At 66.9% G+C, this 55,250-nt stretch carries 51 protein-coding genes and 1 pseudogene; 22 read left to right on the top strand and 30 right to left on the bottom strand.

From position 1 onward, the window contains the following. Window positions 1–326: 326 nt before the first annotated feature. A complete protein-coding gene (locus VGI62_RS08510) occupies window positions 327–1,121 on the top strand; it encodes a L,D-transpeptidase (RefSeq protein WP_331504021.1) in 795 nt (264 codons plus the stop codon). Window positions 1,122–1,206: 85 nt separating this feature from the next. Then, window positions 1,207–1,851 (top strand): DsbA family oxidoreductase, encoded by a 645-nt coding sequence (locus VGI62_RS08505; RefSeq protein WP_331504019.1) that lies wholly within the window; start codon window positions 1,207–1,209, stop codon window positions 1,849–1,851. A gap of 113 nt (window positions 1,852–1,964) precedes the next feature. Here VGI62_RS08505 and VGI62_RS08500 read toward each other — a convergent pair whose 3' ends face one another. Both VGI62_RS08500 and VGI62_RS08495 read right to left on the bottom strand, forming a co-directional pair. Continuing rightward, the gene (locus VGI62_RS08500) at window positions 1,965–2,642 is read right to left on the bottom strand and encodes a nitroreductase (RefSeq protein WP_331504017.1); all 678 of its coding nucleotides are present in this window, start codon (window positions 2,640–2,642) and stop codon (window positions 1,965–1,967) included. Window positions 2,643–2,913: 271 nt separating this feature from the next. Further along, entirely contained in the window at window positions 2,914–4,038 is a 1,125-nt protein-coding gene (locus VGI62_RS08495) for a serine hydrolase domain-containing protein (protein WP_331504015.1), read from the bottom strand. A gap of 132 nt (window positions 4,039–4,170) precedes the next feature. Here VGI62_RS08495 and VGI62_RS08490 point away from each other — a divergent pair, with 132 nt between their 5' ends. Next, complete coding sequence (locus VGI62_RS08490; protein WP_331504014.1) at window positions 4,171–5,418, top strand: MFS transporter; 1,248 nt, start codon at window positions 4,171–4,173, stop codon at window positions 5,416–5,418. On the opposite strand, the gene VGI62_RS08485 is transcribed toward VGI62_RS08490, so the two are convergent. The 4 genes from VGI62_RS08485 to VGI62_RS08470 form a co-directional block, all read right to left on the bottom strand. After that, window positions 5,415–5,708 (bottom strand): acylphosphatase, encoded by a 294-nt coding sequence (locus VGI62_RS08485; RefSeq protein ID WP_331504012.1) that lies wholly within the window; start codon window positions 5,706–5,708, stop codon window positions 5,415–5,417. The two genes, VGI62_RS08490 and VGI62_RS08485, sit on opposite strands and share 4 nt — an antisense overlap. A gap of 15 nt (window positions 5,709–5,723) precedes the next feature. Continuing rightward, window positions 5,724–6,554: a PfkB family carbohydrate kinase gene (locus VGI62_RS08480; protein ID WP_331504010.1), complete on the bottom strand. Its 831-nt coding sequence runs from the start codon at window positions 6,552–6,554 to the stop codon at window positions 5,724–5,726. 25 nt (window positions 6,555–6,579) lie between these two features. Then, window positions 6,580–7,971, bottom strand: a complete 1,392-nt coding sequence (gene ahcY, locus VGI62_RS08475; protein WP_331504008.1) for an adenosylhomocysteinase — start codon at window positions 7,969–7,971, stop codon at window positions 6,580–6,582. A 101-nt stretch (window positions 7,972–8,072) separates the two neighbouring features. Further along, window positions 8,073–9,545 carry a CHAD domain-containing protein gene (locus VGI62_RS08470; protein ID WP_331504006.1) on the bottom strand — a complete coding sequence of 491 codons (1,473 nt, stop codon included), beginning with the start codon at window positions 9,543–9,545 and terminating at the stop codon, window positions 8,073–8,075. A 267-nt stretch (window positions 9,546–9,812) separates the two neighbouring features. On the opposite strand from VGI62_RS08470, the gene VGI62_RS08465 reads away from it, so the two are divergent. The 3 genes from VGI62_RS08465 (at window position 9,813) to VGI62_RS08455 (ending at window position 11,885) form a co-directional block, all read left to right on the top strand. After that, on the top strand, window positions 9,813–9,980 hold the full coding sequence (locus VGI62_RS08465) for a hypothetical protein (RefSeq protein ID WP_331504004.1): 168 nt from the start codon (window positions 9,813–9,815) through the stop codon (window positions 9,978–9,980). 205 nt (window positions 9,981–10,185) lie between these two features. Beyond that, on the top strand, window positions 10,186–11,112 hold the full coding sequence (locus tag VGI62_RS08460) for an ABC transporter ATP-binding protein (protein WP_331504002.1): 927 nt from the start codon (window positions 10,186–10,188) through the stop codon (window positions 11,110–11,112). An 11-nt stretch (window positions 11,113–11,123) separates the two neighbouring features. Further along, entirely contained in the window at window positions 11,124–11,885 is a 762-nt protein-coding gene (locus tag VGI62_RS08455; protein ID WP_331504001.1) for an ABC transporter permease, read from the top strand. Window positions 11,886–11,914: 29 nt separating this feature from the next. Here the strand turns inward: VGI62_RS08455 and VGI62_RS08450 are convergent, their stop codons facing one another. From VGI62_RS08450 to pseB, 7 genes are all read right to left on the bottom strand, one after another. Beyond that, window positions 11,915–12,193, bottom strand: a complete 279-nt coding sequence (locus tag VGI62_RS08450) for an HPr family phosphocarrier protein (RefSeq protein ID WP_331503999.1) — start codon at window positions 12,191–12,193, stop codon at window positions 11,915–11,917. Further along, window positions 12,190–12,594, bottom strand: a complete 405-nt coding sequence (locus VGI62_RS08445; protein WP_329638153.1) for a PTS sugar transporter subunit IIA — start codon at window positions 12,592–12,594, stop codon at window positions 12,190–12,192. Before VGI62_RS08445 ends, VGI62_RS08450 begins: the two co-directional genes overlap by 4 nt. Window positions 12,595–12,672: 78 nt before the next feature. Further along, complete coding sequence (locus VGI62_RS08440; RefSeq protein WP_331503997.1) at window positions 12,673–13,107, bottom strand: HPr kinase/phosphorylase; 435 nt, start codon at window positions 13,105–13,107, stop codon at window positions 12,673–12,675. Continuing rightward, the gene (locus VGI62_RS08435; RefSeq protein ID WP_331503995.1) at window positions 13,104–14,744 is read right to left on the bottom strand and encodes a stimulus-sensing domain-containing protein; all 1,641 of its coding nucleotides are present in this window, start codon (window positions 14,742–14,744) and stop codon (window positions 13,104–13,106) included. Before VGI62_RS08435 ends, VGI62_RS08440 begins: the two co-directional genes overlap by 4 nt. Continuing rightward, window positions 14,713–15,423: a response regulator transcription factor gene (locus VGI62_RS08430; RefSeq protein WP_331503994.1), complete on the bottom strand. Its 711-nt coding sequence runs from the start codon at window positions 15,421–15,423 to the stop codon at window positions 14,713–14,715. Before VGI62_RS08430 ends, VGI62_RS08435 begins: the two co-directional genes overlap by 32 nt. A gap of 136 nt (window positions 15,424–15,559) precedes the next feature. Continuing rightward, window positions 15,560–16,723: a UDP-4-amino-4,6-dideoxy-N-acetyl-beta-L-altrosamine transaminase gene (gene pseC, locus VGI62_RS08425; protein WP_331503992.1), complete on the bottom strand. Its 1,164-nt coding sequence runs from the start codon at window positions 16,721–16,723 to the stop codon at window positions 15,560–15,562. Between the two features lies 1 nt (window position 16,724). Further along, window positions 16,725–17,774 (bottom strand): UDP-N-acetylglucosamine 4,6-dehydratase (inverting), encoded by a 1,050-nt coding sequence (gene pseB / locus VGI62_RS08420; protein ID WP_331503990.1) that lies wholly within the window; start codon window positions 17,772–17,774, stop codon window positions 16,725–16,727. Window positions 17,775–17,871: 97 nt separating this feature from the next. Here pseB and VGI62_RS08415 point away from each other — a divergent pair, with 97 nt between their 5' ends. Beyond that, on the top strand, window positions 17,872–18,279 hold the full coding sequence (locus VGI62_RS08415; RefSeq protein WP_331503988.1) for a hypothetical protein: 408 nt from the start codon (window positions 17,872–17,874) through the stop codon (window positions 18,277–18,279). 13 nt (window positions 18,280–18,292) lie between these two features. Here the strand turns inward: VGI62_RS08415 and VGI62_RS08410 are convergent, their stop codons facing one another. The 3 genes and pseudogenes from VGI62_RS08410 to VGI62_RS08400 form a co-directional block, all read right to left on the bottom strand. Next, window positions 18,293–19,069, bottom strand: a complete 777-nt coding sequence (locus tag VGI62_RS08410; RefSeq protein ID WP_331503986.1) for an SDR family oxidoreductase — start codon at window positions 19,067–19,069, stop codon at window positions 18,293–18,295. Window positions 19,070–19,227: 158 nt separating this feature from the next. Further along, a pseudogene (locus VGI62_RS08405) lies at window positions 19,228–19,509 on the bottom strand (4a-hydroxytetrahydrobiopterin dehydratase); the annotation flags it as partial. Beyond that, entirely contained in the window at window positions 19,506–20,177 is a 672-nt protein-coding gene (locus VGI62_RS08400; RefSeq protein WP_331503985.1) for an HAD-IA family hydrolase, read from the bottom strand. The gene VGI62_RS08400 and the pseudogene VGI62_RS08405, both read right to left, overlap by 4 nt. Before the next feature lie 68 nt (window positions 20,178–20,245). On the opposite strand from VGI62_RS08400, the gene VGI62_RS08395 reads away from it, so the two are divergent. Both VGI62_RS08395 and VGI62_RS08390 read left to right on the top strand, forming a co-directional pair. Next, complete coding sequence (locus VGI62_RS08395) at window positions 20,246–20,629, top strand: hypothetical protein (protein WP_331503983.1); 384 nt, start codon at window positions 20,246–20,248, stop codon at window positions 20,627–20,629. Window positions 20,630–20,631: 2 nt separating this feature from the next. Then, entirely contained in the window at window positions 20,632–21,456 is an 825-nt protein-coding gene (locus VGI62_RS08390) for a heme-dependent oxidative N-demethylase subunit alpha family protein (RefSeq protein ID WP_331503981.1), read from the top strand. A gap of 98 nt (window positions 21,457–21,554) precedes the next feature. Here VGI62_RS08390 and VGI62_RS08385 read toward each other — a convergent pair whose 3' ends face one another. Both VGI62_RS08385 and VGI62_RS08380 read right to left on the bottom strand, forming a co-directional pair. Then, window positions 21,555–22,559, bottom strand: a complete 1,005-nt coding sequence (locus tag VGI62_RS08385; protein ID WP_331503980.1) for a FecR family protein — start codon at window positions 22,557–22,559, stop codon at window positions 21,555–21,557. 103 nt (window positions 22,560–22,662) lie between these two features. Further along, the gene (locus tag VGI62_RS08380) at window positions 22,663–23,190 is read right to left on the bottom strand and encodes a sigma-70 family RNA polymerase sigma factor (RefSeq protein WP_331503978.1); all 528 of its coding nucleotides are present in this window, start codon (window positions 23,188–23,190) and stop codon (window positions 22,663–22,665) included. Between the two features lie 174 nt (window positions 23,191–23,364). On the opposite strand from VGI62_RS08380, the gene VGI62_RS08375 reads away from it, so the two are divergent. Together VGI62_RS08375 and VGI62_RS08370 are read left to right on the top strand one after the other, a co-directional pair. Then, complete coding sequence (locus tag VGI62_RS08375; RefSeq protein WP_331503976.1) at window positions 23,365–24,507, top strand: glycosyltransferase; 1,143 nt, start codon at window positions 23,365–23,367, stop codon at window positions 24,505–24,507. 8 nt (window positions 24,508–24,515) lie between these two features. Further along, the gene (locus tag VGI62_RS08370; protein WP_331503975.1) at window positions 24,516–26,006 is read left to right on the top strand and encodes an ArnT family glycosyltransferase; all 1,491 of its coding nucleotides are present in this window, start codon (window positions 24,516–24,518) and stop codon (window positions 26,004–26,006) included. Window positions 26,007–26,049: 43 nt separating this feature from the next. On the opposite strand, the gene VGI62_RS08365 is transcribed toward VGI62_RS08370, so the two are convergent. After that, on the bottom strand, window positions 26,050–28,485 hold the full coding sequence (locus VGI62_RS08365; RefSeq protein WP_331503973.1) for a TonB-dependent receptor: 2,436 nt from the start codon (window positions 28,483–28,485) through the stop codon (window positions 26,050–26,052). Between the two features lie 62 nt (window positions 28,486–28,547). Here VGI62_RS08365 and VGI62_RS08360 point away from each other — a divergent pair, with 62 nt between their 5' ends. After that, a complete protein-coding gene (locus VGI62_RS08360; protein WP_331503971.1) occupies window positions 28,548–29,258 on the top strand; it encodes a 2OG-Fe(II) oxygenase in 711 nt (236 codons plus the stop codon). A 15-nt stretch (window positions 29,259–29,273) separates the two neighbouring features. Here VGI62_RS08360 and VGI62_RS08355 read toward each other — a convergent pair whose 3' ends face one another. The 3 genes from VGI62_RS08355 to VGI62_RS08345 form a co-directional block, all read right to left on the bottom strand. Next, complete coding sequence (locus VGI62_RS08355) at window positions 29,274–30,791, bottom strand: HAMP domain-containing sensor histidine kinase (protein WP_331503969.1); 1,518 nt, start codon at window positions 30,789–30,791, stop codon at window positions 29,274–29,276. Beyond that, window positions 30,788–31,519 carry a response regulator gene (locus tag VGI62_RS08350; protein WP_331503967.1) on the bottom strand — a complete coding sequence of 244 codons (732 nt, stop codon included), beginning with the start codon at window positions 31,517–31,519 and terminating at the stop codon, window positions 30,788–30,790. The genes VGI62_RS08355 and VGI62_RS08350 overlap by 4 nt, the downstream gene beginning before the upstream one ends. A gap of 80 nt (window positions 31,520–31,599) precedes the next feature. Continuing rightward, on the bottom strand, window positions 31,600–32,118 hold the full coding sequence (locus tag VGI62_RS08345) for a Spy/CpxP family protein refolding chaperone (RefSeq protein ID WP_331503965.1): 519 nt from the start codon (window positions 32,116–32,118) through the stop codon (window positions 31,600–31,602). 380 nt (window positions 32,119–32,498) lie between these two features. Here VGI62_RS08345 and VGI62_RS08340 point away from each other — a divergent pair, with 380 nt between their 5' ends. From VGI62_RS08340 to VGI62_RS08330, 3 genes are all read left to right on the top strand, one after another. Beyond that, window positions 32,499–35,648 carry an autotransporter outer membrane beta-barrel domain-containing protein gene (locus VGI62_RS08340; protein ID WP_331503964.1) on the top strand — a complete coding sequence of 1,050 codons (3,150 nt, stop codon included), beginning with the start codon at window positions 32,499–32,501 and terminating at the stop codon, window positions 35,646–35,648. A 273-nt stretch (window positions 35,649–35,921) separates the two neighbouring features. Next, on the top strand, window positions 35,922–37,382 hold the full coding sequence (locus VGI62_RS08335) for a DUF3300 domain-containing protein (protein WP_331503963.1): 1,461 nt from the start codon (window positions 35,922–35,924) through the stop codon (window positions 37,380–37,382). Between the two features lie 147 nt (window positions 37,383–37,529). Next, window positions 37,530–38,327 carry an SDR family NAD(P)-dependent oxidoreductase gene (locus tag VGI62_RS08330; RefSeq protein WP_331503961.1) on the top strand — a complete coding sequence of 266 codons (798 nt, stop codon included), beginning with the start codon at window positions 37,530–37,532 and terminating at the stop codon, window positions 38,325–38,327. A 29-nt stretch (window positions 38,328–38,356) separates the two neighbouring features. Here VGI62_RS08330 and VGI62_RS08325 read toward each other — a convergent pair whose 3' ends face one another. Next, window positions 38,357–39,739, bottom strand: coding sequence for a peptide MFS transporter (locus VGI62_RS08325; protein ID WP_331503960.1), 1,383 nt, complete (start codon window positions 39,737–39,739; stop codon window positions 38,357–38,359). Window positions 39,740–40,262: 523 nt separating this feature from the next. Here VGI62_RS08325 and VGI62_RS08320 point away from each other — a divergent pair. Continuing rightward, window positions 40,263–40,904 (top strand): TetR/AcrR family transcriptional regulator, encoded by a 642-nt coding sequence (locus VGI62_RS08320; protein WP_331503959.1) that lies wholly within the window; start codon window positions 40,263–40,265, stop codon window positions 40,902–40,904. Here VGI62_RS08320 and VGI62_RS08315 read toward each other — a convergent pair. Next, the gene (locus tag VGI62_RS08315; RefSeq protein WP_331503958.1) at window positions 40,901–41,476 is read right to left on the bottom strand and encodes a TetR/AcrR family transcriptional regulator; all 576 of its coding nucleotides are present in this window, start codon (window positions 41,474–41,476) and stop codon (window positions 40,901–40,903) included. The genes VGI62_RS08320 and VGI62_RS08315 overlap by 4 nt on opposite strands. Before the next feature lie 362 nt (window positions 41,477–41,838). On the opposite strand from VGI62_RS08315, the gene VGI62_RS08310 reads away from it, so the two are divergent. Then, window positions 41,839–43,446: an AMP-binding protein gene (locus VGI62_RS08310; protein WP_331503957.1), complete on the top strand. Its 1,608-nt coding sequence runs from the start codon at window positions 41,839–41,841 to the stop codon at window positions 43,444–43,446. Window positions 43,447–43,471: 25 nt separating this feature from the next. On the opposite strand, the gene VGI62_RS08305 is transcribed toward VGI62_RS08310, so the two are convergent. Further along, the gene (locus tag VGI62_RS08305; protein ID WP_331503955.1) at window positions 43,472–44,320 is read right to left on the bottom strand and encodes a hypothetical protein; all 849 of its coding nucleotides are present in this window, start codon (window positions 44,318–44,320) and stop codon (window positions 43,472–43,474) included. A 282-nt stretch (window positions 44,321–44,602) separates the two neighbouring features. Here VGI62_RS08305 and VGI62_RS08300 point away from each other — a divergent pair, with 282 nt between their 5' ends. Then, complete coding sequence (locus VGI62_RS08300; RefSeq protein ID WP_331503953.1) at window positions 44,603–45,793, top strand: acyl-CoA dehydrogenase family protein; 1,191 nt, start codon at window positions 44,603–44,605, stop codon at window positions 45,791–45,793. Window positions 45,794–45,915: 122 nt separating this feature from the next. On the opposite strand, the gene VGI62_RS08295 is transcribed toward VGI62_RS08300, so the two are convergent. From VGI62_RS08295 to VGI62_RS08285, 3 genes are read right to left on the bottom strand one after another with little or no spacing between them, the layout of a single operon-like run. Further along, a complete protein-coding gene (locus VGI62_RS08295; protein WP_331503951.1) occupies window positions 45,916–46,995 on the bottom strand; it encodes a phosphotransferase in 1,080 nt (359 codons plus the stop codon). Continuing rightward, window positions 46,992–47,348 carry a nuclear transport factor 2 family protein gene (locus tag VGI62_RS08290; RefSeq protein ID WP_331503950.1) on the bottom strand — a complete coding sequence of 119 codons (357 nt, stop codon included), beginning with the start codon at window positions 47,346–47,348 and terminating at the stop codon, window positions 46,992–46,994. The genes VGI62_RS08295 and VGI62_RS08290 overlap by 4 nt, the downstream gene beginning before the upstream one ends. Window positions 47,349–47,351: 3 nt before the next feature. Further along, complete coding sequence (locus tag VGI62_RS08285; protein ID WP_331503949.1) at window positions 47,352–48,596, bottom strand: NAD(P)/FAD-dependent oxidoreductase; 1,245 nt, start codon at window positions 48,594–48,596, stop codon at window positions 47,352–47,354. A 249-nt stretch (window positions 48,597–48,845) separates the two neighbouring features. Between VGI62_RS08285 and bioB the strand changes: the two genes are divergently transcribed. Genes bioB through bioD form a run of 4 tightly spaced genes read left to right on the top strand, consistent with a single transcriptional unit; the run spans window position 48,846 to window position 52,950 of the window. Continuing rightward, a complete protein-coding gene (bioB, locus tag VGI62_RS08280) occupies window positions 48,846–49,838 on the top strand; it encodes a biotin synthase BioB (protein ID WP_331503947.1) in 993 nt (330 codons plus the stop codon). Window positions 49,839–49,841: 3 nt separating this feature from the next. Beyond that, on the top strand, window positions 49,842–51,134 hold the full coding sequence (locus VGI62_RS08275) for an adenosylmethionine--8-amino-7-oxononanoate transaminase (protein ID WP_331503946.1): 1,293 nt from the start codon (window positions 49,842–49,844) through the stop codon (window positions 51,132–51,134). Continuing rightward, window positions 51,131–52,282, top strand: a complete 1,152-nt coding sequence (gene bioF / locus VGI62_RS08270; RefSeq protein WP_331503944.1) for an 8-amino-7-oxononanoate synthase — start codon at window positions 51,131–51,133, stop codon at window positions 52,280–52,282. The genes VGI62_RS08275 and bioF overlap by 4 nt, the downstream gene beginning before the upstream one ends. Continuing rightward, window positions 52,279–52,950, top strand: coding sequence for a dethiobiotin synthase (gene bioD / locus VGI62_RS08265; protein ID WP_331503943.1), 672 nt, complete (start codon window positions 52,279–52,281; stop codon window positions 52,948–52,950). The genes bioF and bioD overlap by 4 nt, the downstream gene beginning before the upstream one ends. A gap of 76 nt (window positions 52,951–53,026) precedes the next feature. Here the strand turns inward: bioD and VGI62_RS08260 are convergent, their stop codons facing one another. Then, window positions 53,027–53,638, bottom strand: coding sequence for a response regulator transcription factor (locus tag VGI62_RS08260; protein ID WP_331503941.1), 612 nt, complete (start codon window positions 53,636–53,638; stop codon window positions 53,027–53,029). Continuing rightward, window positions 53,635–54,996 (bottom strand): HAMP domain-containing sensor histidine kinase, encoded by a 1,362-nt coding sequence (locus tag VGI62_RS08255; protein ID WP_331503939.1) that lies wholly within the window; start codon window positions 54,994–54,996, stop codon window positions 53,635–53,637. Before VGI62_RS08255 ends, VGI62_RS08260 begins: the two co-directional genes overlap by 4 nt. Window positions 54,997–55,250 lie beyond the last annotated feature (254 nt).

Genomic DNA, 55,250 nt, shown 5'->3' with positions numbered 1-55,250 from the left:
GATGAACTTCGCCGAGGTCGACGAAGCGCCGATGCGCCGGCTGAACGAGATCATCTGGAAGAGCGTGAAAGGGCCGGCGTCTCCGATGCCGGCGCCTGTCCACCGCTATCGCGCCGTGATTGGCCCGAACTAACGGCGGCGCTCGATCATATTGCGGTGGCGGTAGGGGGAGCCGCTGAAAGCCAGGACGGCGCGGCGTGCCGCCTTGGCCTTGACAGTGGACCGGCGCGCCGTCGCCCCCGCCCACGCGTGGGCGACGCGCGCCCTTGCCGATGGCGCTGCGGCAACCATAATCGGGCCCGGGCTGGGATTCTGGAGCGTTGGTCATGTCCGATCCCACGAGGCGGCCGCGCGCAGACCTGGCGCTGTGGCTTAGCCTGATGTTGGTCGCATGGCCTTCGCTGGCCGCTGCGCGAACGGGGACCGCGAAGGCCCCCAAGTCTGCGCACGCCGCCCCCAAAGCGCAGGCGCCGTCGGATACAGTGACGCAACTCGCGCGATGGGTGATCACCACCGACGACCACAGCGGCCTGCCTTTCGCGATTATCGACAAGGTCGCGGCCAGGGTGTTCGTGTTCCGCGCCGATGGCCGGTTCTTGGGCGACGGCCCCGTCCTGCTGGGATTGGCGCGGGGTGACAATTCGACCCCCGGCGTCGGCGACCGCGAGGTGGCGGCCATTCCCCGCGACGAACGGACGACGCCAGCCGGACGGTTCGTCGCCAGCTTCGGCGCCGCCGCCAGCGACCGCGGGGTGCTCTGGGTCGACTATCCGACGGCGATATCGATGCATCCGGTGGACACGTCCAACCCCAAGGAGCGGCGCCCTCAGCGCCTCAGCTCGCCGACCCCCCGGGACAATCGCATCACCCACGGCTGCATCAACGTGTCGGCCGACTTTTATCGGAAGGTGGTGCGCCCGACATTCACGGGCACGAGCGGCATCGTCTACATCCTGCCGGAGGACAGGCGCATTCAGGAGGTCTTTCCGGCCTTTCGGGTTCTGCCGGGCGTCGACCCGGCAGGCGAATTCAGGACGGCTGGCGACCTTCGCAGGCCCGAGGACTCCAGCCTCCCGGATGCGGCCGCCTCAGCGACGTCAGTCGGTGTCCGGGCCAAATAGCGTTCGCTGAGCCAGCAGCCTCCGAGGCAAGCAGCGCGAGCGTGTCGCACTGGAGCAGACATCATTGCGCGGCTAGGGTTGGACGATGTCCTGCGAACTTGCCGTCACCGTCTACTTCGACCTGATCTGTCCCTGGTGCCTCATCGGCAAGCGCAACCTCGAGACTGCGCTCACGATGCTGGAGCAAAGCGATCCGCGGGTCACGGTGAAGGTCGAGTGGCGCTCGACGCAGCTGTTGCCCCACATCCCGGAAGGCGGCCTTGATTTCACGGCGTTCTATGAAGCCCGGCTGGGCGGAGCGGCGGCCGTTCGTGCGCGCCAGGCGCAGGTTCTATCTGCCGCCAGGGAGGCCGGTTGCGAGATCGCCTTCGAACGGATTTTCAAAATGCCGAACACGGCGAAAGCTCACCGCTTGCTTCACTTCGCGCGCTCAGCTGGACCCGACCGACTCGATCAGCTGCTGGACAGGCTCTTCCAGGCGCACTTCGTGGACGGACTGGACATCGGCGATGCCGGTGTGTTGGCGAGCTTGGCGCAAGCCTGCGGTTACGATCGCGAGACGATGGCGAGGCGAATCGAGGATCCGAGCCTGGACTCCGGGTGGCTTGGGGCCGCAGCCGGCGTGCCGCTCTATGTGTTCGGGGACGGCGCAGCTCTTTCGGGCGCCCATCCGCCGGCGACGCTGCACGCTCAGATGCGACGGGCCGCCATGGAGCAGGTGGCTTCCTAGCGCTCCGCCAAGTCGGCCAGCCGGGTAATGGCGCAGAGATCCTGGGAACTCGCTTCGCGTTGGCTCACGCCGGACCACCGAGGGTCGGCGATGGGGTGGGCAGCGGCGTCGCGCTAGTCGTCGAAACCGACGAACACGGTGGCCTCGGCGACCGCCTTGCGCTCGGAAACCACCGCATTCGCCGGGAAGCTCTCATCCGGCCAGCCCAGGGCGATGCTTTTCATGATGACCTGATCGTCGGCGATGCCGGCGTGCTCACGCACGACCGGCGACTGCATGATCCCCTGACTGTTGATCACCGCGCCCAGGCCGCGAGACCAGGCTGCGTTAACCAGCGCGGTGGTCACGGCGCCGCAATCGAACGGGGTATCGTCGCTGCCATCCAACACCCGGTCGTAGGTCACGATCACGCAGACCGGCGCGTCGAATTGACGGAAGCCGCGCAGCACCCAGTCCTGGCGCATATCCTTGTCCTCGCGCGCGATCCCCATCGCGGAGAACAATTGCTTGGCGACGCCGACCTGCCTTTCGCGGTGTTGACCCGCGAAGGCCTGCCCCGTGCGGAACTCGCGCGATTGTGGGACGCCCGCCAAAATCCGCTCGGTGTTGCCGGTGCGGATCCGATCCAACGGTTCGCCCGTGACGATGTAGAAGTTCCAAGGCTGGGTGTTCATCGACGACGGCGCACGCATCGCCAGAGCGATGATCTCCTCAATCAGCGCCCTTGGAACGGGATCGGGCTTATAGCCGCGAATGCTTCGGCGACCGAGAATCACGTCGTCAAACTGCACGGATGGCTCCTGGGCTGGCCACTGCGGTTTCAGTGGCGAGTTGACCGCCTAACGCTGCTGAGCTGCAGGCGCCCGCAGGGCCTCGCCAGCCGAGGGGCCACATCTAGCCGACAGGCCCTATGCGCATCAAATCACCGAGTCGATTTCGGCGCTCGCCCGTCAAGCAGACCGTCAGGGCGGATCCAAGAGAGCGCCAAGTAATGGACCGGACACCTTCGTCGTTGCGGAGTCATAGCTTGGCGGCGGCGGCGGCTCAAAGGCCACTCCCGAGTTAGAGGCTCGCATAGGCGGCCTCTATGAGCCGCTTGGCGCGGCGGTCGCCGAGGAGGTCGGCGGACTGCTTGTTCATCACATAGGCCCCGCCCAGCGTTCGCTCCGGGTCTGCGAACGCGCAGGAGCCACCCCAGCCCGAGTGGCCGAAAGTCTGGTTTCCCGGCCCCCAGGGGTGGGTGGCCTGGTTGCGCATGAAGCCTGCGCCCCAACTCATCTCAAAGGGCAGCACGAGGTCCTGGCCACGGATACGCTCGCGGGCCGCCTCGGCGACCAGCGCAGGCGAAAGGATGTCCTCACCGTCCAGCCAGCCGTCGTTGGCCAGGGCTCCCATCAGTCGCGCCAGGGCCTCAGCCGTGCAATGCCCGTTAGCCGACGGAATCTCCATTCGCCGCCAGTCGGCCTGGCCGCGGCCTGCCGGAGAGGACCATGGTGTCAGGAAAGCCGCGCGGGTGGCCTCGTTGTGGTGGCCGAAGTCCGGCAGCGCGTTCGGCCTTTGAAGGTCCGCGACACGTCCGAATTCCGAATCCGGCAAGCCGATCCAGAGGTCGAGGCCGAACGGCGTCGCCAGGTCCTGGCGCAGCGCCGCGCCCATGGTTCGGCCCTCGACGCGTCGGAAAATCTCGCCCGCGAGATAGCCAAAGGTGATCGGGTGATAGCCGCTGGCCGTGCCCGGCGGCCAGAGTGGGGCCATGGCGGCGAGCTTGGCGCAGATCGCGTCCCAGTCGAACCACAACGAGGGCTCCATCGGGTCCGGGAATCCCGACAGCCCTTCCTGGTGCGACATCAACTGTTCGATCGTTATCGAAGCTTTACCGGCGGCGGCGAAGTCCGGCCATACCGATGCGACAGTCTGTTCGTAGGTGAGCTTTCCCTGATCCACCAGCCGCGCGATCAGCAGGGCCGCGATGGCCTTGGTCGTCGAGAAGACCGGCGTAAGCGTGCGCTCGTCGAAGGGTCTGGTGCGGGCGCGATCGGCGTGACCCGCCCAAAGGTCGAGCACGATTTCCCCGGCCAGCACCAAGGTGAAGCGAGCGCCCAGTTCCTCGCCGGCATCGAAGTTCGCGGCGAAAGCGTCCTGGACGGCGGCGAACCGGCGTTGGGCATGACCGGCGATCTCAACCATCGAAGCTCCTGCGGCGGGGACGGATCACCTATACCGAGCGGTATGGCCGCGGCCCAGCAGTGCAGCTAACCTGTACGTGCGGGCGCCGCCCGCGATCCTTGGGGGATCTGCCATGGTCGGTGTGAATCGTTGGTGACGGTTGCTCCCGCAGCCGGGACGAACAGCACCCTGCGGACGCGGGCTGCGGCCATGACGCTCGCATGCTGCTTCGCTGCGGCGATGTGCGAAGGTCTGGACGTGCAGGCTGCCGGCGTCGCGGCCGGCGGAATCAAGATCGCCTTCGCACCGACGCCCGCGGCGCTCGGCCTTTTCCTCGCGGCTGGAAATCTCGGACTGCTGTTCGGCGCGGTGGCTGGTGGACGGCTTGCCGACCGGCTTGGGCGCAAGCGCGTTCTGGTCGCGTCGATCACGGCCTTTGGTCTCTGCTCAGTGCTGGCCGGGTTCGCCTGGGACATGCCGTCTCTCATTGGCGCCCGGATCCTTACCGGACTGGGCCTCGGTGGCGCGATGCCGAACCTGATCGCGCTCGCAGCGGATGTCAGCCCTGAGCGGGCGCGCAACAGCAGCATCGCGCTCACCTACATCGGCATGCCGATGGGCGGCGCCATCGCGAGTTCGATCATACTGATAGCCGCGCCGACCCAGTGGCGCTGGGTTTTCCTGCTTGGCGGCGTCGCTCCGCTGGTCATCGCCCCGTTGATGGCCTGGCTATTGCCGGATATCCGCCAGGCGCCGCGTGAACGCGACCCGGCTGCCGACCCCGAGAAGACCGGGTTTAGCGCGGTGTTCGCGGAGGGACGGCTGAGGCGCACCCTTATCCTCTGGCTTTCTTTTCTGCTGTTGAACCTGACCCTGCACTTGATGCTGAGCTGGTTGCCGCTGCTGCTGCAGGGACGTGGGCTCTCGAAAAGCGAGGCTGCGCTCGCCCAGGTCGGCTTCAATGCGGGCGGGGCGCTGGCGGCTCTATTCGCAGGCGCCCTGCTGGACACCCGCTGGCGACGGGCGAGCATCGTCGTCAGCGTCCTGGCGCTTCCGATCGCGCTGTTCCTGCTCGCCAGCGCATCGCCCCTGATCCTGGCGATGTTCGTCCTGGCGATCGTGCTTGGGGGCGCCATCCTGGCCTCGCAGGTGATCCTCTACGGGACGGCGGGCGGCCTCTATACGGCATCGACGCGCGGAGCCGGCATCGGCTCGGCAATCGGTGTCGGCCGTCTGGGATCGCTGGCTGGCCCGTCGTTCGCAGCCGTACTGTTGGCCGCAGGCCGCACGCCCGCGGAGGTGTTGTCCAGCGTGCTGCCGATCGTCATAGCGTGCGGCCTCTGCATCGCCGGGCTCGCATGGCGCAAACCGGGCGGCGCCGAGCGAGACGCCGGAGCCTAGTTTTCGTTTCGCGACGTCGCCCGCTGCCCGAAGCCGTTGCTGCCATCGTCCTGGGCCGCCTCGTCTTTGACCGAGCGGACCACCGCGCCGGAGGGTCCGGCTCGACAGGCTTGCGCCAGCCGCGCGATGTCGTCGGGCTCGCCAATCGCCAGGATCTCGACCGAGCCGTCGGCGCGATTGCGCACCCACCCGTCGAGGCCAAGACGAAGCGCCGCCTCGACGGTCCACCAGCGGTAGCCGACCCCCTGAACGCGACCTTCGATCAGGAGCCTTGTGGCGTTTCGAGCCATTGCCGGTCTCGATCCTTAGAGGACTTCAACGCGCACCACCGCTTGAGGACGCACCAGGCGCTGGCCCAGCGCCACGATAGGCAGTTCCGGCGCGCGCCAGTCCTGGGCGGCCTGGGCGGTCTCGCGCGCAGCGCGCGCGGCGCGTTCGGCCGCCGCCGACGGAGTGAGGCCTTGGACGAGGCCGGCGCCGAAACTGGCGGTAACCAGGTCCCCGGTGCCGTTCGGCACCTGATCCAGCCGCGGATGGGCAAACAGGACCGCCTCGTCAGCCAGCGCCAAGACCAGGCCAATCTCCTCTGGCCCGGCAGGCGCGGAGCTCACCAGCGCGGGCTTTCCCAAGCGTCGCGCCGCGCGGACGGCAGCTGCGGCGCTGTCGATCGGGGCGCCGGTCAGGTGCCCCAGCTCCCAGAGATTGGGCGTAATCCAATCGGCCAGCGGAACCAGTCGGCCGGCCACAGCCTCGGCCACCGCGGCGCTGACGTAGAGCCCTTTGGGCGTGTCTCCGAGGATCGGATCGACCACGATCACGGGCTGGCGCTCGCGCGCTGCCCTGACCCGGCCAAGGGCGTCGGCCGCGATCTCCACCTGTTCGGCCAAGGAGAAGTGGCCGGTGATCACCAGATCGACGAGGCCGAACAGGGCGTCTGCCTCGACGTCGGCCAGCATGCGCGCGAAGAGGTCCGGTGGCGTCGCCTGGCCCTGCGCCCCCTTTGCAGGGCTGCGGCCCAGCATCACGGTCGGCACCAGCACGGGATCGATGCCGTGGGCGGCCAGGACATATTGCTGCGCCGCCCCACCGATCCGGCTGGCCGCGACGAACGAAGAGAGGACAAGCGCCAGGGGCATGGCGCCCATCCCTACAGGCTGGAGCCTAGTATCGGTAGTGGTCCGGCTTGAACGGACCCTCGGTCTTCACGCCGATGTACTCAGCCTGGTCCTTGGACAGCCTGGTCAATTTCGCGCCGAGCTTGCCCAAGTGGAGCATTGCGACTTTTTCGTCGAGGTGCTTGGGCAGGGTGTAGACCTGGCTCTGATACTTGGCGCCGTGCTGCCACAGCTCCATCTGGGCCAACGTCTGGTTGGTGAACGAGGCGCTCATCACGAAGCTCGGGTGGCCGGTGGCGTTACCGAGGTTCACCAGCCGGCCTTCCGACAGCACGATGATCTTCTTGCCGTCAGGGAACTCAACGTGGTGGACCTGCGGTTTGATCTCGTCCCACTTGAAGTTCCGCAGGCCCGCAATCTGGATTTCGCTGTCGAAGTGGCCGATGTTGGCGACGATGGCGTTGTTCTTCATCGCCCGCATGTGGTCGACGGTCAGAACGTCCTTGTTGCCGGTCGCCGTGACGAAGATGTCGGCCTTGCTGGCCACGTCCTCGACCGTCACCACCTCATAGCCTTCCATCGCCGCCTGCAGGGCGCAGATCGGGTCGACTTCGGTGACCATCACCCGCGCGCCACCGTTGCGCAGAGAGGCGGCCGAGCCCTTGCCCACGTCGCCGTAACCCAGCACGACGGCGGTCTTGCCGGCCAGCATCACGTCGGTCCCACGGCGGATGGCGTCCACCAGGCTCTCGCGGCAGCCGTAAAGGTTGTCGAACTTTGACTTGGTCACGCTGTCGTTGACGTTGATGGCGGCGAACGGCAGTTCGCCTCGCTCGGCCATCTGGTAGAGGCGATGAACGCCCGTGGTGGTTTCCTCGGAGACGCCTTTGATGGCGTCACGGATCGCCGAATAAAAGCCCGGCTTCTCCTTCAGGTAGCGCTTCATCACCTTGTAGAGCGCTTCCTCCTCCTCATTCTGCGGATTGTTGAGGATCGAGGGATCCTTCTCGGCCTTGGGGCCCAGCACGCAGAGCAGGGTGGCGTCGCCGCCGTCGTCGAGGATCAGGTTCGGATAGCCTCCGTCCGACCACTCGAAGATCTTGTGGGCGTACTCCCAGTACTCGATCAGATTCTCGCCCTTGATGGCGAAGACCGGCGTGCCCTTCACGGCGATGGCCGCAGCTGCGTGGTCCTGGGTTGAGAAGATGTTGCAGGAGGCCCAGCGGACCTCGCCGCCCAGCGCCTGCAGCGTTTCGATCAGCACCGCGGTCTGGATGGTCATGTGCAGGGATCCCGCGATGCGGGCGCCCTTGAGCGGCTGGGCCTTGCCGAACTCGCCACGCACGGCCATCAGGCCGGGCATCTCGGTCTCGGCGATGTCGATTTCCTTGCGGCCCCAGTCGGCGAGCGCGATGTCCTTGACGACGTAGTCGGTCATTTCTGGCCCCAGGGCAAAATGGATCGGAAAGCGGAGTTGGCTGGCGGCTCTATAGCCGCAGGGCGCCGCTCGCGCAAGAAACATATAAAGATGTCTTTATGTCATCTGGCCCAGAACGGCTTGGCCTTGCCGAGGCGCTTGAGCGCCTTCGCGGCATGGGCGACCAGCGCGGGTTTAGCGGCCCTCTTCAGGCCGGCGAGCTCGCCGGCCGCGAAGGCGGCCTCAGGCGTAAGCGGCAAACCCACGAACAACCCATCGGCGGTCGCGATGTCATTGAGCTCGCCTAACTCGTCCTGCAGGGCCTCCAGCCGGCGAACAAACCGGCTTACCCGTTTTTGAGGGTAGAGGCTGGCGAGGCCCTCAGCCGCATAGCGCAGTTTCTTGGCCTCGATCCGCACGTGGTGACGCCCGGCGTCGCTAGCCTCCTCGAACGTGCGACCCAGCTTGAGCAGCTTGCGTCGGCGTTTGGCGAGCGCGCGTCTGGCGTAAGCCGCGACGGGATCCGTTGCGGCAGGTGAGGCCGCCAGCCAGTCACCATCCTCGACCCAGGCCGTAGCCTCGAGCATCAGGGTACGGAAACGCTCCGATGAAACGGTCTGGCGAACATGAGTACGCGCTCTGCGGGCGGCCGAGGCTACCGCATCGGAGAGGGCTTTCAGTCCGGCAGGGCAAGGATCAAGCTGGTTCGCCGCGGTCTCCACCGCCTCGGCGAGGACGTCCAGATTGCGCGCCCGGTTGCTGTCATCGGCCAGCCAGCGAAGCTCGGATTTCACGCCCGCCATGGAGGCGTCCCCGACCACCGACGAGAAGGTCGCAATCAGGCTGCGCAGACGCCTGACGCCGACCCTCAGCTGATGGATGGCTTCCGGCTGAGGAGCGGCCCGCATGACCTCGGCATTGACCGTGATCTGGCTCAGGGCGCTGCGCGCATTCGCCTGAAACGCCGCCGCGACGGTTGCGCCTTCCGGAAGATCGATCTTGGCGCTCTTGCGAGCCTGCAGCGGCGCGCCGGCGATCAACGCCTGGCCTCGCGCCGCCTTGCCTTCGAACGAGACGTAGAGCGGTGCTGCGCGCGAAAGTTCGCGCGCGAGCTCGAACATGACTTTGAGCGAGCCTGCTTTCAGCTCGAGTTCGACCTCGCTGATCGGGCTCGACCTGCGTCCGCCCTTGACCTCGCCCTGGTCCAACGACAGCTCGATCTCGGCGTCCCCCAAGCGGATCAGTCGCTGGCGTCGGGTGACGTGCACGTTAAACGCCGGCTTCAGGCTCGTGCCCTCCGGTAGCAGCGCCTTGAGAGGTTCGACCTGCGGGTTTGGCGCATGCCCGGCGACCGGCGTCTCATGTTCCTCGCGAAACACGCCCTCGCCGCGCTTTACGGTCTGGACGCGGTGGCCGTTGCTTTCGCGAACCCGCAAGGACACGCCGGCCTTCTGCAGGACTTGGTCGGCGGTGTCGAAATAGACGCTGATGAGCTCGCGGGAGTCATCGTCCCCCTCGGGGGCTGAGGCCAGCACCGCGCCCAGGTCTTCCGGGGCGCAGACGAACTTCAGTTCGATTTCGCTGTCAGTGCTCATGGCGCACGTATTCCATGTCCGCGACACCCAACTTCCGGCGAAGTACTCACGAGCCAATTTCCCCGCGGCAATCGCCCCGGATCCGGGCGTGGCGACAGACGTCAGCGCACTGCCTTCTTGGCTCCAGGAAGTCTAAAGTCAAGCTTACTGAGTATCGGGACTCTTCCTGATACCTTCCCGCCCATAATCAGAGGTAACGCATAGACTTTCCAACCGATTCCCCCGAAGCCGGACGCCCTGTCCTTCCTGGATCGACGGTATGCGCCGATGCCGATGCCGAACAACGTCCTGTCGCCGGGCCGTTGCGATCGGCAATTTCTAAATCGGGAGCGCGGAAATGTCAGCCTGCTCCAGACCGTCATCGGCGAGCTTCCGACCGACGCCTCATCGAAGATCGGCGGTCTCGTCGGCGAATGCCCGGTGGCCGCGATGTGAGCTCAGCGCTCAGCGGCGAGGACGGACTGGGCGACGCACCCCGCGATCTCCACGAAATAGGTTCCGCAAGGCCCGTGCATCGTCGCCGCCGGCCTAGCCGAAGCGGCCTGCGGGCCTTATCTCGTTCGCTGGAATCAAAAGCGTAGGCCCTGAATTCGAGGTTCGCGTCGGATCGATCTAATCCTATCGGGGTCTAGGGGGACGCGTGCAGTCGATAATCTCCATCCAGGGCCTGTCGAAGACCTACGCTGGCGGGTTCGAAGCGTTGAAGAACGTCGACCTGGAGATCCGCAAAGGTGAAATCTTCGCGCTCCTTGGTCCCAACGGCGCGGGCAAGACCACGCTGATCGGCATCACCTGCGGCATCGTCAACCCGACCTCGGGCCGGGTGACCGCCGACGGCCACGACATCATCGGTGAATTCCGCGCCGCGCGCTCGAAGATCGGGCTTGTCCCCCAGGAACTGTCCACCGACGCGTTCGAGACGGTCTGGGCGACCGTCACCTTCAGTCGCGGCTTGTTCGGAAAGGCGCCCGACAAGGCCTACATCGAGAAGGTGCTGCGCGACCTTTCCCTGTGGGAAAAGAAGGACGCCAAGATCATGACCCTCTCCGGCGGCATGAAGCGCCGGGTGATGATCGCCAAGGCGCTCAGCCACGAGCCGCAGATCCTTTTTCTCGACGAGCCGACGGCGGGTGTCGACGTGGAACTACGGCGCGACATGTGGGAGATGGTCCGCCGACTGCGCGAAAGCGGCGTCACAATCATCCTGACAACTCACTACATCGAAGAAGCCGAGGAGATGGCCGATCGAATCGGCGTGATCTCCAAGGGCGAACTGATCGTGGTCGAGGAGAAGTCCGAGCTGATGCGCAAGCTCGGCAAGAAACAGCTCACCTTGCACCTGCAGGAGCCGCTTCGCGTCGTACCCACCGGACTGAACGGCTATGACCTGACGCTGGCCAACGACGGTGCGGATCTCGTCTACACCTTCGACGCCCAGGCGGAGAACACCGGCATTGCGGCCCTCCTGCGTCAGCTGAACGAGCGTGGCGTCGACTTCAAGGACCTGCAGACCGAGCAAAGTTCTCTCGAGGAGATTTTCGTCAGCCTGGTGAGAGGTACGACTTGAGGGCGCTTGGCATGAACATCTACGCCGTGCGGGCCATATACCGCTTCGAAATGGCCCGGACCTTTCGCACCATCATCCAGTCGATCGCTGCTCCGGTGATATCGACCTCGCTCTACTTCATAGTATTCGGTGCGGCGATCGGGGGGCGCATGGCCAAGATCGACGGGGTGACCTACGGCGCCTTCATCGTGCCCGGTCTCATCATGCTGTCGATCTTGACTGAGAGCATCTCCAACGGCTCCTTCGGCATCTACATGCCCAAGTGGTCGGGCACGATCTACGAGATGCTTTCCGCGCCGGTCTCGGCCTTCGAGGTGCTCCTGGGTTACGTGGGGGCGGCAGCGTCGAAATCAGTGATGCTAGGGATGATCATCCTGGCCACCGCCCGGCTTTTCGTACCCTTCGAGATCGCCCATCCGTTCTGGGCATTGGCCTTCCTTGCGCTGACTTCGCTCACTTTCAGCCTGTTCGGCTTCATCCTGGGCGTATGGGCCGATGGTTTCGAGAAGCTGCAGATCGTGCCTTTGATGGTGGTCACGCCGCTGACCTTCCTGGGCGGCAGCTTCTATTCGATCAACATGTTGCCGCCCTTCTGGGCCAAGGTCGCCCTCTTCAACCCGGTGGTCTACCTGGTCTCGGGCTTCCGCTGGGCGTTCTACGGCGTCTCGGACGTACAGGTCGGATTAAGCCTCGCCATGACGCTGGTCTTCATGCTGATCTGCCTGACCGCGGTCTGGTGGATCTTCAAGACGGGTTGGCGGCTGAAGACCTAAGGCCGCATCACCGGAATCGGCGCTGATCCTTATTCGTCCTCGTCGAACCTGGCGCTGACCAGATCTTGCAACGCCTTCACGGCGGCTTCGGCGTCGGCGCCCTCGGCTTCGATCTCAATGCAGCACCCGGGGCCGGCGGCGAGCATCATCAGGCCCATGATGGAGCGCGCATCGACGGTCTGGCCGTCCTTGGATACGCGGACCTCGGCGTCGAAGGTGGAGGCCATCTTGACGAACTTGGCGGATGCGCGCGCGTGCAGGCCGCGCTTATTGACGATCTCGACGGTGCGGACCGCCGGTTCGCTCACTTCTCGCCGGCCAGGACGTACGAGGCGACGGAAATGTATTTGCGCCCGGCCTCCTGGGCGCAGGCGACTGCGTCCTCGAGACTCTGGCGCGAGCGCACGCTGGCGAGCTTGATCAACATCGGCAGGTTGAGCCCGGCGATCACCTCGGCCTTGGTCTGTTCCATCACCGAGATAGCGAGGTTCGATGGCGTCCCGCCGAACATGTCGGTGAGCAGGATGACTCCCGAGCCGGTGTCCACCCGCCCGCACGCGGCCAGGATGTCCTTTCGGCGGCGTTCCATGTCGTCTTCCGGCCCGATGCAAATGGCCTCGACCGCAGCCTGCGGTCCGACCACGTGCTCCATGGCGAAGACGAACTCTTCCGCGAGCCGCCCGTGCGTAACGATCACGAGCCCGATCATGCTCCGAGCCCGATCATGCAAAACCTTCCAAGGGTATCCCCACCCGGCGCGGCCAAAGAACCCGTCCCGCGAGCCGTGCTAAATACGCCTGTTGCGGGCCTCGTCAAAGTGGCTGCACGCGCGACCGAGTTTCGCAGGCGCCGAAGGCTCCCGCGGATCGAGGACGATCAAGGGAACCGGCACTCCGAGAATCTCCGCGAATTCGGCGTCCTGGACGCGTTCGGGGGTCCCACAACGGACCGCCAGGGCGACTTCGGCCAGCGGAAGAGCCCCGCAATCCACGACGTCGAGGCCGCGAATCTCCAGGAGGCCGGCCAGCGCGTCCGGCGCGCGGCCGAAGAGCCGCCCGGCGGAACTCCACAGAACGACCCGATCATCAGCCACCAGTCGAAAACCCTGGGTCAGGGCGCGAAGCGCCAGATCGCTCTTTCCCGCACCCGGCGCCCCTTCGATCAGCACGCCGCGCCAGGAGCCTTGGAGGCGGGCCGCGATCAGGCCCGCGTGCCGGATCACGCCTTGGCCTCCGGCAGGATCAGCAGGAACATCGCCCCAAGGACCTTGCCGTCGACGACGCGGTTCTGGGCCTTCAACGTCCCGCCGTGCGCCTCGGCGATCTGGCGGGCGATGGAAAGACCAAGGCCGGAGTTGCCGCCGAACGCCGCGCCCTTGGGTCGCGAGGTGTAGAAGCGCTCGAAAACGGTCTCCAGATTCTCCGGCGGGATGCCGGGGCCGGAGTCGGACACGGTGGCGATCACCCGGCCGGCCACTCGCTGAATTGCGACTTCCACCTTGCCGTCCGGCGGGCTGAACGAGCGGGCGTTGTCGATCAGGTTGCGAAACACCTGGCCTAGCGATCCCTCGCGGCCCGACACCATGACCGGCTCGAGGCCGCCCGATGGATGGAAACGGACCTTGGCCTCTCCCGACTTGGCCGTGGCGTCGTAGAGGCCGACGATATCGGCGACCAGCCGCTCCAGATCGATGGTCTTGGGCGCATCCCTGGAGAGCTCAGCGTCCAGCCTGGAGGCGTTCGAGATGTCGGTGACCAGGCGGTCCAGCCGCTGGACGTCGTTCTTGAGGATTTTCAGGAGCCGCTCGCGCGCAGTCGGTTCGCTGATCAGGTCGAGCGTTTCGACGGCCGAGCGCAGGGAGGTGAGCGGATTCTTGATCTCGTGAGCCACGTCAGCGGCGAAGCTCTCGATTGCGTCCATCCGCTCGGACAGCGCTTGGGTCATGTCCTCCAGGCTGCGGGTGAGGTCACCTAGCTCGTCGTTGCGCCGCGCGAGGTCCGGCAGCGAGATCGCCCGCGCGCCAGCCAAGCGCACGCGGTCGGCGGCGCGCGCCAAGCGCAGGACCGGCTGGGCGACCAACTGGGTCAGCAGCAGTGATGAGGCGAGCGTCACGCCAATGGCGATCAGGATGAAGGGTATCAGCGCCAGCCGCTCCCGGGCGATGATCGCATCGACGTCGTTGGCCTCCAGGGTGAGCACGCCCAGCACCGCCCTGACATGCTGGATCGGGATCGAGACCGAAACCACGTGCTGGCCATCCTCGCTGCGCCGCCGGACAGCGACGTGCTGGCCGCTCAAGGCGCGAGCCACCTCGGCTTGCAAGTCCGCCCTGGCCTCGCGGGCCACCGCCGCCCGCCGCGCCGGCGGTCGCGCGTCGAGCGACAAGCCTCCCGCTCCTCGTGGCCGGGCGGGCGGCAGCTCGCGTTGCTCCACCCGGTCGGCGACAAGTTCGCTGTCGGCGACCAAACGCCCTTGCGGATCAAAAAGGCGCGCCCGCTGGGTCTTCGGATTGGCGAGCATCTCCAGGGCGAGGCTGGCGGTGTTCGGGTCCATCGCCGGCTCGGGGTCGCCGACTGTGGCGGCCTGGTCGATGATGGCCGCCATCAGCTCGCCCTGGGTCGTCAGGCTGTCGATACGGGCGTTGACCAGTCCTTGCCGAAGTTCATTGAGCACCAGGGCGCCGGCGATCAGCACCGCCAGGCCAAGGACATTCAGCGCGATGATCAGCTGGCCGAGCCGGGTGCCCGGCAGCCAGCCGCGTCGCGAGGCCCTTGCGCCCTCGGACCTTTGACCTTCGGACCTCTGAGCCTCGGACCTCTGGCCGCGATCAGGTTTCGCGGTATCGGTATCCGACGCCATAGAGGGTTTCGATCGCGTCGAACTCGGGATCAACGTCGCGGAACTTCTTGCGCATGCGCTTGATGTGGCTGTCGATGGTTCGGTCGTCGACATAGACCTGATCGTCGTAAGCTGCGTCCATTAGGTTGTCGCGGCTCTTCACGAAGCCGGGGCGCTGGGCCAGCGACTGCAAGAGCAGGAACTCGGTCACCGTGAGCTTCACCGGCTTGCCTTCCCACAAGCAATCGTGGCGCGCGGGATCCAGGGTGAGTTTGCCGCGCTTGATCGCCCGCGAGCCGCCGTCGGCGACGGTCGCGGCCTGCGGTTCCTCGCCCTCGATGCCGGCCCGGCGCAGCACCGCTTTCACGCGTTCGATCAGCAGGCGCTGGCTAAACGGCTTGTGCATGTAGTCGTCGGCGCCGAGATTGAAGCCCAGGATCTCGTCGATCTCCTCGTCCTTGGACGTCAGGATGATGACCGGCATGTCGGACGTCCGGCGCAGGCGGCGCAGCACCTCCATGCCGTCCATGCGCGGCATCTTCACGTCGAGGATAGCCAGGTCGGGCGGTTCGTTCTCGAGGGCTGCAAGGCCCGCGGCGCCGTCGTAGTAGGCCTTCACGGTATGACCGTGGCTCTCCAGCGCGAGGCTGACCGACGTGACGATATTCTCGTCGTCGTCCACCAAGGTGATCTTAGCCATTTGGATGAGTTCGCTCCTTAAGCGGCCGTCGTGAAGCTAGTCATCCGTGACCATGTCCTCAATGGGGCGCTAAAACGATGGTCAATCCGCAAACCTGGTGAAACACCGCCCCCGTCGACGGCGATGTGAAGCGGCCTCAGATGGACAAGACGTCCCTCAGGGCGCCTGCAACCTTGCCGACGTCGCTCTCAGCCATGCCGGGATAAAGCGGCAGGGAGAGGCATCGGTCGTACCAGGCCTCAGCGCCGGGCAGGTGCAGCTCGCCGTAGCGCGCCCGGTAGTAAGGCTGGCGGTGGACCGGGATGTAGTGGACCTGCGAGCCGACGCCGCGTTCCCGCAGGCCGTCGACCACCCGGCGACGCGTCACGCCTGCCGCCTCGAAGTCGATCAGCACGCACATCAGGTGGAGGACGGGGTCACTCCAGGACGGACGCGCCGCGATCCTCACGATCGGAGCCAAGGGGGCGAGCGCCGTATGATAAGCGCCGGCCAGCGCGCGGCGACGGGTCGCGAAGCGGCCGAGCTTGGCGAGCTGCGACAGGCCGAGCGCGCAGAGGATGTCCGGCAAGCGATAATTGAACCCCGGCTCGTGCATCTCGTACCACCAGGGCTCGGAGCCTTGGGGCCGCAACATGCCGTGGCTGCGCAGGGCGCGCAGACGCTCGGCCAAGCCTGCCTCATTGGTCGTGACCATGCCGCCTTCACCCGTGGCGATCGTCTTGACCGGATGGAACGAGAAGGTGGCCATGGCGGCGTGGCGCGCATCGCCGACCCGCTCGGCGACACCTCCAAAAGTCATGGTCGTGCCGAGCGCATGAGGCGCGTCCTCGACGAGAACGGCGCCCGCCTCGCCGGCCAGCGCCCCAAGTCCCGGGAGGTCGACGGCGTCGCCGCGCAGATGGACGGGAAGCACCGCCCGCAGCCGCCTCGCCCGCACGCGCTTCAGCGCATCGGCGAGGGTCTCGGGGGTCATCAGGCCGCTTAGCGGATCGACGTCGGCGAAAACCACCTCGGCGCCGACGTAGCGGGCGCAGTTGGCGGTGGCGAGAAAGGTGATCGAGGGGGTGATCACCGCCTCCCCCGGCTGCACCTCCAGCGCCAGCATGGCCAGATGCAGCGCGGCCGTGCCGTTGGCGCAGGCCACGGCATGGCGCGCACCCACCGTTTCGGCGAAAGCCCGCTCGAAGGCCTCGACCGTAGGCCCCGTCGTCAGGAAGTCGGCCTTCAGGGCCTGGACCACCGCAGCGATGTCGTCATCCTCGATGGTCTGGCGACCGTAGGGGAGGACCGGGTCGGCCATATTAGTCGTTCGCCCGGCGCAGGCGGCGAGGCGAGGCGTTTTCGAGCAGCGCCAGCAGGCCGTCGCCGCTCAGCCAATCGTCGTTTGTGTCGCTTGCGTAGCTGAAGCCCTCCGGAAGCGCCGCGCCCTTCAATCCGCAACGGGTGTATTCCACGAAGGCGGGCTCGATGGCGTAGCGGTCGCCCAGGTCGACGGTGCCACGCGCATCGTCGGCCGAGATCATCATCTCGTGCAGCTTCTCGCCGGGCCGGATCCCGACCACCTTGATCGGCATGCCGGGCGCCATCGCTTCAGCCAGGTCGGTCATCTTCATCGAGGGAATCTTCGGCACAAAGATCTCGCCCCCGGCCATCAGAGAGAGCGACGAAAGCACGAAGTCGACGCCTTCGTTGAGGGTGATCCAGAAGCGTGTCATCCGCGGGTCGGTGATCGGGAGCTCCGTCACGCCTTTGGCGATCAGGCGCTGAAAGAGCGGGGCGACGGACCCACGCGAACCGACCACATTGCCATAGCGCACGACCGAAAAGCGCGTCCCGATGTCGCCCGACAGATTGTTGGCCGCCACGAAGGTCTTGTCCGACGCAAGCTTGGTCGCCCCATAGAGGTTGATGGGATTGCACGCCTTGTCCGTGGAAAGCGCAATCACCTGCTTCACGCGATTGGTCAGGCAGGCCCAGACCACGTTCTCGGCGCCGAGGACATTGGTGTGTATGCACTCGGAGGGATTGTACTCGGCCGCAGGGACCTGTTTGAGCGCCGCGGCGTGGACAATGATGTCAACGCCACGACTGGCCAGGATCAGCCGTTCGCGATCGCGTACGTCGCCGAGAAAGAACCGCAAGGCCGACATCTTGGGCGGCGCGAACCGCTCGGCGAGGTCCGCCATCATCTCGCTCTGCTTCAGCTCGTCGCGAGAATAGACGATCAGCTTGCGCGGACTGGACCGCGTCAGCACCGTTTCGACGAAGCGCCGCCCGAAGGATCCCGTGCCCCCCGTGACGAGGATGACCTTGCCGTCAAGGTCGAGTGTGGTCGGCGCAAATCGGCCCAAGGCGCGCTCCGGACAGGCGGCGAATCTTAACGTTCGCTCCCCTTGTGGCGGACGGTCGTAAAGAGACCGCTAACCATAGGCGCCGTGCAATGACGCCATGAGACGCCGCGATCTCCTGGCCCTGATTTCCATAGCCGCAGCCCTGCGCCCGGCCGCGGCCGGCGCCTGGGCGGCGGAGGAAAAGAAGAAGAAATCGGGCGGCGTCAGCTACGTGCCGATCGACACCCTCACGGGAACGACCACAAGGGGCGGCGGCGCGCGCGGCGTGCTCAGCGTGGAATGCGGGCTCGACATCCCCGACCAAAAGCTGCGTGACCGGGCGCAGATCTCCATGCCCCGGCTGCGAAGCGCCTACGTCCAGGTGGTGATGACCTACGCGGCCGGCCTTCCGGCCGGCGCCGAGCCGAACGCCGACTTCATTGCGATGTCCCTGCAACGCCAGACCGACCTGGTGCTAGGTCGGCCCGGCGCCCGTGTGCTCGTCGGGGCCATCATGGCGAACTGACAGCGGACCTGCGTCACATCGCGCTGATGCCGCCGTCGAGCTTCATCTCGGCGCCGGTCATGAACTTGCTCTCGTCGGAGGCCAGGTAGAGGCAGGCGTTGGCGATATCGTCCGGTTGGCCGATGTGGCCCAGCGGCACCTGCCGGCCGAGCTTGGCCTCGGCCTCGTCCTTGCCGAACCGCTGGCGCAGGGGATCGAGGATCGGTGTGTCGATGAAGGTCGGGTGGACCGAGTTCGAGCGGATATCCAGGCCCTGCTTGGCGCAGTGCAGCGCGATGCCCTTCGACAGCAGCCAGACTGCAGCCTTCGAGGCGTTGTAGGCCGGCGAATTGTGCGCGGCGATCAGGCCCGCGATCGAGGAGATGTTGACGATCGACCCCGGCTGGTGCGCCCGCATGTATTTCAGCGCGTGCTTGGTTCCGAGAAACACGGAATCGACGTTGACGCTCATCACCGTCTTCCAGTCCTCGAGGCTGAGGTTCTCGATGTCGCCACCCCGACTGATGCCGGCGTTGTTCACCAGGACGGAGATGCCGCCCATGGCTTCATCGGCCTCCTCGAGGGCGAAGATCCACTGATCCTCCTTGGTGACGTCGAGCGGAAAGGCGAAAGCGACGCCCTCGCCGTGAGCCGCGTTGATCTGCGCAGCGACTGTCTTGGCGCCTTCGAGATTGATATCAGCCAGCGAGACCTTGGCGCCCTCGGCAGCCAGCTTGCGCGCCATGGCCGCTCCCAGCCCCTGTGCGGCGCCGGTGATGAACGCCTTCTTGCCCGCGACCCGTCCCGACATGTGATCCGTCTCCCTGAAACCCGACTGGCCGCGCCAGGCCGCCTGTCGCCCGCGCGCAGTTACTTGTTCTTCGGTCCCTTGCGCCGAAGGCGGTCCAGCGCCTCGGGCGGAATGGGCTCTGTCACCGGATTTGGCTCGACGGCGCCGGAGGACAACACCGCCCGATCGATGAACTTCGCCAAGTCTACGTCCAGCTCCGTCACGCCGTCGGCGTCGTGTGTCGTCAGCAGGATGTCTACCCGCCCGTAGACGTTGCTCCACTCGGGATGATGGTCGAGCTTTTCGGCCTGCATGGCGACGCGGCTCATGAAGGCGAACGCAAGGCTGAAATTCGGAAAGGCGATGGAGCGACGGATCGCCTCGCGCTCGCCGGCGGCGGCCTTCCAGGCCGGCAGCTGCTCGAGCGCGGCCGCGAGCGACATCTTCTTCGGTCTGCTCATTCGAGCTCCTCCCCGTCGAAGGCCAGTCCGGTGGCGTCCGACAGCTCCGCCAGAGTCTGGTCCACATCCACCACCTTGATCGCCCGCATCCCAAGCGCGGCGGCCGGCTTGCAGTTGATCCCCAGGTCGTCGAGGTAGACGCAGGCCGCCGGCTGCACCGCCAGCAGTTCACACATCATGGCGTAGATTTTGGGGTCTGGCTTGCGGACGCCGGCCTTCGAGCTCTCGATGATCGCGTCGAACAGCGGCATTATCTGGCCCATGGCGCCGGCGGCGCGCTGGATCTCGTCCTGCCCCGGGCTGTGCATCGAGACGACATTGTTGGTGATGCAGCCGACCTTGAAGTGCTTCTTGCAGGCCTTGAGCGCGGCCACCATCCGCGGCCGGACCGATCCGGAGAGCAGGGGCAGGACATCGGCGCCCCGCACCGGATGCCCAAGCGCCGTCGATTCGACGAGGAACAACTGGTCAAAGCGGGCGGCATCGACCTCATTGCGCTCGAACAGGGCCCAGGCGTTGTCGTGATGGTTGGTCGCGTTGATTCGGCGGATCAGGTCCTTCGGCAGGCCGTTCTCAGCCTCGAAGCGATTGAAGGCCTCGAAGGGCGAGGAGGTGAAAACCCCGCCGAAATCCCAGATCACCGCCTCGATACCTGCCTTGGCCGCCATGTCGCACTCCGCCTCGCGATGAGGCGCCGGACGCTAGAGAGGCAGGCGCGGACGTGCAAGTAAGGGACATGCTTCCATATCGCCTGCCCAGGCCACTGCGCCTGGCCCTCTACGCGCTGGCCACCGCGATCCTGCTCTACCTGTGCCTCGCACCCAGCCGCGACCTGCCCAAGGTCAACCTTTGGGACAAGGAAGAGCACGCCATCGCGTGGTTTGTGCTGGCCGCGACCGGATTACTGCTCTCGCCCAGGCGACCCCGGGCTATCGCCCTCTACGCGTTTGGCGTCGGAGCGTTCGTCGAGGTCGCACAGGGTCTGATGGGCCTTGGCCGCGACGCTGACTGGCATGACCTGGCGGCCGACAGCGTCGGCATCGTCGCGGCCTTCATCGGCTATCTTGCGATTCGGCTGGCCGCGCGGCGCTCACGTTCGCGCGTCTACGCCCGACCGTGACCTTGCGGCATCTACCCTGGGAGGAAGCCGCCGACTTCCAGATCGGCCTGAAGCCCATCGCGCTTGCCGACTGGCTGGAGGGCGGCGAGGCCGATGCCGCGGTCCGCAAGGACGCCCTTTTCGCCCGCCACCTGGGCCTCGTCTGGGCTGAGGCCGAGGGCTCGCGTCAGGCCCAGGAGGAGGTGCTGGAAATGGTCGGGGCCGCGCTCGGCCCGGCGCCCGTTCCCGCCGGGCTGCCGCCGCTCTACGCCGCCTCCCGGCGCGTTCCCGACGACCTCTGCCTCATGGAAAAACGTGACAGCCAGTGGCGCCTGACCGCCCTGTCGCTCTCGGCGGGCAGCTTCTTCACCGCCGAGGAGGTGATCGGACGCAGCCTCGCTGAACTGCACGACCCGGTGACCGGATTCGGCGAGCGGTTCTTGGTGCGCGTGCAGCGGATTTTCGATGGGCTGCGTCCGGAGCTGCTGCTCGAGCGACGCAACTGGACTGTGCTCAACTCCGACGCCCTGCACACGCCCTCGTCCGCGCCGATCCGCGCCAGGATCGGCGAGATCGACGCCACCACGGCTGGACGGGCCCTCAACTTGCGCGTCGAGCGTCAGACCCTGCGTCGCCTGCCGCGCACCGGCGGCGTGCTTTTCACCATCCGCGTGTGGCTGGCGCCGCTGGACAGCCTGCGGGGCGATCCCGTCCGCCTCGCCGGTTTTGCCCGGGCCTGGCGCAGCGCCACGCCACAGCTGCGCGCTTACAAACGCTTCGAGCTATATGACGATCTGGTGGCGAGCTTCCTGCGCGACGCCGGCGCAGGCGGCGCTTCTGGGCTCTGACGGGTTCAGATCGAGCGATACGATCCCCGATATTCCTGGATTTTCGAGCCGGATCCGAAGCGAGGCAGAGACGCAGGCGCTTGATCGAGAGAGATTCTCTAGCGGCTGTGCAACACGATAGCCTCATGCGTGCGTTCGACGCGGACCGGCGCATAAGCCTGCAGGCGGCGCAGGACGTCGGGCTCGCTGTCGGTGATCAGGACTCCGGAGAAGCGCAGCCCTGCAGTGCGCATGTCGGCCACTCGCACGGGGACCGCAAAGCGACGGCTGAGGTCTGCGGCGACCTCGGAGAGGGGCTGGTCGCGGTAGATCAGTTGGCCGCTTGTCCAGGCGAATGCCGCCTCAGGATCGGAGACCTTGAGGATCGCGCCAGCCTGGCCCTCCGTAAGGAGCAGCTGCTGCCCGACCGTGACCCGCACGGCCGGGGCTTGCGGCGAATTGGCAGGGCGGACTTCGACCACCCCCCGGCGCACGGTCAGCGAGACCTTGTCCGCCCGGTGGCGCAGGTTGAACTCGGTGCCCACCACCCGGACCTGGCGGTCACCGACGGTGATCAGGAACGGTCGCTGCGGATCGTGCGCCACATCAAACACGGCCTCCGCGTCGGCCATCTGCACCTGGCGCGTCCTACGCCCGAGGCTCACGGAGATGTTCGACGAGACGTTCAGTCGGATATGGGTGCCGTCGGCGAGTTGGATCTGCTGCGTCTGTCCGTCGGCCGTCCGGTAGACCCTGGCCGGGGCGTCCGGCGCAGGCCACAGCCCGATGCCGACGGCCACGACGAGGCTGGCGGCCAGCGCCGCTCCAGCCCCCAGCCAGACCCGCCGGCCGGGACTGCGAACTGCGGCTCTTGCGGGTCGGCGGCGGTGAGCGGCCAGCAGCGGCCGTCCGCCAAGTTCCCGGGCCAATTGCGCATGTTCGAGATCGACCCACAGATCCTCGAGACGTTCGTAGGCCAGCGCATGCGCAGGCGACGCCTGCAGCCAACGCTCGAACGCCAGCCAGTCGTCGCCTGTCGCGGCCTCTCCCTGGAGGCGCGCAAACCATCCGGCGGCTTCCTCGGCGGCCCGGCCCGCGCTGTCGATGTCGTCGGTCCTGCTCATCGACCCCTTGCCCGCGGCTTGGCGCACCGGCCTTCCCCGATGAGATGACGCCGCCGCCGGGCCCGCTCCTCTGAATAACACGTTACGCAAATCTGGTGATCCGTCACGGAAGCCGATCCAGAAGGTGCTTCAGCGCGGCCATCATGTGCTTCTCCACGGCGCTGCGCGAGATGCCGAGAGCGACGGCGACCTCGGGGTGACTGAGGCCTTCAAACTTGTGCATGCGGAAGACCCGTTGGGTCTGCGGGCTGAGTTCTTCGATCGCCGCGGCGAGGAGGGCCAGTCGCTGCCGTGCAGCAACAGTCGCTTCGGCGCTGGGCTCGGACGAGATCTCCTCGCCTCCGACCCGCATGGTCTGACTGTCAAGCCAGACGCCGTCGCGCTGGGCGGTGCGGCGATCGCCGCGCAGGCGGTCGAGCATCAGATTGGACCCAAGGCGATAGATGTAGGCCATCGGGTTCTGGATTTCCCCGGAATTTTCGAGGCACGACAAGCGGACGTAGATGTCCTGCACGAGATCCTCAGCGGCGGCGACCGAGCGGAGGCGAACGGTGAAGAACCGAACAAGGTCGGCGCGCCGCTCCAGATAGAGCCGGATCAGCTCCGCTTTGCCCTCTTCGTGCCGACTCACATCTACCCCGCCGCCGTGCGGCTCAAAATCAAGCGCCTTCTGCCCGAATCGCGGGCGGCGCGGGCGTCACCATCGTGCGGGTCGCGCCCGGCGCCAATGGCTTGAGGACGAGCCGCCGAGGGTTCTGCCCCATCGAGAGGTTCCCACCTCAGGATGGCGCGGGTATTAGGGCGCATGCTCGCTCCGGCCGTGAATTCCTCAAGCCACAAAGCCGCCTCGCGGGCACGGCGCCCCGGCGTCGCCGCGACCCTCGAACTGGGCGTCGTCATACCGACTTTCAAGGAAGCGCCAAACATTGCGCCCCTGCTGGCGAAGCTGGAAGCCGCGCTCGCAGGCGTGGCCTGGCAAGCCATCTTTGTCGACGACGACTCGCCCGACGGCACGGCTGCGGCAGTGAAGGCGATCGCAGCGACCGACACCCGGGTGATCTGCCTGCACCGGATTGGCCGCCGCGGCCTGGCCGGCGCGGTGATCGAAGGCGCCATGGCCAGCGCCGCTCCCTTTGTAGCGGTGATCGACGGCGATATGCAGCACGACGAGACCCTGCTGCCGCAAATGCTGCGTCTCCTGCAGGAGGACCGCGCCGACGTGGTGGTGGGAAGCCGCTACCTGGCGACCGGAGAGGCAAGCGCCAGCGCCTTGGGCGCCCGGCGCGAGGCCGGCAGCCGCCTCGCCAACTGGTTGGGTCAGCGCGTGCTTCGCGCGAACGTCACCGATCCGATGAGCGGCTTCTTCATGATCCGCCGCGAGCTGGTCGAGGCTGTCGCCCCGGCGCTGGCGACCTCGGGCTTCAAGGTGCTGTTTGACATCCTCGCTTCACAGAAGACCGCGCCGCGCTACCTCGAGCTGCCGTATGAGTTCCGCGCCCGCGTTGCCGGCGACAGCAAGCTCGATAACGGGGTGGTCATCCAGTACCTGGGTCTCCTGCTTGCCAAGATGAGCCGGGATTTGATCTCGCCCAGGTTCATCATGTTCGCCCTGGTCGGGGCGAGCGGGGTCGGCGTCCACCTCCTGATCCTGCGCTCGCTCCTGCACTACGGCTTTTCGGCTGCGCAGCTGAGCGCCGCCCTTGGGGCGATGACCTGGAATTACCTGATCAACAACGCCGTCACATATCGCGACCGGCGAAAGCGTGGGCTGGGCCTGCTGGTCGGCTACTTCAAGTTCGTCTTCCTTTGCAGCATCCCGCTGGCGGCCAACGTGGCAGTCGCCACCATGGTCTATGAGCGTGGGCCGTCCTGGTGGGTCGCAGGCATCGCCGGCGCCGTCGTGGCGGCGGTTTGGAACTACATCACGACGTCCCGAGCCGTCTGGTGAGGGCGAGCATGCTCGACACGCGCCGCAGCATCCTGCTGCTGGCCGTGGCGCTCACCGCCCTGCGGATCCTGGCCGCCGGCGCCATCCACCTGACCGAGGACGAGGCCTACTACCGGCTTTGGGCGCAGCACCTCCAGTTCGGCTACTTCGATCACCCTCCGATGATCGCCTGGTGGATCCGCCTCGGCCGACTTGTCGCCGGGGATACCGCGCTTGGCGTCCGGTTGTTGCCGGCGCTGGCCAGCGGGCTCAATACCTGGCTGATCGGCGACCTCGCCCTCAGGCTGGGCGCCCAGACCCGCACCGCCTTCCGCGCGGCCCTCTGGTACAACGCCACCCTGACCGTCTGCCTCGGCGGGATGCTCGCCATTCCCGATGCTCCTGCGAGCCTCTTCTGGACGCTGACCCTCTGGGCGCTGGCCCGATTCTGGAACGGGCGGCGAGCTGTCTGGTGGCTCGCAGCCGGGGTTTCGGCCGGTCTGGCGGTGCTGTCCAAGTATTCCGGCCTGTTCCTCGGACCGGGCGTGCTGCTCTGGTTGCTGGTCATCCCCGGCGGATCCGCGCAGCTGCGAAAGCCCGGCCCCTGGGCGGCCCTCGTATTGGCCGCGCTGGTCTTCTCCGTGAACGTGGCGTGGAACGCCCAACACCATTGGCTGACTTTCGATAAGCAATTCGGCCGGGTGGCCGCTCATGGCCTGACGCCAGCGTATCTTGGAGAGTTCCTCGGGACCCAGATCCTGCTCTTTACCCCGCTGATGGCCGTCTATGCGGCGATGGGAATGCGCCAGGGATGGCGCGAGCGCGCCCAGGCCGGCGCCGTGCAGCTCGCCTTGCCGATAGCGACTTCGGCCCCGTTCGCCGCCTATCTCGTGATCCACAGCCTGCATGACCGCGTGCAGGGCCACTGGCCGGCGCCGCTGTTCGGGGCCCTGGCGATTTGCGCCGCGGTGGCGGCCGAGCGGTCGGGCGAGACCCGCCTCGCCCGGCTCGCGCGCTGGCTGGCCCCAGCGCTCGGGTTCGGAGCCGGCGCCGTTGCTTTCGCGCTGATGGCCTTGGCGGGGCCTACGTCGCTTGGGCCTCTCGACCCGACGTTGGCGCTGCGCGGTTGGCCGGAGTTTGCAGGCGAGGTCGAGCAGATCAGGGCCCGCACCGGCGCCGCGTGGGTCGGGACGCTGAGCTATGGCGTCTATGCGCAGCTCGATGACGAAGGCCGCATCAAAACCTCGCTCCTGCAGGTCAATGAACGCGACCGGTATTGGCTCGCCGATCCGCATCGGCCTGACCTCGCGCGAGCCGGCCTCATCGTCGACATTTCCCGCAGGGCGAACCGCACCGACATACTTCGCTGCTTTGAAAACGTCACACCCGTCAGCGACCTTTCTCGCGCCGGTGGGGTGGGGAAGAACCAGCAGTACGGCGTCTTCCTGGTCTCAGGCCCGAGACGCGATATCTGGACTGAGGGTTGCCCCAAAGAAGTCACGCGCGGCGTCTGGCGCTGACTTGCTGGATCCGAAGTCCGGATGAGGATCGCAACGCCGCTCGCTAGAAGTTCCGACTTATCCCGACGCCGAAGGTGCGCGGGCGCAGCGGTGTCGCCTGGCTTGCCCGTGTCCGGCTGAAGGGATTGCCGTAGGCGAACGTATTGCCGGTCTCATCCGTGACATTGTCCACATAGGCGTCGAACTGCCAGGCTTCGGCGGTCAACGCCGCGGCGACACGGCCCGATGCATAGCCGCCCATCGCGTTGCCGGCGCCGCCATCGAAGGTCAGGTAAGAGGCTCCCACATAGGCGACCTGCGCGCCGGCTTCAGCGCCGAATCTGCCGATCTTCCAGCGGTAGCGCACGTCCGCCGCGCCCATTGCGTAGGGAACGCCCGGCAGGCCGATATCCCGGCGGGCGGGAAAAACATCCGCCGCGCGCGTGATCGATGGATCTTCCAGCAGGACGTTGGCGCGAAGCTGCAAGTGCGCGTCGGGCCGCCAGACCGCTTCGGCCTCAAGGCCGGTGTTCGAGCCATCTCCGATGTTGACCGTCATCGGCAGCCCCGAGGCCAGCCGCTGGTCGGTCTGCAGGCCACGCCAGTCAGCGTGAAAGAGTGCAGCGCGCAGCGTCAGGGTCTGGTCAAGCAGTGGCAGGCCCGCGCCCAGCTCGTAGCTCCACAGGTGATCCGGCTTGAAGCGCGCGGCCACCCACTCCAGCGTCCCGCCGCCCGCCGCCGCCGGGATGTTGAAACCACCGGCGCGGTAGCCTTCCTGGACCTGGGCGTAGACCAGCAGGTCGTGGGTCGCCGCGTAGCTGACGCGCAGCTTGGGAGCCACCCCGTCGTCGGTCAGGCGGCCGCTCATGGGCGCAACGGGCGCAGCTGCGATGCCGAACTCGCCTGCGCGAGTCTCGACACGCGTGATGAACCAACGAGCCCCGCCAGTGAGCGTGATCCGCGACGTAAGGTCGTAGTCGAGCTCCCCGTAGAGCGCGCCCTCGGAGAGTTGATCATGCCGCTGGTAGATGGATCGCGCGGGCTCCGGCGGCGTGACGCCGACCAATTGGGCGGCCTCGAATTCGTCGGAGTAGGAAAAGAACGCCCCGGCGAGCCATCTGAGCGGCCCTGGGCCCTTTGATGACAACAGGCCCTCCGTCGCCCACAGCTTGATCCGCCGGTCCTCGTCGAATGCGCCTCCCGTGCGCGAGCCGCCCGCCCCCCGGAAAGCGCCGGTGGCGTCATAGCGCGCGCCGGTGCGGTGTTCGATGTACGCCGTCGAGATCTTCAGGTCGGCGGCGGATCCGCTGTGTGACGCGGTGATCCCGAGTTCGGAAAAATCGGCGCTGTTGGGCTCACGGACGTTCGCATCGCGGGTGAGCGGCCCATCGTGGCCCTGCGTGTACTGGCTGTCGGCGGTCGCGATCGATTGCTGTGCGTAGCCGCCTTGCAGCTGCCAGCCGTCCCCGGCGTCAATCAGGCCCGCCAGCCGCCCACCGGTCCGGCGGGTGTGATTGACGTCCGAAAGGTGCAGAACGGGATTGTCGATGTAGCCGCCGTACTCGTCGCTATAGAACACGGCGCGAACCGCACCGCGGCCGCCGGCGAGCGGCAGGTTCATCATCCCGTCGAAGAATGCGGAGCCCGCGCCGTGCTGGGTCAGCGCGCCCTCGGCCGAGACGGCGCCCGACGCCGTCGTGACATCCGGCCTGGCGGTGACAATCCGCACGATCCCGCCGATCGAGCCTGAACCGTAGAGCGTGCCCTGCGGCCCCCGGAGCACTTCGACCCGGTCGATATCGGCCAGTTTCAGGTCGGGATCCGGGGCGTTGTAGGTGATCGGGACATCGTCGAGATAGAGGCCCACGGTCGATTGGGTCTTGCCGGTGAACGAGCCATCGGACAGGCCGCGAACAAAAATCTTGTTACGGCCCGAACCCAGGTTGGTGACCGCCACGCTTACGATCTGGGCCGCCACCTTATCGAAGCTTTTGCCGCCCAACGCCCGCACGTCATCGGCCGACAACATGCTGACCGCCGAGGCGCTTCTGGTCAGCAGTTCGGGACGTTTCTCAGCGGTGACCACGAGCTCGTCGATCCGCGGGGGCGCATAGGTTTCCGTCTCGAACCGGCGCGTCGGCGTGACCGCGGGCGCGATCGGGCGCCCCGTAATGCGGAAGCTGGTGGCGTCCAGCCGCTCGAAGCCGCAACCCGGCGGAAGCAAAGCAGCCAGGGCTTGCGCCGGCGTCATCGAGCCGGATACGGCGCGCGATGTTCCAGCACAGCCGCGCGCCGGCAATCCGCCCACTGAGCCCCCGGCTTGCACCGCAAAACGAATCAGCGCGGTTTCGAGGGGTTCGGGCGGGAGCTGGAAGACCCGCACTTCAGCCGCGCGCGCCAGACTGGGCGCACACAGAAGCGCCACAAGGCTGGCGCAGGCTGCGGCCACAGTGCCCCTAGCGCTCCTCGGGCTGAGATGGTTGTCTGTGAGCGACGTCATGCCGAGCGTGAGCTCCCCCGAGGACCGAGGCGACCAGATCAATGCGGAGAAGTCCACTGGCCTTGCTTGATCCCCAACCCTCCGAGCCGAGCGCCGATTTGACGCTCCGGGCCCGCGACGCCTGCCGCGCCCGTTTCGCCGAAAGCCTGCGGAGCGCCGAAGTCAGCGACGATCCTTATCGTCACTGGCTGCTGCGTGACGTCCTGCCGGACGACATGGCGGCCGCCCTGGAAGCGCTGCCGTTCCCCGCCCCTGTGCTGGACGGCGTATCCGGCTCGCGCGAAATCCACAACAATACTCGCCGCTACGTGGACGCTGCCGCCATCGCCGCCCATCCCATGTGCCGCAGCTTGGCCGACGCCTTCCAGCATCCCGAGACCGTCGCGGCGATCGAGGAGTCGACGGGCGCCAGCCTGGGCGGTTGCTGCTTGAGGATCGAATACGCTCAGGACACCGACGGCTTCTGGCTGCAGCCGCACACCGACCTCGGCGTGAAGAAGTTCACCTTGCTCTACTATCTCGGCCCAGAGGGCGCGCCGGACCTCGGCACCGATGTCTATGTTGACGCCAAGACCTGGTCGCATCGCGCCCCGTTTGAGCCTGGCGCGGCCCTGGTCTTCGTGCCCTCAGACCGCACTTGGCATGGGTTCGAACCCCGACCGATCCCGGTGGTGCGCAAGTCGCTGATCATCAACTACGTGACCGAGGAATGGCGGGCCCGCGAACAGCTCGCCTATCCGGATTGCCCGGTCACCGGGCGCTCGCAGGCCTGAGGCCCGCGGACCCGGTCACGCCACGATCGGCAGGGTGACGATAGCCGTGACGCCATCGCCGGGCGAGGAGGTCAGCTCGATATCGCCGCCGTGGGCGCGTGCGGTGGTTCGCGCAATCGGCAGCCCGAGTCCTACGCCGCCCTTGTCGAGGTTGCGGGAAACATCCGTCCGGTAGAAGGGCTGGAACACCCGGCCGAGGTCGTCAGCCGAAAGGCCCGGGCCCTTGTCGGCGACAGTGACGATGGCCTGCTCGCCTTCGCGGCGGACGTCGATGCGCGCCTCGCCGCCGTATTTCACGGCGTTGTCCACCAAGTTTGAGAACAGTCGCTGGAGCGCGACAGGGTCGCCATCAACGGTCACCGGACGGCCGTCGACGATTTCCACCTGTCCCCCCACCATCGCGGCGTCGTCGGCCACACATTCGATGAGCGACAGCAGGTCCAGCTTTTCACGCCGCCGCGGCGCGCCCTCGTCGCGGATGAAGGCCAGCACCCCGCCGATCATCTGCTCCATCTGATCGACGTCGGAAAGCACCGACTCCTTCACGGCCGGCGGGGCCGCCTCAAGCTTGAAACGGATACGCGCAAGTGGAGTTCGCAGGTCATGGCTGATCGCCCCCACCATCGCCGTGCGGTCAAGGATGTAGCGCTTGAGCCTCCCCTGCATTTCGTTGAAGGCCTGGGCCGCCGCGCCGACCTCGGCGGGGCCCTTCAAGGCCATCTGCGGAGCATGCGGATCGCGTCCGAGTGTCTCGGCGGCTTCGACGAAGCGGCGCAGAGGCGCTGAAATTCGCCGCGCGAACAGATAGCCGGCTGAAGCAACCAGCAAGAAGCCGGCCATCAGCCAGGCCCCAGCCTGCAGCTGCCACTCAGTCGGAAATGGCTCCGGCGTGGAACGCACGACCGTCCAGCTTCCATTGTCCTCCTGAAGCGCCGCGGCGAAGTCGCCGAAAATCGGCATTTCCGGCCCGCCCCCAAAGCGCCGCCATCCGCCGCGCCCCCAACCGGGCGGCTGGTCGCCGGGGCCCCGGCTGTCCGGGGCGCCGCTTTGCGAACCCTGGCCGTCGCCTCGCGGCCGCGGATCGGTCTCGAAAGGCGAAGCTCCCATCGGACCGCTGCGATCGGGCCCGCGCGGCGGCGGCGCGCCCGTCACCGCGCGGCGCAACCGCCAGAGAGGCGAGGCGTCCTGCGCCTCCAGCCGAACGCTGGTCTCCGGAGCGCCGAGCGCCCGGGCGAGCGCGGCCAGCGTGCGCTCATGCTCGCGATGCGGCGCAACCAACTCGGCGGGTAGTGTGGGCGTGATTGTGCGGATCATCGGCCGGCCGAACCGAGTCTTGAGCGGACCGCCATGAATGGCGGCGGCGACATCGGCTACGCGGTAGACCGGCGGTCTCGGCGGCGGAATGAGCAGGATGACCCCGAAGCTGATCGCCTGGGAGACGAGGAGGCTGACGAGCAGGAGGATCACGAGCTGCAGGCTGATCGGCGCCCGCGGCCAAGGGCGGCGATCTCCCGCCGGCTCGGCTTTGCTCACGCCCGCGTCACCTTGGCGTCAAACAGGTATCCGGCCCCCCGATAGGTCTTGATGATCTCGCCCTCGACAGAGGCGTGCAGTTTACGCCGCAAGCGGCTTATCTGTACGTCGACCGCACGATCGAAGACTTCGGTCTGGGAGCCGCGAGCCTGCTCGAGGAGTTGGTCGCGCGACAGGATGCGTTGGGGATTTTCGAGGAATACGCTCAGCAGCGAGAACTCCCCGCCGGTAAGCAGGATCGTGGTGCCATTGGGCGCGCGCAGCTGCCGGCGCAGGGTGTCCACGACGAAGCCCTGGAAGTGATAGGTCTTACCTCGCCGCGGCGCGCCGCCGTGCACCTCGTCCAGCCTGCGAAACACCGCCCGCACCCTCGCCAGCAGTTCGCGCGGGCTGCAGGGTTTGGGGAGGTAGTCGTCAGCGCCGAGTTCCAGACCGAGCACGCGGTCGACCTCGTCGCCCATCGCGCTGACCATGACGATGGCCGGGCCGCCGGTTTCCGACAGTCGCCGGCAGATGGATAGCCCATCCTCGCCGGGCAGCATGACGTCGAGCACGATCAGGTCGATGGGCGCAGAGGCCAGAGCCTGCTCCATGCTGGCGCCATCGCTGGCCGCATGAAGATGGTAACCGTGCTCGCGGAGGTAGCCGACCACCTGTTCACGCAGTTCCGAGTCGTCGTCGACGACAAGGATATGGCGGGCCGGAAGGACGCTGGCTTGGGTGTTCATGGCCTCTCCTTCCCGATCATTGTGGCGCAGCGACTACCGCGACGCCACAATCCATATTCGACGTCGCTCCGGTCGCATTTTCAGCCCCACGGCGGGCCGCCAGGCGGGCCACGGCGCGGGCCGTCGAACCCGCGGCCGCCGAAGCGGCCTCCCTCGCGTCCACGGCCGCCGCTCTTCATCCGCATGAGCGCGTCGAAAACCTGACGCTGGTCGGGGGCGAGCGACGCGTAGAAGGCGCGAACGGTTGCAGTGCGCGCCTGGCGGGCCTGAGCGCGTTCGGCGTCGCGACGGGCCATCTCGTCCAGCCGCTGCGGGGTGGTCATGGCCTCGGTCGGCGGCGCGCGATGTTCCGGCGCCCCGCCCATCGGGCGCGTCTGCGACTGCAGGAACGCCGTCAGCGCGGGCTCCTGGTCGGGACGCAGACGCAGAATGATCCTCAGGTCCTGAGCGCGTTGGCGTTCGCGCGCTTCGCGCATGGCCTGGAACTGCGATGACGCCTGGCGAGGACCGCCGGGGTCAGTCTGGGCCCATGCCGCAGGTGCGGCGACGGCAAGGGTCAAGGTCAGGGAAAGAGCAGCCGTGCGGATGGTCGATCGCATGAAGGGATTCCCAAAAGGTTGTCTGTCCGCTTGTTGGCACAGCTCGTTTTCGGGCGAATTTCGCCACGCGCAACGCCTGCGACACCGGTCCGACACAGAGCCCGTCCCAGCCAGGCTGTGCCGTGATGCAAGCTATTGGACGTGAACGCGTTTTCGTCTAAGCGTCATCGGCGGGGTCGCGCCGGGTCTCCCTGGCGAGGAAATCAACGCGCGGCGCAGGCCAGGGGAATGTATAGACGTGGGCAAGTGTTTCGCTCTGCAATGCAGCCGAAACATTCGGGACACTCGGACCGCTGCCCCACAAGATATCCACAGGGCGGAGCCATCCCCTCGACACAATCATGCTCAATCGATCGACCGGTCGTGAGGAACTTAAGTAAATGACCGAGTATTATTCACCGAACGTCGCCACGACGCCGCGGCTCGGCCGGCGCCGGACGGGATTCCTGCGATTCGGGCCGCCCTTGGTCAGCCTCACGGCTTTGATCTGGGCCGGCCAGGCGCTTGCCCAGACGACGATCGGCTCGGAAACCACGGCGCCGCTTGCGACCTCGACCAGCGGCGACATCACGATCACCACCAGCGGCACCATCAAGCCCGCATCCGGCACTGCCGTGACCATCGACAGCAACAACGCCGTCAGCAATTCCGGCGTCATCCAGTTCCAGAATGTCGACAACGCCACTGGCATATTGGTCAACGGCGGTCACACCGGGTCGGTGACCAACAGCGCCACCCTTACGGTCAGCGAGTCCTCTCCAACGACGACCGACTCCAACGGGATCATCCACGGCCCCTTCGCCACGGGGACCAATCGATTCGGCGTGCGTGTGGTTGGGCCCGGCGATTTCACGGGATCGATCACCAACGCGGCAAGCGGGGTGGTTACGGTCGCCGGCAACAACTCCTTCGGCATCTCAGTCGAGACGAACCTCAACGGCTCGATCGGGCAGCTGGGGACCCTGACCCTCACCGGGTCCAACAGCGTTGGCCTGCGGACCACCGGGACCGTTACCGGCGGCGTCACGGTGGGCGGGACTCTCGCGACCAGCGGGCAAGGCGTGCAGGCGATAGCGTTGGGCGGCGACGTGGGCGGCCAGCTGTATATCAACGGCACCGTGACCTCGACCGGCTATCGCTACACGACCCGCAGCACCGACCCCACCTTCCTTGGCCGCCTCGTAGCCGACGACCTCCAGCAAGGCGGACCGACCGTCACCGTGGGCGGCAGTGTCGGCGGAGGCATCCTGGTCGACTCGACCAGCACCACCGATTCCAGCGGCACGGTGACCAGCGTCGTTGGCGCCATCACCTCCTCCGCCGCCGCCCCTGCGCTGATCGTCGGCGCAGCTGGCCGTGACGTCCACATCGGGGACGTCGGAACGGGGGCTGACGCCTTCGGGATCGAGATCAAGGGATCAGTGCTTGGCGCCGGCGTCTACGACGGCATCAGCGCCACGGCGATCCAGCTCGGCGTACCGGGAGGCGGAGCGGTCACGACGGGCGATGGCATTCGTATCACCGGCACAGTCGGGGCGACGGCATTTGCGGCAGGCGCCACGGCCCTGCAGTTGAACTCAGGGGTGTCAGCGCCGGTCATTCGCAACGAAGGCTCCCTTACCGCGGTCATGAGCTCCGATGCGGCGGGCGCTTCGGCCCGCGCCCTGGATATCGAAGCCGGCGCCACTGCGCAGGCGCTGCAGAACGCCTCGAACCTCTCGGCCACGGTGGCGGGCCAGAAGGCCGACGCGATCGCCATCGTCGACAAGTCCGGCACGCTTGTTGAGATCGAGAACATTCGCACGATCAGCGCCACGCGGACCATTACCGACACGACGCAGGCGGTTACCGGCCGAGCGATCGCCATGGACCTGTCGGCGAATACGACCGGGATCCACATCCTGCAGAGCGACGTAAGCGGCGGGGTGACCCTGCCTTCGATTACGGGCTCGGTGCTGCTGGGCTCCGGCGCAGACCGCGTCGAAATCCTTGCGGGATCTCTCACAGGCGACCTTGATCTGGGCGCCGGCGCGAACAGCTTGACCATCGACGGCGGCGCGACGGTCAAAGGTGCACTGACCGCCGGCGGCGGGACCCTGGCGCTTTCCGTCGGCCAGGGCACGCTGCAGATGCAGACCGCGAGCCACTTGTCGCTGACCGGCCTCACGCTCGGTTCCGGCTCCAGCCTGATCTTCACCGCCGATCCCGTAGCGGGCATGGCCACCAAGCTGGACGTCGCCGGAACGGCGAGCATCGCCGGCGGCGCCAAGATCGGCGTGCGGCTGGCGGACCTCCTGCAGACCAGCGCGACCTACACCCTGATCCGCGCCGACCACCTGACGGCCGGCACGATCGACTCAAGCCTCCTGGGCTCCGTACCCTTCCTCTACAATTCCAGCCTGACGACCGACACGACCGCCGGCACCGTGAGCGCGACGCTTGTGCTCAAGACCGCCGCCGAACTGAACTTGCCGGCGACAACAGCCGACGCCTACCTGCCGCTGATCCAGAACATCGGCAGGGACCCGGGCATCACAGGAGCGCTGCTCGCGCAAACCGACCGCGCGGGCCTGATCAGCCTCTACAACCAGCTGCTGCCCAACCATTCGGGCAGCATTTTCAACATCGCCGCGGCCAGTATCGGCGCGTTCTCGCGGCCGATCGACGACCGGCGCGACCCGCTGGGCGGCGGCTTCTGGTTGCAGGAGACCGGCCTCGGGATATTCGCTGACGGCAAGACGGATGTGCCCGGCTACAGGGGCTGGAGCCTCGGCCTGGTCGGCGGCTACGAGCTTCCGCGCGAGCGGTTCGGCATCCTGGGCGCCACGCTTGGGATCAGCACCAATCAGATCTATCCCGACGACGTCGACAGCGCAGAGGATCTGCACTCGACGCTGATGGACGCCGGCATCTACTGGCGCGCCAGCCGTGGCGGCTTCTCCGCCAACGTGAGACTTGGCGGCGACTATATGAAAGTGACCAGCAAGCGGGTGATCGCGGTGCTGGGCGGCGACGGTCTGGCGGTCCTGCGCACTGCCGATGCCGACTGGCCCGCCTGGGGCTTCAACGCCCATGGAATGGTCAGCTACGAACAGCGCCTCGGTCACTACTATGTGCGGCCTCAGGCGACCCTCGACTACATCGCCTTGACGGAGGAATCCTACACCGAGAGCGGCGGCGGCGACGGCATGGACCTGTCCGTCAAGTCGCGGACCAGTTCGCGGCTGGCGGCCTTCGCAGGCGTCGCCGTCGGCGCGACATACGGCCCCGACAATTGGTGGGGCCCCGAAATCCTGGTCGGCTACAAGGGCGTCGCCGCCGAGACGCTCGGCGACACCACGGCCCGCTTCGCCGCCGGCGGCGACTACTTCGTGCTGCACGCCGATGAGATCTCCGGACAGGGCGCGGCCGCTCGCATTTCGGTGAAGGGCGACAACGGCTCTGCCGGCTTCGCCATGGAAGCCGGCGCCGAAGCACGCGACAGCCTGGCGATCTACGATCTTCGCCTCGCCGCCCACGTACAGTTCTAGCAGCGCTTCGGGTTTCCGGGGCAGGGGCGTCCATCGCCTCTGTCCCGCCGGGGCCTGCAAGGTCCTGCTCGTCCGAACCACAGCTTAAGCCGCCGCGAGGCGCGGCCGCCCCAGGGCCCCACGCTACGGAGGCTCCCCGGCGCCTCCGTAGGGTTAGACCCTATGGCCGGTCGAGCTTTGGCGCACCACTGTCCGCGGCAGAGGGATGAAGAGCTGCGGAATGGGCCACGCCCGCGCACGCCGCAGTCCTGCCGGCGCGCGGAGTGCAGCAAGATGGCACGAACCTTCCTACACTTGGCGACGTCGGCGATCTTCCTGTTCGGCACCTATCCCGAGATCGCCTGGACGCAGCCCGCTCCCGCGCCGCAAGCGCCGGCGCACCCGGTCGGGGCGGCCGCTGGAAACACGGTCGAAGCCTTCACCGACGAGCAGCTTGACGCGATGCTGGCGCAGATCGCGCTCTATCCCGACGAGTTATTGACCCAGACGCTGATGGCCACGACCAACCCGGCGGACATCGTCGCCGCGAACCGCTGGCTGGCCGAAAATAATCACAAGGCGCTGAAGGGAAAGGATCTCGAAGCGGCGCTGAAATCGAAGCCCTGGGACCCTTCGGTGAAGTCGCTCGTGCCGTTCCCGCAGGTGCTGGACACCTTGGACAAGCACCTCGATTGGACCCGGCAGATCGGTTACGCCATGGAAGTCCAGCAGCCTGACGTGCTGAATTCCGTCCAGCGCCTGCGCGGCAAGTCCGTGGACGCCGGGCACCTGAAGTCCAACGAGCAGATCAAGGTCGTCACCGAGCCTACACCGCCTCCGCCCGCGGGCGAAGCCGCGCCGGCCGGCACGCCGTCGCAGACCATCGTCATCGAGTCGGCGAACCCAGAGGTCGTATATGTGCCGAGCTACAATCCGGGCGTGGTCTACGGCGCGTGGCCCTATTCCGCTTATCCACCGGCCTATTACCCCTATCCGTACGGCTACTATCCCGGTGCGGCGCTCGCGACCGGGATCGCCTTCGGGGTCGGCGTGGCGATCACCGCCGGCCTATGGGGCTGGGCGCGGCCAGGCTGGGGCTATGGAAACGTCAACGTCAACGTCAACCGCTACAACAACATCAGCGGCGGCCGCTGGAACGGCGGCACGAACGGCAACTGGCGTGCGAACAACAACCGGCCCGGCGGCGGCGTGAACCGCCCGGGTGGCGGGCCCGTCGGGAACCCAGGCCGCGTCGCACAACGACCTGCTGACTTTGGCGGGCGCGGCGGGGCCGGTGGTCGCGGAGGCGTGGGCGGCGCGGGTGGCGTGGGTGGCGTCGGTGGCGTCGGTGGCCGCGGCGGTGTCGGCAGCGCGGGGGGTGGCGTCGGTGGCGTTGGTGGCGTGGGATCCCGTGGTGGGGTCGGCGGCGCTGGTGGCGTCGGCGGCGTCGGTGGCGTCGGATCCCGTGGCGGGGTCGGCGGAGCCGGTGGGGTCGGCGGCATCAGTAGCGCCGGCGGGCGCACTCACACTGCCCAACACGCCGGCGGGCGTTCGAGCTATGGCGGCAGTCATGCTGGAACCGGCGGGTCGAGTTATGGCGCAGGGCGCTCAAGTCATAGCGGAGGCCGCTCCAGCTCCGCCGGCGCCCGATCCAGCCACAGCGGAGGTCGTTCCAGCTATGGCGGCCACTCTGCCGGGCGCGGCGGTGGGGGCGGACACCGCGGCGGCGGCGGCGGTCGGGGCGGCCGTCGCTGACTCCGACCGGCGGTGTCGACGAGCCGACCTGACTTGAAACGGATCGCGGTCAGCGCCGCCTGAACGCCAGGCGCCGTTCTGCGCAGGCTTGGCCTTGGACCGAAGGACTGCGCATGATGGCCCGGTGAGCGGTGACGGAGAGAATTCATGAGCGACATTCTTGACCTGGGCGGACGCGTCGCCCTCGTGACCGGCGCCGGGCAGGGCGTCGGGCGGCAAATCGCGCTGCATCTGGGCGGCGCGGCCGGCAGCGGCGGCGTCGTGGTCAACGACTACGTACTCGACCGCGCCGAGGCTGTGGCCGAGGAGGTGCGCGCCGCAGGCGGCAAGGCCGTCGCCGCTCAGTGCGACGTCTCCGACCACGCAGCGGTCAAAGCCATGGTGGCCAAGGCAAGCGCGGAGCTGGGGTCCATCGGCGTGCTGGTGAACAACGCGGGGAACGCCGGCGCAAATCCTTCGGCCGAACTGCGCAAGCCCTTCTGGGAGACAGGCCCCGAAGTCTGGGACAGCTATGTCGGCGTGAACCTCTATGGAGTGATGAACTGCACCGCCGCGGTGATCCCAGGCATGCTGGAGCGCCAGGCGCCGGGCCGCATCGTCACGATCATTTCCGACGCCAGCCGCTGGGGTGACGCCGGCCTGGAGATCTACGCCGGCGCCAAGGCCGGCGCCGCCGGCTTCATGCGCTCGGTGGCCCGCTCGCTCGGTCGCTACCAGATCACCGCCAACTCGGTGGCCATCGCTCTGACGGAGACCCCTGCGGTGCAGCAGACGCTCCAAGGCGATCCGGACCGGCTGAAACGGACGTTGGAGAAATACATCATCCGCCGCCCCGGCCGTCCGGACGACATAGCCAACATGGTGCTTTTCCTGGCCTCGGACGCCTCCAGCTGGATCACCGGGCAGGTCTATCCCGTCAACGGCGGGTTTTCGTTCGCGCTCTGAGGCTGACCGGCGGACGGGGCGTCCTGAGCTTAGACTTGCCCGCTGTGCACGGGCACGAACTGCCTGGCGACGCCAGACATCGCAAGCCCGGCAAAGATCGCACCTGCCACCGCAACGATGCCCGCATGAAGGCCCCAGAAGGCCGTGGGCGAGACAGATTCGTACATGCCGCCCAGGCGCCCGCTGATCAGGCTCCCCGCAAAGATCGACAAGTAATAGACGCCGACCATCATGGCGTTCACCTTCTTTGGAGCGGTGTGGGTGTAGTAGGCGATGGCTACCGGCACGACCCACAGGTAGCCGAACGACTGGCCAAAATTGTCCATGATCACCCAGATCAGCGGGATCTTCGCCTGGGCGCCGAAGATCCAGCTCGCGGCGCCGTCCAGCAGCGTGAAGGCCGCCATAATGGCGCAGCCGAAAGCCATCTTCCCCATGTCACTGAAAGCGCGCCCCATCCTAAGTTGCCAGTCCCAGATGGTCAGAACCAGCGGGACCAGCCCCACGCAGATGATGCTGCCTAGGGACTGAATCCAGGCGATGGGCATCTGCCAGCCAAAGACGACCATGTTCACGTGGTCTCGGGTCCAGATGTTGTAGACATTCCATTGCTGGGAATTGACGATCCAGTAGAGCGTCAACGCCGGCAGCAGCCCGATCAGGAAGGCAATCGTCCGCCATTCCGCGCGCGTTAGCGGTGGACTTTCAAGGGCGCCCCGCCGGGGCGGATCGTCCGGGATGTATTTCGATCCCAGGAGATAAGTCGCCAGCCCGACCAGCATTCCGAAGCCGGCGAACCCGAAACCGAAGTGCCAGCCCCAGGTCTGGCCGAGCAGGCCGGTGATGATGGGGGCGATGAAGCCTCCGGTGTTGACCATGGCCACATAGATTTGCAGGCCCGAAGCCAGTCGCGAATCCCCTGAGGCATAGAGCCGTCCGACCTGAGCGATCAGATTCCCCCGCAGGAACCCCGCGCCCAGGATCAGAAGCAGTAGCGCCACAAGGAAGGACTGGTCGAAGGCCATAGCGAGATGGCCGCAGGTCATCAGGGCCGCACCGAGGATCACTGCATTCTTGCGGCCGATCAAACGGTCCCCGATGAATCCACCGAAGATCGGCGTGAAGTAAATGAAGCCGATGTAGAGGCCGAAAATCTGAGCGGCCAGCGCCTGGACACTGAGGGGGCCGGTGACGCCTTCGATCATCGCCCTAAAGACGGGGAAGCCGACGACCTTTTCCACGTGTCCCGGACGCAGCAGCTGCTCGGCAAGGTATAACGTGAGAAGCGCAAGCATCCCGTGGAAGGAAATTCGCTCCCAGAGTTCCGTGCCGGCCAGGGGAATAAGTCCCGTCGGGTGTCCGAATGTCCGGCGCTCAGCCGTCGGAATTGCAAGACTGCTGTCTATCGCCATGCCCACCCGATCTTGATTCAAGACACACGACGACAGACCATTCGCGCGAATGATGGAATAGCAACGATATTTGGGGAAAGTCTAGGTAATCACCTTCGAGGTCCGATCAGACGGCAACTTGGAATTCACACTGTTTTTGGACGTTCCGCTCCTGGCGACGCTTAGTGATTTTCTTTCGGCTGATGCTGCGGAACGCCTGCCCTGGGAACTGCCGGATTTGGCTGCGCTTCCGGTTTGATCGAGGCGCGAGTAGGTTGGCTTCGTGACAGTCACCGACGCCATGCCAAAGAATGCTGCAGCACCGATATCGATGACCCGGCGGGCGCTTTTTGACTTGGTCTGGTCAAAGCCGTTGGCCGCAATCGCCCAGGACTTGTCGCTCTCGCGTAACGGGTTGGCGAAAATCTGTGACCGCCTGCTGATACCTTATCCGGGACGCGGCTATTGGTCGAAGGCAGACGCAGTACGGCGGAGCGCCCGGCCTGTCCTTCCCCCCGCGCCGGAACTCCCCGAAGAACCTATCGTGTTTTCCCGCGAGCGGGCGGGCTCGCGGCGGCCACGTACGCGTCTGGCCCGCTCGGCGCGCAGCGAGCAGCTTGTCGACGCCGTGGCCCAGATTATCGCCAGGGAGGGCCTCCATGCAGCCACCATGAAGCGGGTGGCGCGCGAAGTCGGGATCAGCGAGGCCCAGGCGCACAATCATTTCAGCCGCCGCGCGGACCTTTTGCTGGCGCTGGCCCGGCGCGAGCTCGAGGCGATGAATGCGGTGCGGGAAACCGAGGTCGAGCGGGCGCACGACAACCTGACCCGGGTGACTTTGTCGACCGTCGCTTACCTGCGCCAAGTGGCCGAGCGCGGCGCCCTGATCCAGGTGCTGTTGAACAGCCCCGAGGTTCGCGCGGGGTTGCGCGCCGAACGACAGGTCCAGACAGGGTCAGCACGACGGCGCATGACCGAGCGTCTTAACAGCCGCTACGGCGTGGAGGCGGACACCGCGCACGGCGCGACGGTGATCCTGACGGCGGTTTGCCTGCGGGCCGGGCGCCTGCTGGCTGAGCACAGGGTCTCGCTGGAGGTCGCCGAGCGCTTGAGTCTGGCGATCGTCACTGCCGGCAACCGCAGCCTGGCCGCCGCGGCGAGGGCGCGCGGCCGTGCGCCTGCCTAGTCGTCGCGCGGCGTCAGCGCGTCAACGCTGCTGGTGATCAGTTGGGCGCAAAGCGCGCGCGCCCGTCCGGGCTCCATTTCACCGCTGTGGGCAAGACGTCCGGCCTGTTCCGGAATGGTGATGATCATGTTGATCGCCGTGACGGTCTCGCGGGCCGGCATTCGCAGCGACCGGCGCGCGGCGCGGGCGAGGTTGCGCACGACGCGGTCGCGCACGGCCGCCAGCCGTCGGTCCACGCGACCGAGCATGAAGTGGTCGCGCAGGATCACATGGATCAGGGGGCCGTGCCCGGCGACGTCCTCGAAGTAGATCCGCGCAGTCTCGAGGGCCGCCACGCTAAGCGGGCTGGCCAGGGATGCAGCCTCAATGCCGGCCGCCGCCAGGGCCGTAAAGCGCCGCTCCAGGACCGCGTTGGCGAGATCGTGCTGGGTGGGGAAGTAGGCGTAGACCAGCGCCTTTGAGACGCCGGCGCGCTCGGCCAGGCGATCGGTGGGCAGCGGCAGGTAGCCCTGCTCAAGCGTCACGGCCGCGGCGGCGGTGATGATCTGGCCGCGCCGAACGTCCGGCGACATCCGGGTGCGTTTTCCGGTATTTGAGAGAGCGGTGTCCATCCAATTGGGGTTGTGCCCGCCCGCCCCTCCTCAGGCAAGCTACCGCGGCCGCGATCACCCAAGCGCTTGACCGGCCTGATTTGGCCGCCCATTATAGTGACAACAGCACCAATTGCTTCCGACAAGCCCTCGTGTGCAGCGCTTGCGGCACGCGCCCACCGGAGGTGACATCGTGGCAGAGCCTGCTGCGCCTGGTCTTCCCGGGAGCCCGCCGGCTGTGGAGCACACAGCTTCGCCAGGCTATCGCCGCTACGTCACCACGCTTATCCTGGTTATCTGCGCGCGGAACTTCCTCCCTTGAGCCTGTTGACGACGACGCCAATATGACGACGACGATGACCTATGGAGGCCGCACGATGATCGCCGACATCCCGCAGGCCGAGGTGGTGACCAGACTTAACGCGGCCATCGCCGTCGGCATGGCGCCGGCCGTATGGGCCGATCTGGAGCCGGAGAAGGTCGCCGTCTATGAGGTCGGCGGGCGAACGCACACGTTTGCGGATCTGAACGCCAACGCAAACCGCGTCGCGCGGCTCTTGCGTCTCCACGGCCTGGGGGCGGGCGATGCGATTGCGCTGCTCTGCACAAACCGCTTTGAGTTTGCCGATGTGCTGTTCGGCGCGCTTCGCTGCGGTTTGCGGATGACGCCGGTGAACTGGCACCTGACCGCCGAAGAGATCGCCTACGTGGTCAAGGACTGCGAGGCCAAGGCTCTGTTCGCAGATGTGCGAGTGCCGACCTCGGAGGCGGCGAGCGCGATGTGCGACGGGCTGGCCGTGAAGGTCTCGATCGGCGGAGCATTGTCGGGCTTCGTCAACTTCGACACCGCGATGACGGAGATCGATGGGTCGGATATCGCCGATCCGGAGCGCGGCTCGACCATGCTTTATACCTCCGGCACGACAGGCCGTCCCAAGGGTGTCTATAAGCCGAACGCGCCGGTTCCCGGCTACGACTCGACCTATGACCGCGCCAGTGACGTCCACATCTGCACTGGGCCCGCCTACCATGCCTCGCCGATGGCCGGGGACATCCGCCGAGCCCTGATCAACGGCATTCCGACAGTCATGATGGACCGCTGGGATAGCGAACTCACCCTTCGCACGATCCAGGAGCGGCGGGTCACCCGCGGCCACTTCGTCCCGATCATGTTCCAGCGGTTGCTGGCGCTGCCGCGTGAGGTGCGGGGAAAGTACGACCTGAGCTCGATCCGCCGGATCACCCACGGCGCGGCGCCCTGCCCGCCGGAGGTGAAGCAGGCGATGATCGCCTGGCTGGGGCCTGTGCTCAACGAGTACTACGCCGGCTCTGAAGGCGGCGTTGGCTTTGTGGTCGGCTCCGAGGAATGGTTGACGAAGCCTGGCACCGTGGGCCGGCGACCGTTCCGCGAAGCCGCAAAAATCCTCGACGACAACGGCGAAGAGTGCCCGCCCAACGTTCCGGGCGACATATATCTCAGCCTCGCCCAGCAGGGCGGATTCGAATATTTCAAGGACGCCGGCAAGACCGACAGCAACCGCCGCGACGGCTACTTCACCATGGGTGACGTCGGCTACCTTGACGAGGACGACTACCTGTTTCTCACCGGGCGCAACGCAGAAACGATCATCGCGGGCGGGGTGAACATCTACCCGCAGGAGGTCGACAACGAGCTGATCAAGCACGAGGCCGTCGAGGACAGCTGCACCGTCGGCGTGCCGCACGACGAATGGGGCGAAGAGGTGAGGGCGGTGATCCAACTCAAGGCGGGGGTCGCCCCGTCGGACGCCCTGAAATCCGAGATCCTGGCGTTCGCTGCGGCCAACCTGGCGAAGTTCAAGGTTCCTCGCGGCGTCGACTTCGTGACGGAGCTTCCGCGCAGCGAGGCCGGCAAGATCCAGCGCAACAAGGTGCGCGCGCCCTACTGGGCCGGCCGCTCGCGGCAGATCTGAGAGCCGCCGCGAACTTGGCTTCGCCTCAGGCCGCCTCAGTCCAGAGCGGCGAGGAGGCTTTCATGAACCGCAGCATGTAGCGGACGACGGCCACCTCTTCGCCGGACTCGGCGTCGGTGATGAAGACGTCGTACCAGGCGGCTTCAGCCTTGGGGCTTTCGGTCAGTTTCAGGATCTTGGTGCGGCCCAGGTAGTTGCGTCCCGCTTTGAGTGGGCCCTTCAGGTGGCGGACCTCAAGCGCGCCGAACAGGCCCACCGAAGATTTGACCTTCTTCAGCACCACCGGGCGCACCTGGTGTGACAGCTTGATGGCGTGCGACGGCGGCAGGACGTGGTCCTTGGCATAGAGGTCGTTCGGCTCGGTGATCTTCTCGAGCGCTTTGTCCAGCGCTTCGATGTCGACCCGCAGCGGGATACCGGCCTGCTCCTCGCCCAGCGCGATTTCCGCCAGGATGCGCAGCGCCCCCTCGCCCGCCGGCCGCTGCTGGGCCATGCGGACTTCGAGCTCTGAGCGGGGATCATGGGCGTCAAGGTTGGCGGTGCCGCGACAGATCAGGTCGCCAGCCTCGTTGTACATCCGCAGCTCCGCTCGCTCCGCGCCCGGCGCCAGCACTGCGCGCACCTGTTCAGCGTCGACGGTGGCCTGGGTGAAGTAGAGCGACATATTGCCGGTCCCGAACCAGTCCTGGCCATAGGTCGCCAGGATCTGCGGCACGAACTGGTCCATGTGGACCGAGCCTGGGACGGTGCCGCCCTTGAACCCCAGCTTCGAGGCGACGGCGTCGTTGTGGATGGAGCCCGGCGCCTCCTGGAAGGCGTTCCGAGGTGTGCGAAATTCGCCGACCAGTTCGGCCGCGTCGACAGCTTCAGTCATCTCGTCCTCCCTGCAGGTGCGGTTCAGGCCGCACCCATCATCTCTTCGAAGTTCATCACATGGCTATCGGCGTCGTGGAAGACCCGTCCGGTAGCGTAGGTTTCCCAGGGCTGCAATCTCCTGAACAGGACACCAATACATACCTCAAATTGCCGTGACAATGTCGGGGCGTGCTGGTCCAAAAGCCCCTTACCTTCGATAATTGACGATAGCACCAACTGACGATAGGCCCTGACAACCACTTTATGATCCGCGTCCCTTGAACCCGAGCATTCGACCCCGATGGCGCCCGAACCTTCCGACAGCCTGACCGCGTTCCGCAGCGCAGCCCGCGGCTGGGTGGAAAGCAACTTCCCGCCCAGCCTTCGCGGGCGCGCGCCGCTGATGGGGGAGCGGGACCTCGACGAACCGGACTTCCGCACCTGGCGAGATGCGCTTTGCGGTCTCGGTTGGGGCACACCCACCTGGCCAAAGGCCTACGGCGGCGGCGGGCTCAACCGGGACGAGGCGCGGGTGGTGCGCGAGGAGATCCGGCGCGCCGGGGGCTGGAACCCGATCGGCTGGACCATGGGTGTGCGGATGCTTGGCCCGACCCTGCTCGAGTTCGGGACCGAGGCTCAGAAGCTGGAGCACATCCCGCGGATCACCCGGGGCGAAACGCGTTGGTGCCAGGGCTATTCAGAGCCCAACGCGGGGTCCGACCTGGCGTCGCTTCAGACCCGTGCGGAGGATCTGGGCGACCGTTTCCGGGTTAACGGCCAGAAGCTATGGACGAGCGGGGGCCATTACGCCGATTGGTGTTTCTGCCTGGTGCGGACGGACTCGAGCCGGAAGCATGAGGGCATCAGCTTTCTGCTGATCGACATGAGGACGCCGGGGATCGAGGTGAGGCCGGTCCGCCTGATCTCTGGGGCGTCGCCGTTCTGCGAGACCTTTTTCAAGGACGTGGACGTCCCAAAGGACAATCTTGTGGGCCCCCTGAACGGAGGCTGGACCGTCGGCAAACGGCTCTTGCAGTACGAGCGGCAGCGCAGCGAGGATGCACCGGTGCGCGCCGGCGACAGCCGCGCCATCGAGGCGGTCGCCCGCGATTACGTCGGAGTCGATCCGCATGGGCGGCTGACGGATGCGGATCTCCGTACTCGCCTGACCCACCACCTGATGGAGCGCCGCGCCTTTGACCTGACGATGCAGCGGGTGGCGGCGAACGCCACCACCGGCGGCCCTAGCGCGGCCACCTCGATCCTGAAAAACGTGTCCTCGAAGATCAGCCAGGAGCGTGCGGAATTGCTTGTCGAGCTGATGGGCGCCCAGGGGCTGGGTGGCGGCGGGGATGGATTCAACGGCTACGAGATCAGCGCTGTCCGCGAGTGGTTGGCCGGCAAGGCGACGACGATCTACGCGGGCTCCTACGAGATTCAGAACAACATTATCGCCAAGCGGATTCTCGGACTGCCAGATCCGCAAACCTGATCGTTGCAGCCGACTCTCGGCGTCGTTTTCCCGGCGCCGTCCTCGCTTTCGAGAGCTTCGCGAACGAACGCGACAAGCTGATGCCGCCCCATCAGCGCTTCGATTCGCCCGATCGCCGGTGACTAGCCCAGTGACGCCAGCGCGTCGTGTTCCAGGATGTGTTGTGAGGCGCTCCCCAGCATCTGCATAAACATGTCGTCGCCGCGCATGGTCTGCTTGACCACCATGGCCGCGAAGAACGCCGTCATGAACAGTAGGAATCCGCCCCGGCCATAGTCGTGGGCCAGGTCCGAGCGGCTGTAGCCCGTCACCCCATGCGCCGTCAGACCGGCCAGGTAGCGGTCCAGCAGCTCCGGCTCATGCGCGCGCCGCACCTCCGGCGGAAGCGCTCCCGCCAGGAAATAGGCGACGTCGGTGGCCCCATTCCCGTAGGCGAAGGATTGCCAGTCCAGTGTCGTCACCGCATGCCCGCCCGCCGCGGTCGCGAACATCATGTTGTCGGGCCGAAAGTCGTTGTGGGTCAGGCAGCGCGGGCCCGAATGGCCCTCCACCAGGGCGCCGAAGCGGCCCACCACCTGTTCGCCGACGCCGATCCAGTCGGGCTTGAGCCGCTCGGCGTAACGCGCCCGGAAGCCGGTCCAAAGGGTCTTCACCAGATCCGGCGTCGCCTGGCTGGGCGGCGCAGCCTTCGAGCCTGACACCCAGGAGAGCTCGTCCAGACTGGCATCGGCCCAATGGGAGGCGTGCAGCTTGGCCGCTTCGTCCATCACCAGCCGGGCCTGGTCCAGGCTCACGCCCTTCAGCTGGTCGCCGGGCTCGGCCGGCGCCAGGTCCTCCATCATCAGCACGAACTCACCACGGGCCGGCTCGATGTCGGCGAACAGGCTGTTCGGCGTGTGGATCAGGGCGTCCGCCGCCAGCTCCCGGTAAAACATCACCTCGCGGTGGTAATTGCCCAGCATCACACCCGTCTGGAAGCTGTCGGGATCCGCTGAGGGAAACTTGCCCACGAGCGAAGCAGGCGCGATCTCCCCGCCCCGGGCGTAGGCGAGCCGGAACCGCACGCTGTCGCCGATCTGGCCCGTACCAACCGCCTTAGCGGTGAAGCTCTCCACGACCGCATCGATGCCCGCGCCCTGCAGCACGGCCGTCAGCCAATCGGCATCGATGGCGTCCGGCCGCCGGATGTCAGGGGCCATCATGCGGGGAGCTGGTGGACGTAGACCTCGTTGAGCACGATCTCACGCCCCTTCAGCATAACCAGATCAAAGCCGCGCAGTCGCCCGGATACGCCTGCGATCTCGCAGTACCAGCGCCCGCAGAACCCGCCTGCGAGCGGCCACGTCTGGTCGGGCGTGTACGTCATGGCGGGCGTCGCGGCGAACAGGCTCTTCAGATACTCCTCCAGCGCCGCGCGGCCTTGCAGGCCTGTCACGGTCTGGGTGTCCTTGTAGACGCAGTCCTCAGCGTAGAAGGCGCAGAGCCGCGGGACGTCCTTCGCGGTCCAGGCGCTGAGCCAGTCGGCGTTGTAGGCGGCGATCTCATCTTGGGTCATGGTTCAGCCCTCCGCTCGGCCCAACACTCTCTCACGGTGCGTCGGCGTGAAGTACTCGGCCGGCACCGCCTCCGGCCCGGCCATCACCGCCACGCTGTGGATGCTCAGTGTCAGGTCGGACGCGGCCACCTCGAAGTGGCGCCGGCGCCGAGCCTTCGCCGCCTCGCCGAATTCCATATCAAGGCCCGCCTGGAGGCCGGCGGCGAAGCGCAGACGGCGCATCCGCTCGGCCCGCTCCTCGGCGTAGGGCTGGAACAGCCCCGCTGCTTCCCAGTCCTCGGAGCCCTTCAGGAGCTCGCTCACGATCCGCACGTCGCGATAGGTGATTGAGAGCCCAAGCCCGATGATCGGGTCGTTCCAGCCCGCCGCATCGCCTACAAGCACCACGCCTGGCGCAAAGGGCTCATCCGTCCAGGAATCGGCGTTGATGTAGCTGTGCAGCGGCCCCGCCGGCCGGCCGGCCACCAGCGCCTGGTTGCCTGGCGCGCTGCGCATCGCGAAGGTATCCAGGAACCGGCGCGAAGCGTCAGGCCCGCGGAACCGCTTGGCCTCGTCCAGCGCATAGCCACCGTAGATCCGCACCCGTCCGTCGCCCTGCGGAAAGGCCAGGAAGCCGAAGTCGTCCTCGGTGCCGATCGCCTGCAGATCCGGATCCCAGTTGTCGGCGCCTTCGATCAAGAGGCCCGCGAACCAGTGGTGCGGCGCATCCTGGTGCAGCCTGATCCCGGCCGCCTCGCGGACCTGCGAGGTGCGCCCATCGGCGCCCACGATCAGCCGCGCCTCGACCTCCACGGCCTGGCCGTCCTGTTCGAACGTCAGGCCGGGATGATCGCCCAGCCGCAGGGCCGTCACACTTACGCCGCGCCGCGCATCCGCGCCGGCCGCCTTGGCTTCGTCGAAGAGGGTCTGGCAATGCCGCGGGTGGCCCAGGCACAACGGCCCCGGCACGCCTTCGGCAAAGATGCTAAGCGGCAGGGTGCGCGCCTCGGAGACCTCGGCCGCGCGGCTCTCGTCATAGGTGACGTGGCGGCCCACGTGGTGCCCGCCGGCGCCCATGAGGAGGTCGTAGAGCCCGACGCGCTTGGTCTCTGTAACGCCCCACGGGGCGATCCACTCGCCCCGTACGTGGTCCTCGAAGACCTCCGCGGCTTCCAGCAGCAGCACCGAGCGGCCGGCCCGCGCCATTACGGTCGCAAGCGCCGACCCGCCGATCCCGCCGCCCACAATGCACAGGTCGTAGCGCGCCATCCGTCCGCCTCCCGGGGCCGGCTCGGCCCATGAGCGCACGCTAGGACGCTTCCTTCAGTGAACTCAACGCGGACTGCAGCGACGCGCGTGTTCACGCGCGTTTGTTCGCCACCAACGTGGGCGCCGACGGCTGCATCAGCAGCCCCGTTCCCAAAGCGTACGCCCTTGTCGCCGCCCTCACCCCTGCGGTGAAGTTGCGGATCACAAAGCTCTACGGTCTAAGGCGGTCGATCTAAAAGGAATCGGCCCATGAACTCGCCCGTCCAATCCTTCCACGACCTTGCTCAGCCTCGCCACGACTGGACGCTGAAGCAGGTGGAAGCGTTGTTCGAGCTACCGTTCACCGAGCTGGTGTTCCGCGCGGCCGAGGTTCACCGGCGGTGGTTCGACCCGGCGGAACTCCAGCTCTCCCAGCTCCTGTCCATCAAGACCGGCGGCTGTCCGGAGAACTGCGGCTATTGCAGCCAATCGCAGCACTTCAAGACCGCTACGACCGCCTCGAAGCTGATGGAGCCGGACGCCGTCATCGCCCAGGCCGCCGAGGCCAAGGCCGGCGGGGCGCAGCGGTTCTGCATGGGCGCGGCCTGGCGCGACGTGAAGGACCGCGACCTCCCGAAGCTCGTCGCCATGATCGCCGGGGTGAAAGCCCTCGGCCTGGAGACCTGCGCCACACTGGGCATGATGAGTCTCGATCAGGCTCGGGCTCTGAAGGCCGCCGGTCTCGACTTCTACAACCACAACCTCGACACCGGTCCCGACTACTATGATCAGGTCGTCACCACCCGGACCTACCAGGACCGGCTCGAAACCCTCGCGGCGGTGCGCGAGGCCGGCATGGCGACCTGCTGCGGCGGAATCGTCGGCATGGGCGAGACGCGGGCTGACCGAGCCGGGCTCCTTCATCAACTGGCGATCCTTCCCGAGCATCCGCAGAGTGTGCCGATCAACGACCTGATGCCGATTCCCGGCACGCCGTTGGGCGGCTCCGAGCCTGTGGATGGACTGGAATTCGTTCGGATGATCGCGGTGGCGCGCCTTGTCTGCCCAAAGTCGGTGGTCCGGATCGCAGCCGGCCGAGAGCACATGAGCCGCGAGCTTCAAAGCCTCTGTTTCCTGGCCGGCGCTAACTCGATCTTCGTGGGCGCGCGACTGCTGACCACCAACAACCCCGGGCGCAGCAGCGACGAGGCCTTGCTGAGCGAGCTGAAAATGCGGCCGATGACAATGGCGAGCGCGGGCTAGACCGTGAGCGCCGATCCCGGGCGCGAGCCCGACTGGCTGACAACCGGCGCTGCCCATGTCTGGCGGCCCTATTGCCAGATGAAGACCGCGCCGCCGCCACTTGCTGTGGCGCGCACCGAGGGTGCGCGGCTCATCCTGGCTGACGGCCGAGAGTTGGTGGACGGCATCGCTTCCTGGTGGACCGCCTGCCACGGCTACAACCACCCCCACATCCGCGCCGCCGTGCAGGCGCAACTCGACATCGCGCCGCACGTGATGTTTGGAGGCCTGGCCCATGCGCCGGCTTATCGCTTGGCTGCACGCCTGGCGGACCTGCTCCCTGGCGATCTCGATCACGTGTTCTTCGCGGAGTCCGGCTCGGTCTCGGTCGAGATCGCGATGAAGATGGCGGTCCAGTACTGGATCAACAGAGGCGTCCACGGACGCAGCCGCTTCCTGGCCTTCCAAGGCGGCTATCACGGCGACACCCTGGCCACGATGACCGTGTGCGATCCTGACGAGGGGATGCACAGCCTCTTCGCCGGCGTCATGCCAGCCCAATACATCGCGGACTTGCCTATCGATGAGGAGTCCGAAGCCAAGCTGGACCGGCTATTGGCCGACAGGGGCCAGGATATCGCCGCTATCGTCGTCGAACCCCGGGTGCAGGGCGCGGGCGGCATGCTATTCCACGACGACGAGGTGTTGCGCCGGCTTCGGCGGCTGGCGGACGCCCACGAGATCCTGCTGATCTTCGACGAGATCTTCGTGGGGTTCGGCCGGACGGGCGACCTCTTCGCGTGCGAGGGGGCCGGAGTTGTTCCGGACATTGTGACCCTGTCGAAATCCCTCACCGGCGGGACCTTGCCGCTTTCCGCCGCTATCGCGACGACCCGGGTTTTTGACGCCTTCTGGTCGGATGACCCGGGCGCAGCCCTGATGCACGGGCCCACCTACATGGGAAACCCCCTGGCCTGCGCCGCCGCCAACGCCTCCCTGGACCTGTTCCAGACCGGCCAGTGGCGCGCCGACGTGGCGAGGATCGCCACCGGCCTGGCTGACGGCCTCGCCTCTTGCCGTAGCGGGCCCGGCGTCGTCGACGTGCGGGTCCTGGGCGCCATCGGCGTGGTCGAGTTCGCGGGCCCCGTCGCCGTGAGCGAACTCTGTCGCCGCTTCGCCGACGAGGGCGTCTGGATCCGGCCGATGGGTCGCGTGGTCTACCTCTGCCCGCCCTTCGTCGTCACCGACGCCGAGCTTGCGAAGCTGACCCGCGCGGTGGCGAGGGTCGTAGGCCTTCCCGCGACGGTGACGTCTTGACCGACACCCTGACCCTCTATGCGCAGGCGAAAATAGACAGCCTGGCGGCAAAGAACCTGGCGCGGACGCCGAAACCAACCCATCGCCTTGACGGCGTTTGGCTGGAGCGGGGCGGCCGACGCATGGTGTCCTTCTCCTGCAACGACTACCTCGGCCTGTCGCATCATCCGGCGGTCAAGGCCGCCGCCATCGCAGCGATCGAACGCTACGGGACGGGGGCCGGAGCCTCGCGCCTGGTCACCGGCGACCATCCTCTGTTCATGGAGCTGGAAGCCCGTCTGGCTGCGTTGAAGGGCGCAGAGGCCGCCTGCGTCTTCGGGTCTGGGTATCTTGCCAACGCCGGCATCATTCCGACGTTCGCCGGTCCAGGCGACGTCGTATTGATCGACGACTTGGCCCACGCCTGCATCTGGAGCGGCGCCAAGCTCTCCGGCGCCCAGGTCATCAACTTCCGCCACAACGACGTGGTCGACCTGGAAGCGAAGCTGGCGGCGGTGCGGCAGAGTGTCCGCAGTGCTCTGGTGGCCACCGATGGCGTCTTTTCCATGGACGGTGACGTGGCGCCCCTGGATCAGATCAGCCGGGTCGCCCGGGCCCACGACGCGTGGTTGCTGGTCGATGACGCCCATGGCCTGGGCGTGCTGGGGGGCGGCGCGGGAACGGCGCGCTTGTTCCCCGACGCCCGCGTCGACCTGCACATGGGCACCCTCTCGAAGGCCATCGGCGGCTACGGCGCCTACGTCTGCGCCACCCAGGCCGCGATCGCCCTGATCAAGATGCGCGCGCGGACGTTCGTCTACACGACGGGCCTACCGCCGGCCTGCGTCGCAGGCGCGGTCGCGGCGCTGGATATCATCGCTTGTGAGCCTGATCGCGTCGCGGCCCCTCTGGCCAAGGCGCGAAGGTTCACGGCGGCGCTCACACTTCCCGAGGCCCAGAGCGCAGTGGTTCCGATCATCCTGGGATGCGCCGGGACTGCGCTGGCTGCGGCGGCCGAACTGGAAGGGCAGGGCCTGCTCGTGGTTCCGATCCGCCCGCCGACGGTGCCGGAGGGCACGGCCCGGCTTCGGGTCGCCTTTACCGCGGGCCACCCCGAAACGGCGATCGAGCGCCTGGTCGAGGCCGTGCGACCCTGGCTGGCGCGATGAAGCGCGTCTTTGTCGCCGGGGCCCACACGGATGTAGGCAAGACCTTCGTCGCCTGTGGGCTCGTCCAGGCCGCGCTCGCCGCGGGCGTCAGCGTCGAGGCCTTAAAGCCTGTGGCCAGCGGTTTCGATCCGGATGACTGGATCGACAGCGATCCAGGTCGGTTGCTGCGGGCCTTGGGACTGCCACTGACCCACGAGGCTCTTGAGGGGATAACCCCGTGGCGGTTTACAGCACCGCTGGCCCCACCCATGGCGGCGCGGTTGGAGCAGCGCGACCTTTCCCTCCCGGCGATCGCCGATTACTGCGCGGCCCGCGCCGCGCAGTCATGCGCTGATTTCTTCGTCATCGAAGGGGTCGGCGGGCTGATGTCGCCGATCGCCGAGGCGGCGACGGGACTTGATCTGATGGGAGCGCTCAAATTCCCGGTGGTGCTCGTGGGGGGCTCCTATCTCGGATCAATCAGCCATACCCTTACGGCCCTCGAGACCGCGCGGGCCCATGGCCTGACGGTCGCCGGCGTGGTGGTCAGCCAGAGCCGCGACCCGGAGGCGCCGGCGTTCCTGGAGACACTTTGCGAGGTGCAGGCCTTCGCGAGGGACGCACCAGTGTTCGGCGCGCCTCTCGATGATCTCACGGACTGGCCCCCGCGCTTATACGAAGCGCTGTAGATCAGTCAGATTTGAGCGACAGCTGCTGTAGCGCGCGGCCTGAACATCGGCATGGGAGCGGAGGGCAGAGCGGCCCTCAGGACATTCCGGCCTCCAGAGCCAGGCGCAGGAGGTCCGCGGTCTTGGTCACACCCAGCTTCGCTTTGATCAAGGTGCAATTGTTGGCGATCGTCTTGTAGCCGAGGCCTAGGGCCTCGGCGATCTCACCCAAGCTCTTGCCGGCTGCCAAGAGTCGCAGGATCTCCAGGTCACGCGGGGCAAGCTGAGCCAGTGACGCCGCTTGCGCCGTCGATAGCACCAGGGTTTGGGCGATCTCCTGCTCGACGTACCTGCCGCCGCTGCCGACCTGCCGGATGGCGACGAGGAGTTCGTCGGGCGTCGCATTCTTGCTCATATAGCCCTGGGCGCCGGCTTCCAGCGCGCGGGTCACATAGATCGGTTCGGCGTGCATACTCAGCACCAGGATGGGCGTGGGGCCGCCCTGGCGCAGGCGGTTGAGGAGTTCGAGGCCGCCGAGCTCGGGGAGGTTGAGGTCGAGGATAATCATGTCGAGGGTCTGCGCCTTGGCGATCGCCAGAGCTTCACGTCCCGTTTTCGCCTCGAGGATTTCCGCATCCGAGACCATGGCGAGCAGTTTGCGAAGGCCGGTGCGGACGATGGCATGGTCGTCGACAAGCAGGATTCTCATGGGTTCACCGCCGCCAAGGGACGGCCGACGGTCGGCGCGTCCAGGCTCAGGGTGGCGGTGGTCGTCCAGCCCGAAGTCCCCGGGTTCGGGCCGAAGGACAGGAGACCTCCCAGCGCAGTGACGCGTTCGCGCATGCCGATGAGTCCCAGTCCCGCTCCGGAGGTGGTAGCGCCGCGGCCAGGGCCGTCGTCGATCACGCGAACGCTCAGGACCCGCGCCTCATCGACTTCGAAAGAAATCCAAACGGCCCTCGGGTCGCCGTGGCGTACGGCGTTGTTGGCCGCTTCCTGCACCACCCGATAGACGACATCTTTGGTCGCCTCGCCAAGCTGCGCTTCGTCCTCCAGCAGCACGACGTTGAAGGCTATCTCCGGCCGCCGAAGGGTCCAGAAGCGCACAAGGTCTAGGATCGCCGCGTTCAGGCCCAGTTCCGTTATGCGCGCCGGACGCAGTCTTTCCAGGACGGCGCGCACCTGGCGTTGCATGTGCGTTACGGCCGCCTGAATCGATCGGACCTGTTCGCGAATAGCGTCGGGACGCCCCGCGTCGCTCAGTTGGGCGATCATCTGAGCATCCATGTTCACCGCGAACAGGTGCGGCCCGATATCGTCGTGCAGGTCGCGGGCGATGTCGGCGCGCTCCTCCTCCTGGATCGTCAGGAGCTGGTCGCCCAGTTGGCGGTTGCGCTCCGTGGTCGTGGCGAGCTCCGACGCCATCTGGTTGAAGCCTCGCTGAAGGCTCAGCAGTTCCGAGGGCCCGTGCTCCGCGACACGACCGCTGTAGTCGCCTGTCCCGATCCGCCCGAACTGCGCGGCAAGTGCGTGGAGCGGGCGGAAGGCGGCGCCGATTACCAAATAGACCAGCACGAGCCCGATCGCCGCGCACCCTAAAAGCACCGCCACGATACCGATGAACTCGCGCCACGCCGCGCTGACGTCGATGCCGGCGGTCGGCGTCAACGTGATTGCGCGGAATCCCACGGCTGCCGGCGGCAAGGGGACCTCTACGGAGTTCGGAGGTGATCCCAGAAGGAGCCCGAACCACGCAGGCGCCGGTTGATCGATGGGCTTTGTGCGCGACACCAGCGCCACGCCGCCGTCGGCTGTGACCAGGCTCGCCCGAACGTGGCGATTGCCATCGAAGGTGCCGACGAGCTGACGCAGATCGCGCGCGGGATGATCTGACTGCGGGAGGTCTTCGAGCGCGCTGGCGACGGTCTGGCGCGCGCCGTTCATCGCGGCGGTCAGTTCGGCGCTCAGCGCATGCCGCGCTTGGTAGCCGGCGACGAGCGTCCCCAGGAGGATGCTGACCAGGAGGACCCCGGCGATGAGCGTGACCACGCGTGCGCGCAACGACATGGGCTTAGATATCACAGCCTCGCGCCTTCAGGCCCGGCGGGCGCAAATTGGGAACGAGTTCCCGGGAAAATCGGGAAGTCTCGGCATAGGCCCGCCCGGTCCCACAGCCTATTCGCCTTGTTAGCTTATAACAGGGGACGTCTATGGCCGGATCGACATCGCGGCGCGCACGCCTGGGCGCGTCGGTTAGTCTGCTTTCGCTAGTCGCCGCACCGGCCTTCGCCCAAGCCTCGGCTCCCGCCGCCGGCGCGCCT

The organism is Phenylobacterium sp. (genome assembly GCF_036495085.1).
Lineage (GTDB): Bacteria > Pseudomonadota > Alphaproteobacteria > Caulobacterales > Caulobacteraceae > Phenylobacterium.
Note: the sequence above shows the minus strand (reverse complement) of the source record. Positions and strands in the feature narration are given on the sequence as shown.

Coding starts and splice junctions, on each gene's coding strand:
- VGI62_RS08510 (WP_331504021.1), top strand. CDS start 327: ATGTCCGATCCCACGAGGCGGCCGCGCGCAGACCTGGCGCTGTGGCTT.
- VGI62_RS08505 (WP_331504019.1), top strand. CDS start 1,207: ATGTCCTGCGAACTTGCCGTCACCGTCTACTTCGACCTGATCTGTCCC.
- VGI62_RS08495 (WP_331504015.1), bottom strand. CDS start 4,038: ATGGTTGAGATCGCCGGTCATGCCCAACGCCGGTTCGCCGCCGTCCAG.
- VGI62_RS08485 (WP_331504012.1), bottom strand. CDS start 5,708: ATGGCTCGAAACGCCACAAGGCTCCTGATCGAAGGTCGCGTTCAGGGG.
- VGI62_RS08480 (WP_331504010.1), bottom strand. CDS start 6,554: ATGCCCCTGGCGCTTGTCCTCTCTTCGTTCGTCGCGGCCAGCCGGATC.
- ahcY (WP_331504008.1), bottom strand. CDS start 7,971: ATGACCGACTACGTCGTCAAGGACATCGCGCTCGCCGACTGGGGCCGC.
- VGI62_RS08470 (WP_331504006.1), bottom strand. CDS start 9,545: ATGAGCACTGACAGCGAAATCGAACTGAAGTTCGTCTGCGCCCCGGAA.
- VGI62_RS08465 (WP_331504004.1), top strand. CDS start 9,813: ATGCCGATGCCGAACAACGTCCTGTCGCCGGGCCGTTGCGATCGGCAA.
- VGI62_RS08455 (WP_331504001.1), top strand. CDS start 11,124: ATGAACATCTACGCCGTGCGGGCCATATACCGCTTCGAAATGGCCCGG.
- VGI62_RS08445 (WP_329638153.1), bottom strand. CDS start 12,594: ATGATCGGGCTCGTGATCGTTACGCACGGGCGGCTCGCGGAAGAGTTC.
- VGI62_RS08435 (WP_331503995.1), bottom strand. CDS start 14,744: ATGGCGTCGGATACCGATACCGCGAAACCTGATCGCGGCCAGAGGTCC.
- VGI62_RS08430 (WP_331503994.1), bottom strand. CDS start 15,423: ATGGCTAAGATCACCTTGGTGGACGACGACGAGAATATCGTCACGTCG.
- pseC (WP_331503992.1), bottom strand. CDS start 16,723: ATGGCCGACCCGGTCCTCCCCTACGGTCGCCAGACCATCGAGGATGAC.
- VGI62_RS08415 (WP_331503988.1), top strand. CDS start 17,872: ATGAGACGCCGCGATCTCCTGGCCCTGATTTCCATAGCCGCAGCCCTG.
- VGI62_RS08410 (WP_331503986.1), bottom strand. CDS start 19,069: ATGTCGGGACGGGTCGCGGGCAAGAAGGCGTTCATCACCGGCGCCGCA.
- VGI62_RS08400 (WP_331503985.1), bottom strand. CDS start 20,177: ATGGCGGCCAAGGCAGGTATCGAGGCGGTGATCTGGGATTTCGGCGGG.
- VGI62_RS08395 (WP_331503983.1), top strand. CDS start 20,246: ATGCTTCCATATCGCCTGCCCAGGCCACTGCGCCTGGCCCTCTACGCG.
- VGI62_RS08385 (WP_331503980.1), bottom strand. CDS start 22,559: ATGAGCAGGACCGACGACATCGACAGCGCGGGCCGGGCCGCCGAGGAA.
- VGI62_RS08375 (WP_331503976.1), top strand. CDS start 23,365: ATGCTCGCTCCGGCCGTGAATTCCTCAAGCCACAAAGCCGCCTCGCGG.
- VGI62_RS08370 (WP_331503975.1), top strand. CDS start 24,516: ATGCTCGACACGCGCCGCAGCATCCTGCTGCTGGCCGTGGCGCTCACC.
- VGI62_RS08365 (WP_331503973.1), bottom strand. CDS start 28,485: ATGACGTCGCTCACAGACAACCATCTCAGCCCGAGGAGCGCTAGGGGC.
- VGI62_RS08350 (WP_331503967.1), bottom strand. CDS start 31,519: ATGAACACCCAAGCCAGCGTCCTTCCGGCCCGCCATATCCTTGTCGTC.
- VGI62_RS08345 (WP_331503965.1), bottom strand. CDS start 32,118: ATGCGATCGACCATCCGCACGGCTGCTCTTTCCCTGACCTTGACCCTT.
- VGI62_RS08340 (WP_331503964.1), top strand. CDS start 32,499: ATGACCGAGTATTATTCACCGAACGTCGCCACGACGCCGCGGCTCGGC.
- VGI62_RS08335 (WP_331503963.1), top strand. CDS start 35,922: ATGGCACGAACCTTCCTACACTTGGCGACGTCGGCGATCTTCCTGTTC.
- VGI62_RS08330 (WP_331503961.1), top strand. CDS start 37,530: ATGAGCGACATTCTTGACCTGGGCGGACGCGTCGCCCTCGTGACCGGC.
- VGI62_RS08325 (WP_331503960.1), bottom strand. CDS start 39,739: ATGGCGATAGACAGCAGTCTTGCAATTCCGACGGCTGAGCGCCGGACA.
- VGI62_RS08315 (WP_331503958.1), bottom strand. CDS start 41,476: ATGTCGCCGGACGTTCGGCGCGGCCAGATCATCACCGCCGCCGCGGCC.
- VGI62_RS08310 (WP_331503957.1), top strand. CDS start 41,839: ATGACGACGACGATGACCTATGGAGGCCGCACGATGATCGCCGACATC.
- VGI62_RS08305 (WP_331503955.1), bottom strand. CDS start 44,320: ATGACTGAAGCTGTCGACGCGGCCGAACTGGTCGGCGAATTTCGCACA.
- VGI62_RS08300 (WP_331503953.1), top strand. CDS start 44,603: ATGGCGCCCGAACCTTCCGACAGCCTGACCGCGTTCCGCAGCGCAGCC.
- VGI62_RS08295 (WP_331503951.1), bottom strand. CDS start 46,995: ATGATGGCCCCTGACATCCGGCGGCCGGACGCCATCGATGCCGATTGG.
- VGI62_RS08290 (WP_331503950.1), bottom strand. CDS start 47,348: ATGACCCAAGATGAGATCGCCGCCTACAACGCCGACTGGCTCAGCGCC.
- VGI62_RS08285 (WP_331503949.1), bottom strand. CDS start 48,596: ATGGCGCGCTACGACCTGTGCATTGTGGGCGGCGGGATCGGCGGGTCG.
- bioB (WP_331503947.1), top strand. CDS start 48,846: ATGAACTCGCCCGTCCAATCCTTCCACGACCTTGCTCAGCCTCGCCAC.
- bioD (WP_331503943.1), top strand. CDS start 52,279: ATGAAGCGCGTCTTTGTCGCCGGGGCCCACACGGATGTAGGCAAGACC.
- VGI62_RS08260 (WP_331503941.1), bottom strand. CDS start 53,638: ATGAGAATCCTGCTTGTCGACGACCATGCCATCGTCCGCACCGGCCTT.
- VGI62_RS08255 (WP_331503939.1), bottom strand. CDS start 54,996: ATGTCGTTGCGCGCACGCGTGGTCACGCTCATCGCCGGGGTCCTCCTG.